The organism is Streptomyces sp. NPDC005784 (assembly GCF_042871525.1).
In the GTDB taxonomy this organism is placed as follows: Bacteria; Actinomycetota; Actinomycetes; order Streptomycetales; family Streptomycetaceae; genus Streptomyces.
Genome location: NZ_JBIAIQ010000046.1, coordinates 1 through 57317, shown reverse-complemented (window position 1 = coordinate 57317; position 57317 = coordinate 1). Strand labels below are relative to the sequence as shown.

The following is a 57317-nucleotide window of genomic DNA, read 5'->3' as shown; positions in this document are numbered from 1 at the left end:
ACCCCGGATGGCGCACCCGCCCCTACAAGCCGTTCCTCGACCGTCTCAGCACAGGCGACCACTGGGCGTTCCGGCTCACCGCGAATCCGGTCCACTCCATCCGCCGCAAGGACGGCGAGCCCACGAAGATCACCGCCCACGTCACACCCACCCACCAAATGAGCTGGCTGCTCGACCCACGACGCCAGGAACGCTGCGGCTTCCGCATCCTCGAAAAGCCCACCAGCAGGCGGCTCCTGCCCGACGGCACCACCCACGCCGGGGCATCCCACCACGGCGACCGCTACGCACTGACCGTCAGCGACACACGGCCTCTGTCCTTCGACAAATCCCGGGCAGCCGACGGCAAACGCGGCGGCAAACCCGTCACCGTCCTCACGGTCACCTTCAACGGCCAACTGGAGATCACCGACCCCGAAGCCCTGCGCCGCTCCCTCACCCAGGGCATCGGCCGGGCCAGAGCATACGGCTGCGGCCTCCTCACCCTTGCTCCCATCGCCACGGACTCCCGGGCCGTTGCATGACGACGGTCTCCCAACGCGCGGCGTTGACACCCCGGCAACTCACCCGCACCGGCGAGCGCCTCTCCTTCATCTACCTGGAACGCTGCACAGTGCACCGCGATGCCAACGCCATCACGGCACAGGACGCCGAAGGAACGACCCACATCCCCTCCGCAACCATCGGCACCCTTCTGCTCGGACCCGGAACACGCGTCACCCACCAGGCCATGAGCGTGCTGGGCGAGACGGGAGCGGCCGTCTGCTGGGTCGGCGAGCGAGGGGTGCGCTACTACGCCTCCGGCCGCGCCCTGAGCCGCTCCTCCACGCTAATGGAAGCCCAGGCCCGGCAATGGGCCAACCCACGCAACCGCCTCGCAGTGGCCCGCGACATGTACCGGCTGCGCTTCCCCGACGAAGATCCCTCCAGCCTGACCCGACAACAACTCCTCGGCAGCGAGGGACGCCGCGTCAAGGACTGCTACCGCGCCGAAGCCGCCCGAACCGGCGTCCCCTGGAGAGGCCGCCGCTACATTCCCGGGAACTTCGCCGACGCCGATGCCGTCAACCAGGCCATCACCGCCTCAGCCCAGTGCATGTACGGCATCGCACACGCCGTCGTCACCTCACTGGGCTGCAGCCCAGCACTGGGCTTCGTCCACTCCGGCCACGAACTCTCCTTCGTCCTGGACATCGCCGACCTCTACAAGACAGAGATCGGCATCCCACTGGCATTCGACACAGCAGCAGAAGGAGAGGAGGACATCGGCTCCCGAACCCGCCGCGCCCTACGAGACCGCATCAACGAGTCCTCCCTCCTCAACCGCTGCATCGACGACATCAAACGCCTACTCCTTTCAGGAGCACCCGAATCCACCACCGCCAACGTCGACCGGGACGTTGTCACCCTCCAGAGCGACGGCGGCCACGAAGTCCCCTCCGGCGTCAACTACGACGGGCCGGACGACTACGAGGACGTCAGCTGGTGACCGTCATCGTCCTCACCAACTGCCCCGCCGGACTGCGCGGCTTCCTCACCCGCTGGCTGCTGGAAATCTCCGCAGGCGTGTTCGTAGGCAACCCCTCAGCCCGGATCCGCGACGTGCTCTGGGACGAAGTCCAGCAGTACGCAGGCCAGGGCCGCGCCCTCCTCGCCCACACCAACAACTCCGAACAGGGCTTCACCTTCCGTACCCACGACCACAGTTGGCACCCGACAGACCATGAAGGCGTCACCCTGATCCGTCGGCCAGATCCCGCCACAAGAGCCACCGACCCGGCTTCCGAAAGCGGGCCGCCCTCCGGCTGGAGCAGGGCCGCGAAGCGCCGACGCTTCGGCGGAGGCCGATAATCAGCGAGCAGTAGCCTGGATCGCGGTCGGGCAGTACCCCGGGACCGTGTGCAGGGAGCAGGCTTCGCGCGCCAGGTCCCCGACTGTCGGGTAGGGACGATCCCCGCGGGCGCGGGGAGCAGCTTTACAACTCGCGCAACGACCTGGCGAGCATGGGACCATCCCCGCGCGGGCGGGGAGCAGGTGTGGGCGATCACCTTTGCGGAGCGCAGGCTGGGACCATCCCCGCGCGGGCGGGGAGCAGCTCATCCGGCTCCGGCTCGGGGATGGCGTCGCGGGACCATCCCCGCGCGGGCGGGGAGCAGGCGAGGGCGAGGGCGAGGTCGTTGTCGACTTCGGGACCATCCCCGCGCGGGCGGGGAGCAGCCGCTGTCCAGGTCGATGCCGAGGAACATGCCGGGACCATCCCCGCGCGGGCGGGGAGCAGCGTGATGCCGATCAGTTCCCTGGGTGCGGCCGGGGACCATCCCCGCGCGGGCGGGGAGCAGTCGGGGCCGAGGCCGCAGACGCAGACGCTCGGGGGACCATCCCCGCGCGGGCGGGGAGCAGGGGGCGGAGCGCCACGGGTGCCTCCTCGGGGAGGGACCATCCCCGCGCGGGCGGGGAGCAGTTGAACAGTCGCCAGTTCCTAGGCGGCCGACGGGGACCATCCCCGCGCGGGCGGGGAGCAGGACTCCACCCGCAGCGCGTTGTTGGTGTTGGCGGGACCATCCCCGCGCGGGCGGGGAGCAGCTCCCGGCCGAAGTGCTCGCCACGTCCGGGCTGGGACCATCCCCGCGCGGGCGGGGAGCAGTGCCGGGGGCGCGGCATCGTGGCGTGCACGGTGGGACCATCCCCGCGCGGGCGGGGAGCAGGGCCAGAGGCGCGCTGGGGTCCGCGAGTTGGGGGGACCATCCCCGCGCGGGCGGGGAGCAGTTGGGCTGCTTCACGGCGAGGTTGGTGAAGACGGGACCATCCCCGCGCGGGCGGGGAGCAGGCTTGGGGGATCACGATGGAGCTCACCGGATCGGGACCATCCCCGCGCGGGCGGGGAGCAGTCGGACACGAAGCACGGCATCGCCGCCCAGGCGGGACCATCCCCGCGCGGGCGGGGAGCAGGCTGCCTGACCTGCGACGCTACCGGGCTGACAGAGCGTTTCCAATGACTTTCACCGATCCCGGCAAATCGGGCAAAATATCTCCTCGTGTGGTCTGGCCTGCAGATCTACGTCCATTACCGAGTCTATGAGGTAGCGCCTTACTGCCGGTGATACTTCAGCGGCCTGCGCGCCGGGCTGCCATGGTCGGACTCGTGGTTGAGCTGACCGCGGGCGTCCCAAGTGCTCGGCAAGCAATGTGCAATCACGGGTTGCGCAGCGTCGAGTACCACCTCAATGCGTGTGTCCTTGCGCATCAATCCAGGTCCAACGCAGCTGATGTATGAGGCCGCTGCGCACGTTGAGAAGCCGTCGGTCTTCAGGCTGCACATTCAACCCGGCCGTACAAAGCAGGACCATCCCTGCTTCCTTCCAGAGGCGGCACGCACCCGACCTGCCGGGCAGGCTCTCCGGCTGCGTCCCGGAGGCGAGCGTTTAGACCGTCCCGGAGCCAGCGCTTCCTAGCGGGGTGACGTCCCTGATCGGGTCTGTGGTCGGCCCAACCAAGAGGCCAACCATGGGTTTTGTATCTCCATCGTGTCCGTGGTCGGGGCCCCTTGGTCGGCGGTCGGGTCGGGGTCTGCGGGTTTCCTCGAGGTCATTAAGTACGTGATCTGACCTGGGAGTTTGACTATGTCTCCTGGCAAGCAGGCACTACGGCGCGGCAGTGCCCCTTCAAGGGCCGCAGGCGTAGAGCTGGAGAAGATGAGGCGCCGTGCGCGGGTGTCGCGCTTGATCCTGTTCACGGCGATCACGGCCGGTCCCGTCGCCTTGGGTGTCGCAGTGATGTCCCGGCAGGCCACCGTTGCCGCCGCCCCATCGGATGAGACGGCCTCGGTCTCTGTGCGCACTGCGGCCACCGGGGCCGACCCTGCGGGCTATGCGCAGCTGTTCGTCGACGTCTGGCTGCGCAGCAGCGCCGACAATGCGAGCACTGCGCAGGCACGGCTTGCGCAGTCCCTCGCGCCTGGTGTCGACCTGCCGGACCGCATCGCCGGTGTGCAATCGGAACCGGCGTCGGTGACTGCGGTGCGCAGCGTTCGGCGCCGTGTCGGTGTGTGGGCAGTGACGGTGGCTGCGCAGTACGCGGGTGGACGGCCGCGCTACTTCGTCGTCCCTGTGACCACCGATGTGAGCGGCGCCTCGTTCGCCGTGACCGGCGCCCCCGGTGTCGTGGCCGGCCCGGCGCACGCGGCGGTGAGCCGGTCGCCGTATCGGGTGAGTGTGTTGCCCGAGGGTGATCTGGCCTCAGCCATCGACGAGTTCTTGGGGGCATATCTGACCGGGGCCGGGGAGGTGGACCGCTATCTCGCGCCTGGGGTGCAGCTGTCGCCCATCTCCCCCGCCCCGTACACCGCGGTCACCGTTCAGGAGGTCTCGGGCACCGAGGCGACTACGGCCAACGAGAAGGTGCCAGCCGACGGCGCGAAGGCGCGAGTCCTCGCCCAGGTGGAAGCCCGGGACACCGCAGGTCGGTGGCCGCTGGCGTACGAGCTCACGCTCAAGGCCCGCTCGGGCCGTTGGGAAGTTGCCGCGCTTGAGTCCGGCACCGCTCAGGGCGGGGGTGCCCGGTGACCACGGTGCACAGTTTGCTGATCGCCGGGCAGCTCAACGACCTCGGTGACTCGTGGATCAACATGTTCAGGCAGTGGGCTACCAAGGGCCTGCAGGCCGGCCTCGTCTGTCTCGTCGTCACGATCATGATCCAGAAGTTCAGCCTCAAGGCTGGTATCGGTGCCCTGCTCTTGATGATCGTCGCGCTCGGGCTGTACAACTCGCGGGACAGCCTCGCGAGCATGTTCGAGGACGAGGTGAAGAACCCGTCGAAGAGCGCGGGCGCCGTCCCTGGCATCGTCCAGTCCGAACTCCTCTTGTCCCGTGGCGATTCGCCGGGCGGCGGGGGCCGGCTGTGAGCGCCGGATCAGCGGGGCGAGTGGGGCGCTTTTACACCGCTGCTCGACGCCACCCTTGGGTGCTGGGCAAGGTCGCCGACTGGAGGATCCCGCTTGGCCCCTACACGCCTGCGCAGATCGCGGTTGCGGTCGGGGGCGGCTTCCTGTTGGTGAAGAGCATCAGCTGGTGGTCGTGGATGGGGCCGGTACCGATAGTCGCGTGGGTGCTGGCGATCTGGGCGGTACGCCAGCCGAGAATCGCCGGCCGGGCGCCGGTGCAGGCTGCTGTGGGCTGGGTGCTGCTCGGCTGGCAGCCGCGGGGAGGGCGGATCGGCGGACGAGCAGCCCGCGACCGTACGCCGCGGCCGCTGCTCGGGGCATTCACCATCGAGGATGCGCCCCCGCCCGACCTCGCCATAGCGGCCTCGGACTCAGCGGCTCGGCGCAACGCCCTTCAGACACCACTCCCCCAACCGGCCGCCGACCGCTCATCAGCGCGCCACCGCCCGCAACCGCCTGCTCCCGTCGTACGGGCGGGGCCGGTGTCGGGCGTGCAGCAGCTGGTCGCGCTCGCCCAGCAAGGAGGTGTGCGGTGAGGGTTCCGATCCGTCACATCGCCGGGCACCTGGTGTGGTCGATGCAGGGCAGCGTGTGGGCCCTCTACCGCCTGCATCCGGGCCCGGATGCCCAGGGACAGCGTGAGGAGACCATCCAGGGCACCTATGTGCCTGCAGCTGTCCGGGATGAGCAGCTGGCAAAGATCACTCACTTGGTGCGGTCGCTGCCCGGGGCGCGGCTGTTCGGTCTGTGCGCGCAGGTCGACCCGGGTGAGGTCGCGCTGCGGATGATCGAGGGCATCGAGCCAGCCGAGCAGGCGCCCGGGGCGGGCCGGCACCCGTGGGTGGAGAACGTCGAGGCCACTTTGGATCTGCTGGACGGCCAGGAGATGCATCGCCGCACCCTGTGGCTGGCCGTGCCCCTGCAGACCGAGACCGCGGGTGTGCGGGTCTCGGCGTCGCTCGGCGCAGCGTGGGCCGAGATCGCGCCGCTGCTGGGCGTCCGGCCAGCCCCTGTGGCACGGCGTGAGGTGAGCGCCTGCCGTGAGCAGGCGTCCAGGGTGGAGGCCGCGCTCACCGGCGGTGTCGTCTTCCGTCCGGCCCGCCCGGCAGAGATCGTGTGGATGGTCCAGCACGCCCTGCACCGCGGTCTCGCGGAGCCTTTGCTGACTGAGGCAGAAGCCTCTGATCTGTACGACGGGCAGGTCCGTGACGGTGTGCTGCGCTCCCCCAGCTACGCCGACCTCGGCCAGGCCCGCCTCCAAGAGGGCGGCCTCAACCCCAGCCTGGACGACGTCGAGGAGCTCAAGAGCGCGGGCCGTATCACCAGGTCGGGCCGCAAAGCCTGGTGGCGGCTGAACACGAGCTCGCCGCTGGGGCGGCGCTGGCTCCAGGTCGAGTCCGACAGCGGAATCGGCTACCAGACACACCTGGTGCTGGCCGAGTGCCCGCCCGCTGTGAGCCAGGATGCCGCGGATTTGTTCGCCCAGCTGGAGAGCCTGGACTTCCCCGTCGACTACACGGTGGACCTCACCCTCGTGTCTGCGGAGAAGGCACGCGCTCAGGTGCGGCGCAAGAAGACCGAACTGATCGACCAGGCCGACCAGTACGACGCCCGCCCGACCGGCATGCCCGCCTCGCTCACCGAGGCTGCTCGCGACCTGGGCGAGCTCGACGCCCGTCTGTCGCGCACCAGCGTGGAGGTCGAGGTGCAGTCGGTGACCGTACTGACCGTGTGGGGACCGACCGCTGCCGTCTGCGACGCCCGGGCCCGCGCCCTGACCGCGCTGCTCGGCGGCGCCGACTACCGGGCAGTGCGCCCGGCCGGCCTGCAGGAGGCCCTGTTCACCCTGGGCCTGCCCGGCGCTGTACGACCAGGCGTGGTGCGGGAGTTCACCCAGCACCAAGTCAGCGAGGACTGGGCGCTGAGCGGTGCCTTCACCGTTTCGGAGGTCGGCGACCCGGCCGGCATGTTCCTCGGCATCGACCTGGACAGCGGCACGACCCGCCCCGTGATGATCAACGTGGCGGACGCGCCCAAGGTCGATGCCTCGGCTTCCATGGGCGTCGTCGGGGATCTCGGCGCGGGCAAGAGCGTGCTGCAGAAACTGATCGCGGAGGCGGTCTGGGCGCGCGGCGGCTGCGCGATCTGCATCGACCGCACCCCGGTCCGCGAGTGGGCCGCGTTCGCCCGCACCGCAGCCGCAGGCCGCGTCCAGATCATCGACGCCGCCCAAGCCGAGGTGTCCATCGATCCGCTGCGCGTGTTCGACGGGCCCGAAGCCCGCCACTACGCCTTGTCCTATCTCACCCTGCAGCTCGGCATCGGCCCGATGAGCACCAGTGGGGAGGTCCTCCACCACGCCGTCGGGCAGGCTGCCGCGGGCAGCGTTCCGTCGATGCACCGCGTCCTTGAGGTCCTCGAGGAGATGGCCGCGAACGAGTCGGGTCAGCGGAAGGACGCGGCTTCAACTCTCGCCGGCCTCATCCGTGTCGTCGCCAACAGCTCTTTGGCGCGGTTGGTGTTCGATCCGACGCTGGCGCCGGTACGGCTGGACGCCTCCAGCACTACCGACATGATCGTCATCACCACGGCAGGGCTGACGCTTCCGCCTATGGCCGCGTTCGACAAGCCCGAAGTCCTGCGCCAGCAGCCGCTGGAGGCGTTGATCGGCCGTGCGGTGCTCTATCTGATCGCGGCGATCGCCCGGCAGACCGCGTTCGAGGATCCGGAGCGGTTCACCGCCGTGGTCCTGGACGAGCTGTACTGGCTGACCTCCTCGGCCGAGGGCACCGCTCTGGTCCACGAGATCCTCCACGACGGCCGCAAGCACGGTGCCGGGCTCTTGGCGGGCTCGCACGACGCCGCCGAACTCGGCCCCGACCGCGGATTGATGGCCTACCGGGCGCTCGCCCGCACGGCCGATCGCGAGCGTGCGCGGCGCGGCCTGGAGTTCGTCGGGCTCGATCCCGACGACGGCGAAATGCTGCGGCTGGTGACCACCGGCTTGTCCCCTGTCGGGCGCAGGGGCAGGGAGGGCGAATTCCTGCTGACCGGCCCGCGGCAGAACACCGGCCGCATCAAGGTCGTCATCCCTCGGATCGAGCGGATCAGCGCCTCCATCACCACCACTCCAGGACGTCGCCCGGGCGCTGCCCCGCCCACCGTGCCTGTACCCGGTGAGGCCCTGGATCCCCGTCCGGAGGAGCACGTCAGATGATCACGTCTTGTGGGGGCCGCTCGCGGCGCCTCGCCGCAGCCGCAAGGGCTCTCACGGCGCTCACTGTCGCTGTTGGTGTGCTCGTCCTGGCGTGCGGGGCGAGTCTGCCGGAGAGCTGGTGGCCGCGCACCGGCCGGGCCTTCGCCACCGACGCCACCCCTACGCCCGCAGACACGTGCGGTCGAATACCCGGTCCGGCCAAGGTGTACTGCCGGCGCGGCCGGCTCTCCACCGGTGCCGGATCCGCCCCGGCCGACGGTGACGCCGCCGCATGGAGGCTCCTGCCCGCCGCGACCGCGATCGGGGCACTCGTGATCTGGCGACGCTGCACGCCTACGCGACAGGGACGGGCTTGAGATGCTCCGTCCAGACCGCGGAACGCTGCGCTCGGCCGGCTTTGTCTTGCTGCTCACCGCTGTGTTCGTCATGGTCAACAGCCAGGTCGTGTACGCGGCCGGCAGTACCAGTGGGAGCGGCGACCTGCTCGCCCCTTTGAACATCGCGTCCTCTGAGGGCGTGCCGATCGACGGATACGACCTGAACGCCGAGGGCGGATCCATCGTCGCCTTCAAGACCCAGGCGCTCGCGTTCGCGCTGTCCGGGCTGTTCACCTTGATCCGGCTGCTCGTCGGCCTGGCGGGATGGGCCGTCGAGGTTGCTTTCCGCTTCCCTCTGCTGAAGATCCTGGTCCATCCGGCGCAGAAGGTCGCCGACACCTACACCGGGGTGGTCGTTGACTCGCTCGGGCTGAAGGGTCTGCTGCTGGCGTGGGCGTTTGTGTTCGCCGGTTTCATGATCGTGCGTGGCCGGGTGGGCCGTGGTCTCGGCGAGATCTTCCTGACCTTGTTGATCGGGGCGTTCGCCGCCTCGGCGTTCGTGCGCCCCGACACTCTGCTGGCCCAGGACGGGCCACTGGGGCAGTCCCAACAGGTGGCCGCCCAGGTGGCGCAGGAGTCCGTGAATTCCTACGACTGGGGCGGCAAGCTGGCCAGCACAGACCCGTGCGACGATCTGGCCGGCAACGCCGAGATCAGGTGCCTGCGGCTCGAGGGTGAGGGGCCCGTATCCGCGGCGGAGGTGGCCCGGCCCCTGCAGGACTCGATCACGAACGCGCTGATCGTCAAGCCGTACATGCTGCTGCAGTACGGGCGCATCCTTGATCCCGCGAAGCCCGCCGACCGTAAGGCCTACGCCGTCCACCTGAAGTGGATCACCGGAGGGTACAAGGTCGGCGCGCACGTCACCGACGAGGGAAGGAGCGCCTGCAGGAAGATCCACGGTCCGGCCAAGAAGTACTGCGAAAGCGGCTACACCGAAGGCACCCAGAAAGCGGACGACCGGAACGAAGGCCTGCCGGCGTTCACTCCCGGCGGCCAGCTCCTGGACGCCTCCAGCGCGATCGTCACCGACGAGGACCGCGAGTTCTACAGCTTCCTGCAGGACATGAAGAGGTCCGGCGCCGTCGGCAAGTCCTGTGCCGCTTACGCCGAAAAGCCCACCTGGTGGCGAGTCGGCGGCGCCGCCCTGCTGCTGGTCGCCGCCCTGTTCATCTGCGGCATGCTGCTCTCGTCGGCGATCGTGCTGCTGGGTACTCAGGGCGTCTGCGCAGCCGCTGCGGCCGCCGGCGCCGTCACCTTCATCGCGGGCATGCTGCCCGGGCCCGCACGGCAGAGCGTGTGGAAGTGGCTGTCGCTGTGGGGCATCTCCGTCCTGGCCGTGGTCGCGATCTGCGCGTTCGTGCCGTTCTTCGGCATCGCTGTCGATGCCACCGTCACCAACGGGCCCGACCTGATGGTCGAGCGGATCCTCTTGATCGACGTGCTGGCCATCGCCGGTGCTGCCGGACATCGCCGCCTTCTGTCGGGTGTCACCTCGTTCGGCCGGCGCATGGCGATGCGGATGCGCTACGCCAAGGTCGGCGGCACCCACCTGCCCGGCGACACCAGCGAACTCGGTGCCGCGCTGGCCATGAACTCCCCCGCCGTGTTCGGCGGTTACGGCGGGGGCCTGCGGACTTTCACCGGCGGCGGGGGTGGCGGCCGGTTCGGGCTGCTGGGGACCCGCCAGCGTCTGATGGGCGCCCTCACCTCCCTCACCGACGGCGCGGGCATGCCCGTCGACACCGGAGGGATGCTGGCCGATGCGACGGCCGAGGCACGGCGCGGGCTTGCCCCGCTCACCGCGGCGGCCGCCGTGGGCGGGCTGGGAGTACGGCTGGGGGTGAGGGGCGGGCACTGGCTGCTGATCGGCCGCCGCCCGGACCGGGAGCAGCTGGCCAAGTGGCGCAAGCCCACCGCCGACGGCGACCCCCAGGCCGGCAGTCCGCCGGGGACAGCGTCTGGCGGACCGGGTGGTGGTCCGGGCGGTGCGGGGCCGCAGCGGCCGGGCGGGCCCCCTGACCGCTACCGCGATGAGGACGGTCTGATTGTGGACCGGCGCTCGGGGCGGGTGCTGCACGACCAGAGTGCCGACCGCACGCTGCTCTCCACGCGGGCGCACAACCGGCTGGTGCGCTTTCGCGGATATCGCATCCTGCACCGGGGCGGACGTGTCGCGTATGGGGCGACGGCCGGCCTGCCGGCGAATGCCGGCCGGGCGCGCTCGGGCGGATCGCGGTATGCGCAGGATGCGCGCCAGCAGGTGCGGGTGTGGGGCAACACCGTCCGCGAGGACGGCCAGGCCTGGGCAGAGACGGGGCGTCATGTGGCCCGTGCCGTGCGGGAGAACAGCGACAGCGGAGGCCCAGGCCCCTTCACCGGCCGCCGCCTGCCGGCCGCAGCCACACCGGCCCCGCCTGCGCGCCCGGCAGTTTCCGGCCGTCCCGGACCGGCCACCGCCCGGCCGGGCGCGCAGGCGTCTTCGGCCGGGGGCAGCAGCAGGCCGGCAAGCACGCCGAATGCCCCGAACCGTCGCGCGGGCGGCAGCGCCGCGTCTTCGGCGCGCCCCGCACCGGCCACGGCGGGCGCGGACCCGGGTGCCTCCGGCGCGGGAAGTACGCGCAGCACGCCGCGGGATGAGGCGCGTGCCCGGATGCGGGAGCTGATGCGGCACAACGCGCCTGAGGCGGAGCCCGGGCGTCAGGCTGATCGGCTGCGTGAGATGCGGGCGCGGTGGCGGGCCGAGGACGGTGAGGGCGGGTGAGGCGGCCGTCGCGGCGTCGTCTGGGGCGATGGGGATGCGTGGTGGTGTTGCTGGGGTTCACTGGCGTGTGTTGCGCGGCTCCGGTGTCGAACGCGATCAGCGCGTATGTGGCGCTGCGGACCGGGCTTCAGGACGAGGGCGGGATCGCTGTGGGCGGCAGCGCTGCGGACATTCCCGCCCGGATGCTGAGCGCCTACAAACGGGCTGTCCAGCAGGTCGGAAAGTACAGGCCCGGCTGCCGGGGGATGCGCTGGCCGGTCCTGGCCGGGATCGCCAAGGTCGAGTCGAACCATGCCATCGGCCGCAACGTGGCGGGCAACGGCGACATCCGCCCGAAGATCTACGGGGTGCTTCTCAACGGCTCCGGGGCCGGTGGGAACACCACCGTGGTCCCGGACAGCGACGGCGGACGGTGGGACGGCACCGCCGGCGGGGAGCGGGCTGTCGGGCCGTTCCAGTTCCTGCCCTCCACCTGGGAGCACATCGGGAAGGACGCGAACGGCGACGGGACGGCCGATCCGCACAACGCCGACGACGCTGCCCTGGGCGCGGCCCTCTGTCTGTGCGGTAACGGCCGTGACCTGGCGCAGCGTTCGCAGCTCGAGGCGGCCCTCTGGCAGTACAACCACTCGAGTGCGTACGTCGCGAACGTGCTGGGCTGGATCGATCAGTACACGGCGGCCGCCAAGGACCCGGATCTGACGAAGGTGTCGGGGAAGGCCCGCCAGGTGATCGAGGCGGCGCTCTCCCAGCGCGGTGTTCCCTACGCGTGGGGCGGCGGCAACGCGCAGGGGGCGTCGTACGGGGTGTGCTGCTCGCCGAGCGGCAAGAGCGGCGCGGGTATCAAGGGCTTCGACTGCTCGGGGCTGACCGTGTTCGCCTACGCCCAGGCCGGACTGCGGCTGCCGCGCACCGCAGCCACGCAGGCTGCCCTCGGGCGGCGTATCCCGGCCGGTCTCGGCGCCGGCGCGCTCCTGCCCGGTGATCTCGTCTTCTATGCCGACGCTCCCGGCCGCGACGCGACGATCTATCACGTCGGGATCTACCTGGGCGGCGGGCAGATGGTCAACGCCGCCCGGCCGGGGACCGTAGTCCGCCTGGACGCGGTCGATGCAATGCCCGGGTATGCGGGAGGGGCACGATTGCTGTGACCCCCTCCCCGTGTAGTTTCCGGCTGAAGATGGCGGTGTCCACGTGAGGTGTCGCCACCATGTCAGTCGACCGGCTTCCCTGACGGTTGCGGTCCGTGCCGGATCGCGGTCGCCGGCGGAGTTCAAGGTCCAGGCTCGCTCAGCGGCAGAGTTCCATGATCGAGTCGTCGAAGTCCGGGAACTCCTGGGCTGCCTGCTCGATCACCGCTGCGGCCCGCTGTTCTCGTTCCGGGGCAAAGCGCTTCGCCACAGCAGTGAACGCCTCATTGGGCTGCGCAGTCCAGTCCGGCTCGTAGTCGGTGGCAGCCTCCCAGGGGCCGAAGCCGCCCGCGAGCAGCCACAGAAAGTCGCCAAGGCTGCGGGCCACGACACCCGTCTCACCCTCGGAACCGAGAAACACGACGGGCTGGTCGGCGAGCGGCTGGTCAGGGCGTATCAGCCAGAAAGCTGCGTAGCCGCCCGAGCCGTCCATGCCGAATACGCGGAAGGCGTCGCCGCTGAGTTCCGAGTTGCCGGTCCAGGCCCGGAACCAGTCGGTGGTGTCCTCGCCGGTCAAGAAGGCCGGGAAGGGCTCGAAGTCGACCCCGTCGCCGTCGTTGTATTCGAAGGGAAGGGCAAGGGCGGCGGCGAGCGCGGCGGGAATCTGTCGATCATCGGTAGATGGCACGCCGACAGGCTAATTGCCGCCACTGACAGCCGTTGGCGGGCGCCCGGTGTCACTGCCGTCGGCCAGGCGGATCGCCACCGAGGGCTACCAGCTGCCCGAGGTGAAGTCGCGGCTCTTCCTCCACGTGCACCGCAGAAGGTGACAGTTCACATGGACAAATCCACTGACGTCCCCTGGAAGACTGCCCATGGTCGCAGGTCACGAGGCAAGCCGATGACATGTGGCAACGGCCCCTGTCCCCCGGCGCGTTCGCTGCGCCTGCTGCTGATCGCCGTGGCCCTGGCCGCGGCCGGAGTGGTTCTGCTGGCGGTGCCGCATGCACCGAGCACACCTGCGGCCCCGGCATCACCGCGCGCGGCCACTCCCCCGTCCCAGCACCCAGCAGCCGCTTCAGGCGCCCGCACGCCGCGGACCGGCACGCTCGCGCAGGCCGTGGCATCGAGCGCTGCGGCCACCGCTTCGACGCAGCCGGCCGGCAGGTGGGGGCTGTCGGGGTTGGCGCCGCACGGCGAGGGTGTGGCCGGTGATGCTCTCATCCAGCAGTCGTTGGACGATGCCTGGGCCGCCGACCTTGGCGCCGCCGAGGAGCGTCGGCTACTTGCGGCAGGTCGTGGGCTGCTGCGGGCGGATGTCACGGGAGTCGGCCGCGCCCGGTGGCCCGCGATCTTCGGTATCCCGGGCCGGGCGGTCGCTCCGGCGTTCGCCACTGTTCGCTTTCGTATCCAGGCTGCTGTGGCCCGCCGCGATGGCAGCGCGGAGCGGGCGGTGGTGCATCTGGTGTGGGCGGGCATGGACCGCGGCGGCACCTACACCGACCGGCGTCTTGCCGACTGGCATTTCGTGCGTACGTCGACGAGAGGAGTGTCCGTGTGGACGCCTCAGCCCCGCATCTGAGCAACGGGCCGGCCGGCGTGATGGCCGGCGGCCGGCTTGTTGGCCTGTGGGCCGGCCTGGCCGAGACAGTCGGCTGGCTGTGCCATCACTGGTATCTGCCTCTGCTGGCCGCCGCGGCGGCCTGGGGCGTGGGTGAAGTCGTCGTGCGGCGCCTTGCGTTGAAGGCTTCGGCGGAGCGGATGGCGCTCGAGCTGGAGGCGGCCCGGCACTTCGACCCGGGGCTGGAGGAGATTTTCCGTCGCGGCGTGCAGCTCGCCCGCGCCTCCACCAGCATGCCCTGGTGGGCGCCGCGCCGTACCAAGGCGGTGCAGATCCGGCTGCGGGCCGATGGCTCACGCCCGTTGCGCTACCGCATCGAGGGGCCGGTCGGTGGTGAACGGCTGCTGTCCATCACGCCGTTCGGCCCCGCGGTCACCGTCACCCGGGCCCGGCCGATCACCGACAAGCCGCGCAAGCACACGGTGCGGGCCGAGTTCGTGTTGCGGGGCAAGCCGATCGCCCCGTTGCGGGAGGTGCCGCTTCAGCCCGACCCGCTCCAGCCTCTCGTCGACGCGGTCTGTGATCTGCGTGCGGACCTCGGCGACCTCGCCGAGATCCGCCTGGACATCCAGCGGGCTCCGAAATGGGCGTTGCGGGCGCGGCGGTTGCATCTGATGCAGGCCGCGCGCCGCGCTGAGCGCCGTGAGGTCCGGCGTTCTGTTCACTGGATGCGCCGGGATGCTGCGGGGATCGAGGACTCGCTGGGCCGTCAGTTCTGGCAGCTGGTGGGTTCACGGGGCGGGTCGGCGGGGGTTGGGCGGCGGCTGGTGATGCCGCCGGTGCCGCGTCGTATCGATCCCGATGAGGCGCTGGGCAAGCTCGCGCATGACGATCAGCTGGTGCGGGTGCAGCTGCTGGTCACCTGCGCCTCCGACATCGAGGGGCGGTCCGAGGCGCGGCTGGGGCAGCTCCAGGCCGCCTTCGACGTGTTCGGTGCGCAGTCGCGTTGGGCGATGCGTGGTCTGCGACTCGGGCCGTGGCGGGTGGGTGCCGACCGGTGGCCCAGCCGTCGTGCTTTCGAGCGGCGGTGGAGGTACGGGCACTGTCAGCCGCCTCGGGCGAACTGGGTGCGGCTGGAGGAGGTCACGGGTCTGCTCAAGCCGCCGACCGTGCACTGCCGTCTGCCGCTGCTGGCGCCGGAGTTGCCGTCGTTCGAGTTCGGTAATCCTGCTCTGCTGCTGCAGGGCATTCACCGGGCGCCCGACGGGCGCCGTCGGCTGGTGGCCACCTATGCGGAAGAGACCTTGTTCGAGTGTGCGGTCGGCAAGGCGGGCGGCGGGAAGACCGAGCGTGCCCTGGCCCAGGCGATCGGCTGGGCGCATGCCGGCGGCGGGCTGATGTTCCTGGATCCGCATCGTGACTCCTGGCCGCGTGCTGCACCGTTTCTCGCGCACGCTGCGCTGATGGATCGCATTGCCTTGGTCGATCTCAACGCGGTCGGCTCCACGCCCCGGGTCGGCTCGTGGAATCCGCTCGGCTTGCACCAGGGACAGGGCCCGGCTGCGCATGAGGTCGTGGAGGCGGTCGCCGACGGTTTCGCCGCGGCGCTGGGCTGGGACGATGCCGCAGCCCCGCGCGCGCTGACCATCCTGACCGCTGCGCTGTCCGTCCTTGTGGCCGTCAACCAGGCTGCCTGTCAGGCCGGCCGGCCCGAGGACCAGGCCACGCTCTTCCAGGTGCGGTCCCTGCTCACCGACCCCGCCTTTCGGTCCGCGGCACTGGCCGCTGTAGGGGACCGGCTCGATGAGGAGATCCGCTCCTGGTGGCAGAGCGTCTTTCCGACCTTTCCCGCCGACGCGTTCGCCGTCGTTCTCAATCCGCTGGGCCGCCTGGCCGCCAACCCGGTCACCCGCGCCTTCCTCGGCCAGCCGGCCGGCGTCTACGACATCCGCACCGCCATGGACCAGCACATGATCGTGTGGGTGTGCCCCGGCGGCAACGGGCCCACCGACCGGCTCCTGACCGCGCTGCTCGCCCACGATCTGCTGCGTGCCGTGCGCTCCCGCCGGGACACCCCCGCAGCCCGGCGGGTGCCGTTCCGCGCCTACTTCGACGAGCTGATCACCCTGACCGGCGCCGCGCCCGAGACGATCGCCGCCATGTTCGAGGACTTCCGCAAATACAAGGTGCACGTCCACGGCATGACCCAGCTCCTGGCCCGGCTACCCGGCCCGGTGCGGATGTCGCTGACACAGAACGCTTCAAGTCTGGCGACCACCGCTGGATCACGGACCGCGGTCGCGGCGATCACCGCCGAGTGGGGCGACCACCCCAGTCCCGAGCAGGTTGCCGCTCTGGACCGCTACGAGCACTACACGACGCTCACCGTCCACGGCCGGCGTATCGGCCCCCTTCAACTGCGTGGCCCCCACCTCGACGACGTATTCACCGACCAGGCCCGCCACCGCAACGTCCCAGCCCTCGAGCACGCCGCCCGCACGGCTGCCCACGCTCTGCCGCTCGATCAGCTCACCCGCCGCACGGCCGGCCATCTCGACCGCGTCAGCGCCTTCCTCGCCCAGCAGGCCACGAGATCGTCCGCGCGTCCCAACGCCCAGAAGGGATACCAGTGACCAGCGCGCCAGCTGCCGCCGGGCCGTCCCGGTTCACGCCCAGTCCCCTCGAGCCGCTCCCCCACCAGCTGCTGGCCGCCGTCGCCCAGCACCGCATGGCCACCACCAGCCAGCTTCATCAGCTCCTGCGCCCCGACGCGAGTCGCCAGACCATCTCCCGCCCCCTGAACCAGCTCCGAGGCCGCGGCCTGCTCGACCACGTCGTGCTGCCCAACTCCAACCGCACCCGTGCCTGGTACCTCACGCCCGATGGGGCCCGCCTCACCCGGGATTGGCCCGGCCTGCGCGGACGCCCGCCCTACCCGATCACCTCGGCCACCGCAGCCTCGATGAAGACCCCCCACACTCTGACAACGCTCCGCGCCCACCTCGCCTTCGCGGCCGACGCCCGCCGCCGCGGTGATGAACACGGCCCTCTCGACTGGACCCCCGAGGTGGCCCACCCTCTCGGTGACCGTGAACGCGTCATCGCCGACGCCGTCCTGCACTACACCCTCAACGACAGCCGACAGCGCCGAAAACTACGCGCATTCATCGAAATCGACCGCACCACCATGAGCAGCGAACGCCTCGCAGCAAAGCTGATCGACTACGCCCGACTCTGGTCCCACCACCCCCCGGCCGCCAACCGCCGACACCCCGGCCCGCGCACCGAGGCCGGCCCGCTGTGGCAGCGCTGGTATCCGATCTACCCCCGCATCCTGTTCATCCTCACCGGCGCCTCCCCCCAGCGGCTCGCCCGCCGGATCGGAGACCTGCAGGACATGACCGCCCAGCACCCCCACGTCGCCGCCCTCGCCCGCGAAGTCCCCCTCGGCGCGGCCACCCTCGACGACCTCGAAGCCCACTCCCCCAGCGCACCCGTATGGATCCCGCTCGCCGGCAGCCCCGAACCCCGCCCCTGGCACACCCTCCACCCATGAGTTCGCTTACGCAAAGCCAAAGTGTGACTGCATTCAAGCCAAGTAGCCCCTGTGGCAACCCAGCCAAGCCGAAAAGGGACCTGCATATGCGTAGTCTTTCAACTCCGCAAACAGAGCAACACAGTCCGGCCGACTGCACCGCACTGCACTCTGCGGACGGCGGCATCGACAGCGCACCAGCTCGCACCATGCCGTACGGGGAGACACCGTGACACGAGCACCACGCCCGCTCGGGCACACTGCCCTTCACCACTGGAAGCCAGCCATGGCCCTGGTCATGGCTGGAAGCCTGCTGGCACTGACTGGATGTAGCGACAGCCACTCGGATACATCGTCCAAGCCCAGCACCACGCCCACGGCTGTCTCGCCGTCCCCCAGTTCCACCGTGGAAGCCAATGCCCCTGGTGTCCTCGCGGCGTACACAAGCTCCTGGAACGCGCACACCGAGGCCTACAGCAAGGCCTCCTCCGCAGACACCGACCTGAAAAAGAACACCACCTTCGAAGCCTTGGCCGACATCGAGAACAACCTTGCGGCCATGCGCAAGGCCGGACAGGTGGCCATCGGGAAGCCGGTTCTCCACCCCAAGGTCGTCAAGGTGACCGACGCCAAGATCCCCACTGCCACGGTCACAGACTGTGTCGACACCACGCACTGGACGCTGATCGACAAGGCCTCGATGAAGAAGGTCCCGCTGCCAACGACGCGGCTCATCAAATACGTCAGCACCGCAACGCTTGAAAAGTGGGGGACGCAGTGGATGGTCACGAAGCTGACCGCTCTAGATCAGGCCTGTTAGCCCGTCGTCTCGCTGTACTCGTCGGCACTCTCGTTCTGGCCTCGGCGGGCATCGCACACGCGGGCGATGACCCCGATGTCGGAGCGGGCAACTGCCACATCACCGAGTTCTGCGTCAGTGTCGGTATCGGTGGCAAATCCGACGGTGGTGGCGGGCAGGCGGGCGGCTCGCAGGACGACAGCAATAGCAAGTTGCAGTGCAAGTACACCAAGGTCGAGCCAAAGCCTCCGGCCAACCACCCGGCCTGGAAGGGCAAAGACCGCAAGAAGAACAACCTGTACCTGATGGAGTGCACGGACGGCGGACAGATCAACCCGGCCAGCTTCGTCGTCGTGCCGACGGATCAGAATCCTGTGCCCCAGGTCGACCCGCAGGAGCTGGCGCAGCGCGCGGTGGATTCCATGACGCTGCTCGGTCCCAACATCGCCAGCCCGCGCGCCGCTGGAAGGTACACCGTGGGTGTCCCGATGTGGATGTGGGTCAACCAGAGCGCCACGACGTACGGACCGAACGCCGCGTCGGCTTCAGCTGGCGGGGTCACCGTCACCGCGACCGCGAAGGTCTCGAAGATCGTGTGGACGATGGGCGACGGCGCCTCCGTGACCTGCAACGGCCCCGGTACGCCTTACACATCGGCTGAGGGCATGACCCAGTCACCAACCTGCGGACACGTCTACTCAAAGACTTCGGCTGGCGCTCCGAGCGGCAAGTACCGGCTCACTGCGACCTCGACGTGGACGATCAACTGGCAGGGCGGCGGAGCGGCCGGCCAACTCACCGAAGTCCGGCAGACCAACGTGCAGGTCGCGATCGGCGAAGTGCAGGTCGTCAGTTGACGCTGCCGGAAGGATGACGACGTTGAGCAAGACCAAGGAATCAACATCAGCCGCCATGCGCAGGTTGCCGCGGCAGACCGGCGTGGCCGGCCCCGTCACTCCGCCGCGGGTGTCGGCCCGGCGGCGTCGTCCGGGCGTGATCGCCCTGTCGCTGGGGCTGATAGCGGCCGGTGGCGCCGGTGTGGCAGTCCTGCTGCTCCAGGTCGGAGACCGCACGCAGGTTGTCACTGTGGTCCGTGACGTGCAAGTCGGCCAGGTCCTCACCGCGCAGGACCTGGGCAAGGCGTCCATCTCCCTGGACCCGGCGGTGAAGGCGGTACGCGCCGACGATCTGGACCAGGTGGTGGGCGAGCGGGCGGCCGTGGAGCTGCGGCCGGGTTCGTTGCTGGCCCCCTCCCAGGTAACCCGGGACAGTCTCGTCAGGGCTGGTGAGCAGTTGGTGCCGATCGGGCTCAAGCCTGAGCAGGTTCCTGCCACTGCGCTGGTGCCGGGGCAGAAGGTCCGGCTGGTCCATGTGCCTGCTCAGGGGGAAGCGGATACGGGCAAGGCTTCGAGCGCTCCGCCCGAGACGGTTGCCGGTCGCGTGGTGAAGGCGTCCGGCGCGGCCCCGGGTACCGGTGTGGTCGTCGTCGATGTCGCCACCTCGGAGCGGGACGGTCCGATCGCCGCGGCGTGGGTGTCGGCCGGCACCTTGCGCATGGTTCTCGCTGCCCCGGACGGCCGTTGATGGCTGTGATCGCGTTAGCCGGATGCAGCGGTTCGCCCGGGGTGACCACGAGCGCATTGGCTCTGCTGCTGGGCTGGCCGTTGGAGCCGGGGCGGCGGATGATCCTCGCCGAGTGCGATCCGGACGGCGGGGCTGTGCTGCACGGGCTGCTGCAGGGCACTCTCGGTGACCGGTACGGGCTGCCCAATTTGTCGGTTGCCGCGCGGAAGGGCGAGTTCGGTGAGGCGTTCTGGCGGCAGCTGATCGACCTGAACGGCGATGACGGACCAGGCGACTCGGCGCCGGATCGGCTGCTGCTGCCGGGCATCACCGATCCCGGGCAGGCTGCGAGTCTTGGTTCGGTGTGGAAGGCCCTGTCGCAGATGTTCCGCGGAATCGAGGCCGATCACGGTCACGATGTCCTTCTCGATCTCGGCCGCCGCGGCGCGTTCGGTCCTTCCGCCGTCCTGGCCGATCAGGCCGACGCTGTGATCGTGGTGGTCCGCAACACCCTGCGCTGTCTGCAGGCGGCGCAGGCAAGGGTGCGCCAGATGCAGGAGCGGGTCGGGGAGGTCGGTCTGCTGGTGATCGACGAAGGCCCCTACCCCGCGGGCGAGGTCCAGCGGGTGCTCCAGGTGCCGGTGGTGGCGACCCTGCCCTATGCGCCGAAGGACGCCCGCGTGTTGTCCGACGGTGACGAGCAGCCGCGCCACTTCACCAAGTCGAAGCTGATGAAGACGGCACGGACCGCCGGTGTACTGCTGGTGCAGCGTGCTGCTGTCCGGCGTGCCCGTCTCGATCCGCGTGCAGCACTGGCCACGGGGGTGCACCGTGCGCGGTAGGCCTCTGCATGCCGATCCGACGGTGTCCCCGCCGCCGGGTCCCCGCCCGGGCAGGGTGGCGACTGCCGGTGCTGCTTCAGCTCCGCAGGGGCTTGGCCGTTCAACGCCGCAGGTCACTGTCGATTACCGGGTTGCCCGGCACATCGCTGCCCAAGTGGCCAAGCAGCGCGAGGAACTGCTGAAGACCACGCAGAACATGGACCGCGCCAGCGAGGAACAGCGTTGCCTGGACTGGATCAACGAGGCGGTCGCCTTGTGGTCGGACGCGCAGGCAATGACACCGCAGCAGGACGAGGCGCTGCGGCGCGGGGTCTATGACCTGCTTTTCCGTGCGGGACGGTTGCAGCCGTACCTGGATGACGAGCGGGTCGAGGACATCATCATTCAGGGGCCGGGCGAGGTGTGGCTGGACTACGGCGAGGGTGAGCGCCGCCGGGTCGGGCCGGTCGCCGACTCGGAGGAAGAGCTTCTGGAGCTGCTGCGGGAGTTGGCCCGGGGGTCTGGGCACAGCGAGCGCACCATCTCCACGGCGAGCCCGACGCTGGCCTTGTCTCTGCAGGACGGGTCCCGGCTGCAGGCGATCACGGGGCTGGGGCCGATGACGTATGCGGTGATCCGCCGGCACCGGGTTTCCCAGGCCGGCCTCGACGACCTGGTTCGCCTGGGCACGATCGATCCGGTGCTGCGGGAGTTCCTCGGTGCGTGCGTGCGCGCGGAGAAGAACGTCATGATTGCGGGGAAGCAGAAGGCGGGCAAGACGACGCTGCTGCGGGCGATGTTGCGCGAGTTCGATCCGCAGTGCCGGTTCGCGACCATCCAGACCGAGGACGAGCTGTTCGCTCACGCCAACGGCTACCACCGCCAGGTCGTTTCCCTGGTCGGCCGGGAGTCCAACGGAGAACGTGACGCCAGCGGGCGCAGTGCCGGGGAGGTGACTCTCCTGGATTTGATGCATCCGGCGTTGCGGATGTCGTTGGAGCGGATCGTGGTCGGTGAGGTCCGTGGGCCGGAAGTCGTGGCGATGATGCAGGCGCTGACGAACGGGTCGGGCGGGAATCTGTGCACGATCCATGCGCGGCGTGCGGACATCGTGTTCGACCGGATCGCCGAGCTGTATGCGCTCGCTCAGGAGAACTTGTCCGAGGCTCTCGCCTACCGGCAGACCGCGAACGGTCTGGACTTCATCGTGTACGTCGACATGACGGACGAGACGCAGATCGGCGGCCGCCGCCACCGCTATGTCTCCCATGTCCTGGAGTTGACCGGGATCGGTGAGAACGGCCGGCCAGCGACGAACGAGGTCTTCTCCCCCGGCCAGGAGTTCGGTGAGCTGCGGGCGGTGCCGCGGATGGATCCGGGCTGCATCGATGACCTGCGCCGTGTCGGCTTCGACTCTGGCCTGCTGCAACAGCCGTATGGGGCGTGGGCGGCGCCCTTGTCGCTGAAGGTGGGGGCGAGTCGATGACGCTGCTGTTCGGGCTGCTCAGTGGCATGACCCTGGTCGCCGGGCTGATCGGCGTGGTCGTTGGCGTGGTGGGCACAACTGCTCCGCGCCGCTCGTCGCTGCGCCGCCGACGGCAGGCCTGGCGCCAAGGGGCGCAGAGCGAGGACGCCCGGCTGCGCCGGCAAACGCTGGCAGCTGCGGCAGCCGTGGTCTTCGTCGCGGTCTGGTTGGTGTCCGGCAACTTCGTGGGCGCCGTGCTGCTCGGTGGGGCCGTGTTCGGGGTGCCCTGGCTGATCAGCCCGGCGCAGCTCGAGAAGGAGCGGATCGGGCAGTTGGAGGGATTGTCCGAGTGGACGCAGCGGCTGGCCGGTCTGCTTCGTCTGGGGATGGGCCTGGAGCAGGCCATGATTACGAGCCGTCAGGGGGCGCCGGAGGAACTCGCCGGGCAGATCACCAATTTGTCCGACCGGCTTCGGCTGGGGTGGCGGCCGCAGGAGGCGCTCCGCGTGTTCGCCGATGAGCTCGATGACGTCACTGCGGACAAGGTGGTCGCCGCGCTCATCCTCTCCGTCGACGACCGTGGCCCGGGTCTGGCACAGGCCCTGGAGGACTTGGCCGGCACCGTCCGTGAGGAGGTCGCCAAGAAGCGGGCCATCGAGGCGGATCGGGCCAAGCCGCGGACCACGGTGCGTTGGATGACGATCATCACGGTCGGGGTGGTGGTCGCCGGGTTCTTCGTCCCGTCCTACACCCGGCCGTACTCGACCCTTCTCGGACAGCTGGTGCTCGCGTTCCTGACCGCCGGCTTCGTGGGTGTCCTCGCGCTGATGCGGCAGCTGGGCCACTTTCGCCGCATCCCTCGCTTCCTGGTCACCGACCCGTCCAGCACCGTCCGGCTGCCGGCCCCCGTCCTGGAGCCGGACCACCTGCTGGACGCAAGCCGGCTGCCTGAAGGAGCCACGCCGTGAACCTGTTTCCCGTGGTGGCGTCCGGTGGCACGGTCGGCGCCGGCCTGGCCCTGATGGTGCGCGAACTGCTGCGCCCTCAACCTTCCCTGGCGGCCGCGCTCGCCCGCAGTGCTCCGGCCGCGTTGACCATGCCCGAAGGGGAGCTGGACCGTGACGAGGTGTGGGGGCGGTGGCTGCTGGCCCGCATGGAGCGCCTGCCCGGCGTGCGGATCCCGGCAAAGAACCTGGCGCTGCTGGGGCAGGGCCCGGGCCAGTTCATGCTCAAGAAGGTGGCGTTCGCCGCGCTGGGACTGCTGTGCCCGGTGATCGCGACGATTCCGTGGATCATCGCCGGGGTGGGCCTGCCGTTCTATGTGCCCGCCGGGGTCGGACTGCTGGTTGCGGGGCTGCTGTTCATCACTCCGGACCTTGCGGTGCGGGACCAGGCCCGGCGTGCACGCGAGGAGTTCGCGCACGCCCTGTCCGCCTACCTGGATCTGGTCGCACTCAAGCGGGCCGCCGACGCAGGCCCGGCCGAGGCCCTGGAGAAGGCCGCCGCGGTCGGCCGCGGCTGGCCCTTCCTGTTCCTGCAGGGCGCACTGCGCCGGGCCCGGCTGGAGAAGATCCCGCCGTATCAGGCGCTCACGGAGCTCGCCGCCGAGTACGACCTGCCGATCCTGGGCGATGTCGCCGACATCATGCGCGGGTCGGCGACCGACGGTGCCGCCGTCTACAAGGCCCTGCGCGCCCGCACTGCCGCGCTCAACGCCGAACTGCTCGCCGGTCAGGCCGCGGAGGCGAACGCTGCCAGCGAGAAGATGACCGCCCCGGGCGCCCTGCTCGCCGTTCTGGTGATGCTGCTGATGGCTTTCCCTGCGGTGATCCGCATGTTGACCGTCTGAAAGACCATTCCGACTTGCTCAACGTTCAAGGGAGGCACAGACCATGAGGCATACCGCAGCCCGCGCCTATCGTGCAGTCGGCTGGCTGACCACGCGCCTGCAGGAGGGCCTGGACGATGCCAGGCGCCGGCCGGACCGCGGCGACATCAGCACCACGACCGTCATCATCTGGGTGGCCGCGGTCACCGGCGCCGTGCTGATCGCCGGAACCATCGCCGTCGTGATCGCGAAGTACGACGGCAAGCTCTCCGGCCTGTGATGGTCTCTGCCCGGAGGCTGAAAGGCTGGTGGCTGGGGCGGCGTTGGCGCGAGGACCGGGGTGATGCGTCGATCCAGATGGCGATCGTCTTCCCCCTCGTACTGCTCGCCACGATCGCGGTCATCCAGGCATCCATGTGGTACTACGCGCGGCAGATCGCCTTGACCGCCGCCCGCGAGGGTGCCGCCGCGGCCCGCGCCTACCAGGCCGGTCCCGGCGACGGCGCCGCCCGCGCCCGGGAGGTCCTGGAGCGCACGGCGGGTGACAGCCTCAGCGGCTACAGCGTGAGTGCCGGCAGCGACGGGCAGCGGGTGCGGGTCGAGGTGGCCGGTACCGCCTTGTCGATGATTCCCGGTGTGTCCGGCCTGCAGGTGCGGCAGTCGGCGTCTGGCGTGGTGGAGAGCTGGACGGTCCCAGGGCGATGAGCAGCATGCGAAAGGCGCGTGATGCGGGCAGTGTCGCCATCGAGGCTGCGATCGTTCTCCCGTCGCTGATCATGTTCTTGTGTCTGGCGATCGCCGGCGGGCGGATCGTCATCTCCGGGGCGAAGATCGATGCTGCTGCCGAGGACGCGGCGCGGGAGGCGTCCATCCACCGCACGGCGGCCTCAGCTCAAAGCGCGGCACGGGCGGCGGCCGCCGAATCCCTGGCCGACCAGGGCATCGCCTGCGCTTCCACCACCGTCCACGTGAACACGGGCGGTCTCAGCGTGCCGGTCGGCCAGGTCGGGACCGTGAGCGTGACCGTGACCTGCACCGTCAGGCTGTCCGATCTCTTGCTACCGGCTCCTGGGGTCCGGACGCTGACATCCACGGCGACGTCCGTCGTCGACATGTACCGGCAGAGGGATCTTGGGGCCGCGGCGTCTGACGTGCCGTGGGGTTCGAGCCGAAGTATGGGCGGTGGGCTGTGAGCGCGCGGGGATGCCCGGTTTCACGCTTCGTGCGTCGAGCGTGCTCGGGCTCGTGCCTGGCAGGTCGCGCGGGCGGTGAGCCAGACGGTCTCGAATGCTGCAGCGGTCAGGTCCTGCGGCTCGTGTGCTTCCCACTCCTGCACAGGGACTTCTGCCGTGGCGCCGAACACCGCTTCGTAGTCGGTGAGGGTTCCGGCCTGCTGGGCTGCTTCCCATTCGGCCGAGGAGGCTGCGGCGATGGGCTTCTCAAGCGGTCCTTGGAGTTCAGCCTGGCGGGTGACCCAGCCTTCGGCGTCGACCTCGAAGTAGAACCATGTGTCTTCCTCGGCCCAGTAGCTGCGGAACCAGCGCGTCATGACGTCATTGTCCGCGGCTTCGTGGCAGTCGCCTCTTCACAGGTCCTGCGTCCAGACCCCGGCGGGGTGTTCATCAGGGTGCAGCCACAGCCGGGGCTGGTGGTCCAGGAGGTCTTCTCCACCGGGCTGCCAGGGGAAGGCCCCGTCGCGGTTGGGCCAGGTGACCTGCAGGAACGGGAACGGCGGTTTGTGGTAGTAGCCGATCGCGGTGCCGAAGAACGCCTTGTACCAGCGGTAGTCGACGGGCTTGAGAACAACCGGGACGTTCGCGACGTCGTGGCGCTCCTGGTCGGCTTCCGGAACCTGCCCCTCGACAGATCGCCGGGCGAGGTCGTTGAGGAGTGTGTGCATCAGCGAGACGTCCAGGCCGAACATCGCCAGTTCGGGTATCCGGTGCTGGTGCCACAGGCCGATGGTGTAAGCCCAGCCCGGTCCCGCGTCATCGGCGGGGATCATCATCACCTGCCAGCCGTGCCGATGAATGGTGTCGACGCTCGACTGAGTGCGAGTGTCCAGTTCGCTGATGTCCGCGCAGATGACGCAGTGGCAGGCGGTGTGACCGGTGGGCATAGCCGTGAGGTTACGGGGGCGTGTTGGCCTCAAACTCGGCGGGCAGGCTTCTGGCCACGCCGATGGGATGGCGTCTTGCGGCGGGCGCGTGCTGATGACCGCGGTGGTGTCACCGTGTTCGTTGCGGTGTGCGTGATCGCGCTGATCGGCATCATCGGCATCGCTGTCGACGGCGGAGGAAAGATGGCCGCCACCGAGCGCGCCGACTACATCGCGGGCGAGGCCGCCCGAGCCGGAGGGCAGGCCATCGACCCGGCCCAGGCCGTCACCGGGCGGGCCATCGTCGTCGACCCTCAGGACGCTATCGCTGCCGCCCAGGCCTACCTGCACTCCGCTGGCGCCACCGGCACCGTCCACGTGTCCGGTGACGGCAAGAGCCTCACCGTCACCGTGAACGGCTCCAGCGACACGGCCTTCCTGTCGGCTGTCGGGATCGCCTCGCTGCCGGTGACCGGCCACGCCACCGCCACTCTCCTGCACGGCGTCACCGCCCCGGAAGGCAACTGATGCACGCCACCCCCACTCCCGCCCGGTCGGCCGGCGGCGTCCTGGTCCATCTCTGCAGGGCTGTGCTCAGCCTGCTCGTTCTGACCGCCGCGGTCGGTGGGCTGCCGCTGCTGCTGGCCTGGGCCACCCCCGTCATCTGGGCGGACAGCCACGACGATCTGGCGCACCTGCTTAACCGGCAGGACACCGGATCCGTGTTCCTGCTCGTACTGGTCGCGGTCGGCTGGATCGGGTGGGCACAGTTCACGTTCTGCGCCATGCGGGAGCTGATCGCGCAGCTGCGGGGACGCCGGTGGCACGCCCCGCGCGGGCTGGGCATCTCGCAGCGTGCTGCGGCGCTCCTGGTCGGCAGCATCCTGGTCCTGCTGCCCACGGGGTCGGCCCTGGCCTCCGATGCGCAGGCCGCGACGACCGCCACCGCCGCCCGCACTCCTGGCCAGGCCTCCACAAGCCCACAGGCTTCGCATGCCGGCCCGGACGTACAGGTTGCTGCCGCAGACGCGAGTCCGTCATACACGGTGCGCGAAAGCCGGCCCGCGGAAAGCCTGTGGAGCATCGCAGAAAGGGAGTTGGGCGACGGCGAACGGTGGAGACAGATCGCCGACCTCAACGAGGGACACACCATGGCCGGCGGGCATGTCTTCAGGTCCAACAGCTTCCTGCAGCCGGGCTGGCAACTGGTCATGCCCGAAAGGCCGGGGCACGACAGCCTGCGGACGCAGACCGAGGGACGTGAGGCCGCGATCGGCGAGACGGGCGAACACGTCGTCACGGTCCACTCCGGTGACTCCCTCTCGGCGATCGCCGAGGACGAACTCGGCGACGGCAACGCATGGCCCCGCCTGTTCGAGGCCAGCCGCGGCAAGCCGCAGCCGAACAAGCTGCCCGCCATCACCGATCCCGACATGATCTATCCAGGACAGCAGGTCACCGTGACCGCCACCCGCCCTCGCCCGAGCGACCCAGCCTCGGACCGTCCGAGCAGCGGTAACACCGGCAGCAAACGGCCCCCCGAGACAGGCCAGGACACCGGCGCCACTCCGCCCGCGACACCCGGCCACAGCACGCCTGCACCCGCGTCGTCTTCTCCGGGCACGCCGTCGGCCAGCAGCGCCGCCCCTGAGCAGCCGGCGCCCTCCCCCGCGTCGCCCGACACCGCCGAACCAGCTCCGGCTCATGGCCTGTTGACTCTGCGCACCGTTCTCGGGGCCGGTGCGCTGCTGGCAGCAGCCGTCACCACGGCCCTCGCCCTGCGCAGGACGCTGCAGCGCAGGCGCCGCGCACCGGGCGAGACGATATCCATCGCGCCGCAGACCGCGCCCGCCGAAGCGCAGCTCGCGGCGGCCGCAGAACCTTCTGGTGCGGCGTGCCTGGATGTGGCGCTGCGCACGATGGCCCACCGGGCGGACGGGGACGGCCGTGAGGTGCCTGCGGTGCGGGGAGCGCGGCTCGATGCCAGCACGGTGCACGTGCTGCCCGATGACCTCGCCTTACCGCCGCAGGCCCCGTTCATGGCGGGAGCAGGCGGGTGGTGGCAGCTCGATGCCGGCGCCGAGCTTCTGGCCGAGGATGAGGCTCACGCGGTTCCCCCTCCGTGTCCGGCTCTGGTCACGGTGGGCAGCACCGAGTCCGGTGACCTCGTTCTCGCCGATCTGGCCGGGCTGCCCGCCGTGCTGCTGGACGGAAACCCGGTGCATATCAGCGAGGTGTGCACGTCGCTGGCCCTGGAGCTGGGAATGAGTCCGTGGGCCCAGGACGTCGAGATCGTCGCCGTCGGGTTCGGTGAGGAGCTGCCGGCCCTGCTGCCGAACTCCCGGATCGTGCACATGCGCCAGCCCTCGCATGCCCTGCGCGATCTGACCGAGCGGCTGCTGGAGGTGCACCAGATGCCCGAGACTGCCCACCACCCGTATGTGGTGCTGTGCGCGAGCGCGCTGGACGACGACACCGCCTGGCAGTTCGCCGACGTCCTCGGCAAGAACCTGCCGATCCCGGTCTCACTGATCGCCCCGGCCACCAGCACCGCCGCGGGTCACTTTCCCGAGGCGGACATCCTCGCCGTCTCCGCGCAAGCGCCGCAGCGCTTCGACCCGCTCGGCACCGACGTCCTGGTACAGCGCCTGGAACACGCCGCCTACCAGCAGATCGTCACCGCCCTCGCCGTCTCCGGCCAGCCCGCCCACCCTGCGCAGGGGGCCTGGCAGCACGTTCCCGGCGAGCCCGACCCCAAGGAGCAGGCCGCGCCCGGCGGGCACCCGGAACCGGCCGTCGACGACAGCACGGCTCCCGCGCCCAGCCGGAACAGCTCGGCACCGGACGGCTCGGACGCGGACAGGGACGATGCCGTGTTCCCGGCGCTGCTGCAGGCCTCCGCGGATCCCGCCGCACTGCCACTGCTGTCCACGCGGTCGTCCTCGTCTGCCAGCGCCGGCGCCCCGCAGGCCGACGGTGGGCATACGGGCAGGTCAGACACCGCCGGGTCCGCTGCAACTCCGCACGTATCAGGGCCTGTTAAGGACGCCGAGGGCGAAGAGGCCGTGCAGAGCCGGCTCGGGCCGGAGATCCGGGTGCTGGGGCCGGTGGAGGTGGACGGGGTCGCCCATACCGGCCACGGACCACGCTCCGGCCAGCTCGCCGCGCTGCTCCACTTCCGCCCCGCCCGCACAGCCGACGTGCTCTGCGCCGCCATGGACCCCATCAGCCCCTGGTCACCCGCCACCCTCAACGCCCGCCTCCAAGGCCTGCGCCGCGCCCTGGGCAACGACCCGGACGGCAATCCGTATGTGCCGCGCCGCCGCGACGGTGACACCCCCTACCGGCTGGCCAGCGGTGTGCGCTGCGACTGGACGCACTTTGTCCAGCTCGCCGAACACGCACTCCCCCACGGCCCTGACGGGCTGCCCGAGCTGGAGGAGGCCTTATCCCTGGTGCGCGGCCGGCCCTTCGGCACACGGCCTCCGGCCTGGGCAGAGCCGCACCAGCAGGAGATGATCACCCGGATCGTGGATGTCGCCCACACCGTGGCAATCCTGCGCACCTCAAAGGGCCCGCACCAGGATCTCGGTGCCGCACGGGCGGCCATTGCGACGGGGCTCGACGTCGACGAGGCGGCAGAGCTGCTCTACCGGGATCTGCTCGTCCTCGAATCGACGGCCGGGAACCGGGTCGGCCTGGACACCGCCATTTCCCGCATCCAACAGGTCAACGCCGTCCTCGACTGCTCCCTCGAGATTGAGACGGAACAGCTCATCAACGAACTCCTGCACAGCAGAAGCAAACGGGGGCCGGCCTTATGAGCACAGCCACCCGGAAGAGCCGGCAGCACGACACCGCGGGAACGATGCCACCCGGCAGGCTCGGCCGCCCGCACAAATTCCTCATCGGTGTGGTCGTTGCCGGTGCACTCGTCATCGCCGGAATCGGCTTCGCCGGTTCCTACGCGGCGGTCCGTGAGCTGGCGCTCCAGAAGGGGTTCGGGAACTTCTCGTACGTCTTCCCGATCGGCATCGACGCGGGTATCGGCGTCCTGCTCGCCCTCGACCTGCTGCTGACCTGGATCCGCATCCCGTTCCCGATGCTGCGCCAGACGGCCTGGCTGCTGACGATGGCGACGATCGCGTTCAACGGCGCGGCGGCCTGGCCGGACCCGCTGGGCGTGGGCATGCACGCGGTCATCCCGGTGCTGTTCGTGGTCTCGGTCGAGGCGGCGCGGCACGCGATCGGCCGCATAGCCGACATCACGGCCGACAAGCACATGGAGGGCGTCCGCATCACCCGCTGGCTGCTCTCCCCGATCCCCACCTTCCTGCTGTGGCGGCGCATGAAGCTGTGGGAGCTGCGGTCCTACGAGCAGGTCATCAAGCTGGAGCAGGACCGTCTGGTCTACCAGGCCCGTCTGCACTCCCGCTTCGGCCGCGCCTGGCGCCGCAAGGCCCCCGTGGAGTCGCTGATGCCGCTGCGCCTGGCCCGCTACGGCGTGCCCCTCGCAAAGACGGCCCCGGCGGGTCTCGCCGCCGCCGGCATCGACCAACTCACGGATGACAGGCACCCGGACGAAACCGTCCCGCCCGACTACGTCTTCGCACGCGCCGACGTCACCACCGCAGCAGCTGAACTCCCCGCCGCTGAAGACGTGCAGGTCTCTGCTGTGAGTGCGCAGGCGGATGACTTCAGCAATGGGGAACCGCTCACCGAAGCCGCTGGGGCAGATCCAACCGATCCTGGAGTCGCCTTGGCTCACAGCCGAGCCCCGGTACCGCCGACGGACGTAAGAGCGCACCCCGCCAAGGGGACGCGCACCACGCGAGTGAACGTGGATGTTGAAAAGCCGCAGCCAGAGGTGAGGCGCGACAGCGGTCTCTCCGTGGTCGATCGGTACTATCTCGCCTGGATCGACTACCTGGGCCTGCGCGGCGAACAGCCCTCGGGCGAGGAACTCTCCGCATATCTCGCCCACAGAGGCATAACCGGGCGCGGCGGCAGCGCCGTCAGTCCTTCCACGCTGCGCCGGTACTTCCTCCACTTCCGCATCTTCCAAATCTGGGCAGACCACCGGCTCGAGAGCACTGTCCCCTCCGCGCGCACCGTCGCTCAGGTCTGTGCGCAGCGTGGAATCACCGCCCAGTACAAGCGGGCCATCACCACCGACGACATCCTCAACCATGCCCTTGACTACGAACGCCGCTGGCAAGCCATCTGGAAACACCAATCCGAGACCCACACCTGAACCGGAGATTCGGCCTTCAGTGTTCCCACACGTCCGGGCCGCCGCCCTGCCACTCGATCAGTGTCGATGCCTCCACCCATGCCGGATCCGGATCATCCAACCTGCCCGCCGCAAGAACTCGGCGATGTCCCGGAAGGTGTACGCGAGCCCGAGGATCTCCCCGTCCATCCGCACCCGCCGGCCGCCCTGCTCGTCAGGCGGGTACACGATGATCGGCAGCGTGGTCATGGGGTCAGCCTCACCCAGGCGGGAAGGTCGCACGCGGTGGACTACACCACTCAGGCGTGGCAGAGCGTGCCCTGGCCAGCGAGGACTCACCAAGAGCCGCACAGGGTGCACCAGGGCTGTGGAAGCGTGCGGGGAAGCAGCCCTGCGGCATCCTGCGGGACAAGGTTTACCGCAGCCAGCAAGAGCTCCTTGCCGAACTCGGTCTCACCGTAGGGGAAGTGGGGCGGTCTGGGCGTAGCACGCGCGGCGAGGCCGCCCCGGCGAGGCCTTCGACGCGCACTCACCCCGAAACAGAGCCGTTCCACCGGCCTCAGTGGAAGCCGAGCATGCCAGGTGAGTTGATGTCGACGGTGACCACGCCCGGAGGGTAGCGATCCTCGTACTCGGTGAGCAGGATCGACATGCCGGTGAACTCCGCTCGGGGCAGGGCGCAGTACAGCGCATGGCATGTGTCGGGGCCGCCGTAACCGTCACGGATCATGGTGCCGACGGTGGTGGCGGCCATGGTATCGAGAGGGTCGACGAGAACGGAGGAGAATGCCAGCACGCGGCGGTGCAGGTGTTCCTCCTCGGCCTCGGCCTGCATGAGGCACAGGGCGGGGACGCGGAGCTGTTCGATGGGAGTGTGGGCCATGTTGCCGGCGAGCAGGTTCAACGCTTTGTGCCCGTCCGCCAGAGCCCGTACGGCACTCGTATCAAGGATGATCACGCGGCCGTGCCCCGGGCCGAACGAGCCTTCTCGGCGGCGATCTTGTAGATGTTGCCGAGAACGTCTGGGGCCTGCTCGAAGTCTTCGTCGGTCAGCTCAATACCCATGAGTCGCCGTACGACATCCCGGTCGGCCGCCAAGCGTTCAGCGCGCTGTGCCGCGGTGGGCTGCTTAGCCGCCAGTGCCTCGACCAGTTGGCCCAGGCTCAGTCCCCGCTCTTTGGCGAGTTCAGCCAGATGGTCTCGGACCTCGCGGGACACCTGGATCGTCGTCGTAGCCATAGTCCCACTATAGCCATTCCGTGGAGATGGGTGGCGGGTGGATGCGCGTGCAGCGAACTGGAATCCCAGCTACCGCCTCCTCGGCGAAAGTGACGGCCACCGGCCCGACAAATGCCGCTCTCAACCGCAGCGACGGGCTCCGCCGCACCGGCCCACAGTTTGGCCTGCCGGAACCGGTCGTGCGCGAGGGCCGACACAGGATGTGTCGGCCCTCGCGGCCTGCAGGGGTGATTACGGGGAACTTCTCCTCCAGACCGTGCGCCCGCAGTCGGCCCCTGAACCCGGTCAGCACTGTGTGATCAAAGCCGGGGTCGGTCAGCTCCAGGCCGAGCAGGTACTTCAGGTCGATCCTGGCCCGCACCGCGTGCACGGCCTGGCGATCGGTCAGATTCTCGGCGAACTTACTGACTAGTAGGGCTTGGTCAGGTCGGTTGTGGTGGCGCATGTCCTGCGGGCCGGTTGTGGCGTTGAGGGCGTGTGACTCCGGATGAGATTGCTGTGGTGCGTGGTGAGTTGGAGGCGTTCGCGGCGGAGGTGTTCGAGCCGTTCGCGCGCAAGGGTCAGCGCCGGTGGGGGCAGGTCTACCTGCGAGGGCTGCTGACCGACGGGCAGCGCAAATCGGTCGAGCCGATGGCCGCCTCAGCACAGAAGTCCACGCCCCGACGACCGCGAACGGTCACCGGCGGGCTGGACCCCATGGGCAACTGGCGACAGTTGAATAGGCGAGCCCACCAACACCGAGGCCGTGTTACACGCGCCGAGACTGAGTATCACCGCCGGCCAGCCTGTATCCAGGAGGACAAGTGGCACCAAAGGTCCACGTTCCAGCGGCCGCCCATCCACCGTAGAGATAGGCCTCCGCGCCGCCACTGTTGCTACACATAGTAAAAGCCCGCGCTTGATAGCCGGCGGATACGATGCAGTATGCCTTCCAGGACGTGCTCGTATATTTGTAGTTGGTGCAACTCCAGCCTGTGCCTGAGTCCGCTGAGGCGGGACTAGCGATCGCCACCCCTGCCACGAGGAAAGAAGCAGCTAGGGCGGCTGTTACCCCATGGCGTAGCGCGGTTTTCATAGCGTTCCTCTCTTTTGCACCCTTTAGGGTATGTGTGGGTTGAATTTCCGACCGGGGGTGATTCATCCCGACCCGGTGGCTACAACCCCGTTGATAACCTGCATAGTTGACGTAGATCGCCCCCAGTCCTGATCCGGACAGGCGCTGGCTGGTTTGGACGGAGCGTTAGGGGACCCGGGCAAACACCGCGGTACTCGGCCGACTGCCTGGTGCACATGTCGATCAAGCCTCGAGCCGCTCGTGGCGGCTCTGGAGGTGCCGACGGTCAGTCGATCAGGCCGGGGATCCAGATGCGCGGGCCGAGGGTCATCGGGTGCTCCTTCCATGGCGCGGGTCCGCCGACGCTGACGCCCGTCAGCGAAGAGGCGAAGTGGATGCCATTCATGCTGGGGGCGAGGTCCTCGAGATGGGCTCCACACGGCGACGGAATGGGCGAAACTTGCTTTCATGGCGCGCGTATCGGCGGATTCCGTACTGAGCCTCACGGATCCGCGGCTGGTGACCGCGCTGCAGCGGGACGGCCGACCTCTTCGAGGAGATCAAAGCCCTCGGATTCACCGGCTGTCTGAACCTGCTGCACAAGTACATCAACCAAGGCCGTGCGGACGCCGATCGCAGCCACATCTCCCCGCGCCGGCTGGCCCGGATGCTCCTCACCAAGCCCGACAACCTCAAGGCCTCGAATCGCGCACTGCTGGCCAGGCTCACCGCAGCATGCCCCGAAATAACCCAACTGGCCTCCTGCGTAGGAGACTTCGCCGAGATCCTGACACCCCGCACAGGAAACGCCGACAGGCTCTCGCACTGGATCCCAGGTCAGCGCAGCCGACCTGCCTCACCTACACGCCTTCACCCGGGGCCTGGTCAGCGATATCAGCTACGTTCACACCTGGGCCGGGTTCCTCTATCTCGCGACCGTCATCGACTGCCACACCAAAGCGGTGGTCGGCTGGGCGATTGCCGACCACATGAAGACCTCACTCATATCGGATGCACTCGATATGGCGGCCCGCAACATCGACCTGGCCGAAGGCTGCATATTTCATTCCGATCGCCCAATACACGTCTCGAGAACTTCGTTGCAAGCTCCCCTCGTTGGGCCTGCGAGCAGGGTCTTTGCATGAAGTGATCTTGTCCGGGTTCATCCGGTGAGGCCGAGGAGGGTCAGGGGTCGGTGGTAGCTGCGGGCCGCCTGCCTCAGGGCCGCTGCGATGCTTTTCTGGCCGTCTTGCCGGTGGAGACCGATGGCGAGGTTGCGGAGGCTGGCCATGGTGCGGGGCAGCTGGGCGCTGCGAACCTTGGAGTCGTCCTCGCGGAACGTGCGGTCGCGGACGTGGTGGAGGAGGTTCTCGATGCCCCAGTGGCCGCGGATCCATGAGGCGAGTTGTGTGCCGGTGGCCGTGCCGGGCGGCAGGCTGGTGATCAGGTAGACGCGCTCGATGGTGAGTTTTCCCGAGCCGAGGTCGCGTCGCCATCGCACGACTTGAAGGGCCTGTCGGGCGTCGGGGTAGCTGAGGTGTGCGAACGCGGCGGTCTTGAGACGGCGGATCTCCATACGGTGGTGGGCCCGGGTGCGCTCGTAGTGGTCGAGTGCGATCTCGTGCCAGGGCAGCGCGCGGACACGGTCGAACAGGCCGGGCTGGTTCTTCTTCACGACGGCGATGTAGTGGGCCCCTCGGGAGCGCAGGTAGGCGCCATGGCCGTGCTGGGTGTGCAGGGCAGGCGCCCGCCGTGATCACGGCCTGGGCGAGGTCGATGCTCTCCAACAGCGGTGCGAAGGCGGGGATTTCGTTGCTCTTGTCGGCGACCCGGCGCTGGGCAAGGACCTCGCCGCTGTGCGCCATCGCGGCCAGGAGCGCGGTCGCCGCAGCGGTCTGGGTGCGTGAGCCGCGGACGGTTTTGCCGTCCACGGCAATCGGCCGCAGTCCGTTGTGTTCGCCGGCGGAGGCTGCCCGCGCGGACAGGAACGCGCCGATCGCGGCGTCCAGCGCGTCGCCGTCCAGGCGGGCGAGCAGGCGACGCACGGTGGCCGGGTGCGGCACCACCACCTGCCCGGTCAGCGGATCCGGGGCGAAGCCCAGCGCGCGCACGGCCCAGCGCGGTGCGTCCGCGATCCACTCACCGATCGCGGCCAGGGAGCGGGCGCCGGCCAGGACGCTCGCCGCTGCCGCAGACAGCAGCGCGGGCAGCGGATGCCGACGGCCCCGCCGGTCGCGTGGATCGGGCACCGCCGTCAGGAAGGGACGTAGGCCGGTCGCAGTGGCCAGGGGAGATGTGACTTCGGCGCGGGCCAGGTGATCCAGTGCGATGGGCATGGGGGGAGATGAAGGGGCAGGCACGGTCTCGCTCGGTTCTCATGGGTCTCGACAACCACATGATCACCGGCACCGTGCCTGCACTGCTTCCCGGCCCCAGAACCGGACATGACGCGACGTCAGCCGACGGGCAGCGGCAGACGCAGTTCGCCGCGCTCGGCGGCGGCCTTGCGGGCGCCGTGCAAGCGCCCGGCCAGGATGTGCAGTTCGGCCTCACTCATCGTGGACTTCAGGCCGAGCACCAGACGATCGTTGAAGTCCCCCAGGTCATAGACGCCATCGCTGTCGATCAGGAGGGTGTCGGTGAGCCGGGCGAACTCCAGAAGCCGGCCGAACTCGGCCGAGGACCGGGCCAGCCGGGACACCTCCAGGCCGAGCACGGCCCCGACCTCGCCGAGGCAGACCCGGGCCACCAGCTGCTGGAAGCCGACCCGGGTGCCGGAAAACCGGCCCGAGGTCCCCAAGTCCGCATCCACGACGGTGATATCGCATGAGGCCCAACCCAGCTCGCGAGCCCGGTCGGCCAGCGCGTACTGACGGGCCGTCGACTCGGTGTTCTCCCGGACCTGCAGCAGCGTCGACTGCCGTACATAGATCAACGCCAGCCTCGACCGGTGCGAGGCAGTGATCTTCTGACTCCCGCTCATCCTTGCTTGCCTCCCCGCGCAGAGCAGACTCGATCATGTTCGCGATCAGAAGCACAGCAGTCCGGTTCCAGTCCTGGGCATCCGTCACAACCAGTCACCTCCGCCCAGGCGGCGGCAGGCGGGCCGCCCCTCATGACGTTCCTCCACGGCTCGGTTCGCCGCAACGGCTCACCAGGGCATTCACCAGGGCGGACAGCGCACAGAGGCCCTCCATCGCGAGCCGGTTCTCACCCGCGACCGGAGCACGATCCGTCCACGCCTGCGGCAATGTCACCGTCATGCCGTCACCGGCCGTGCAGACGAAGACCAGATTGCCCGAGCGGCGCACCGTCCGGCACACCTGCACCCGGCGCCCCGACCACGGATGGAACGGGTGGGTGACGATCAACGAATCCACAGAAACGCCGCGATCAGGGGTACTGCGCTGTGTCCTCTGGGAGAACGCCTGGGCCGAGTTCGTGCCCTTCCTCTCCTTCGACGTCGAGATCCGCACCGTCATCTGCTCGACGAACGCCATCGAGTCCGTCAACGCGCGGATACGCAAGGCCGTCCGGGCCCGCGGACACTTCCCCACCGAGGCCGCCGCCCTGAAGTGCATCTACCTGGCACTGATGAGCCTCGACCCGACCGGCAAGGGCCGCAAGCGCTGGACCATGCGCTGGAAGGCCCCCCTCAACGCCTTCCAGATCGCCTTCGAGGGCCGGCTCACCCCGGCCAACAACTGAACCTCAACCACCAAGATCAGCCGTTAAATTGACACACCCCTGCCGGCGCGCGAAGCCTCTGCAAGGGGCGCGAACGCGCCCGACCATCACTACAGGCCGCGGGAGAGGGTGGTCGCGCCGTCGGGGTGATCGTGACTGCGGCGCCGTAGACGGGCAGTTCACCAACCGTGTTGAGATGGTCGCGAATCTCCTCCAGCAGGTCCCACAAGCGGCGCCGGCCGCCCTGGTGGATCATCGGCGACTGGCGAGGACCGTCCGCGTGGGCCCCTGCCCAGAACCCGGGTGCGCCATCCGGTGTCGGCGTCGGCTGAACCCGGGTTCTGGACCGCTTTCAGTGCCCGGGGCCACCGAGGGGCACCGAAACCGCGATCATGAACGGCCTCGCGCGCTGGAGAGGACCCGCTTGCGGAGTAGGTCGAAGTCGGCTCGGTCGAACGGGAGTTGGGCGACGGCGAGCGGCAAATCAGCTGTGCGCCCGGCGCGGACACTCCCAGGAAGGGGGTTTCCGCACCGGGCGCACCGGATGCTACGGGGCGGCCTCGTCGTTCATATGAGTGATCCGCGCACCAGGAGTACCCAACGTCTGAACAATCCGGTCGGCGGCCTCTGGGGAGAAGAGCCCCTTGGTCACGCTGAGGACGAATCCAGCCACGGGAGGATGGTGCACCTGCCGCAGCAGGATGAATGCCTCCCCATCCGCCGGGGAGAAGGCGAAGCAGAACCACTCCGCAAAGTCGTCTCGGGCGATCTCTGGCGCGCCCCAACGTTCCTCGAGCGCCGCGCGCTCGACATCGACCTGGACGAGCCACCTGATGTCGCGCGGGTTGACATCCTGTTCGGGGATCCGCTTCAGACCTGCCGGGTCCAGCTCCCGCAGATCCATATCTACCTCACCTCCGTAACGATGATCGGAATAGAAGCCCATTCGTCACCATCCTTGACGAAGAAGTTGACGCCAGCCTCTCTCTCAGCCTCCCACGCAGCCTGTCCAGGCAGACTTCGGCCATAGGACTTGGGCTGCACGGTGGTGTAAAACTCCAAGCTTCCGGGCTTGGCGTCTTTCGGAATCGGACCCCGCCACGCCTGTGCGGTGGCGTTGCCTCCCTGCTTCGGCGCCCTGCCCCAAAGCTCGCCGGACTGGACCATGCTCCGTGCGACCTCCGCCGACTGGGTTTTCGGGTTGGCGAGCCGGTGGAACGGGCCGTACAGGGTCACCGGCCCCTTCGGCAGGTCCTCTCCAGCGATCAGTGCCTTGGCACCGGCCGCAGCGATGCCACTCCCCACTACCGCGCTACCGCCGGATGCTCCGCCGGTCACCATTTCCATGATCTCCGCGGCGCATACCGGGGCCGCGGCCAGGCATCCATCGCCCACGGCGACGGCGACCGGGGCAAGGACTACGGCCGACGCCACGACGGTGATGGCGCCCAGCACAACCTTCTGCCAGGTTGCGAGCTTCGGGGTGTCTGGCAGGTCATTGGCCTTGGGGTCGTATGCCACATTCGTTCCCATGGCCCAGCAGGAGTTGCAGTAGCCGTCATCCTTCTTGGGCTTCGGGTCGGGTCCCTTCTTGAACACGATCTGCGCCGATTTGTGGCCAGCTTCCGTGTGGATGGTGACGGTCATGGTGCCGCTGCCGGTGCCGCCGCCCGCCTTCTGGTACTGGAAGGACTGGGTGTAGGTCTGGGTGGAGACGACGTTTGTCCATCCGCCCTGGCCGTCCCGCTCCAAACGGTCGACAGTGCTTCCGCCGTGGCCGTCACTGCACCCGTGCTCGCAGGGCGTGACAGGCCGCAGGCCGGTGGGGTCGGACATAGTGACCGGGGTGTTGTCGGCGTAGGCGTAACCGTTGAGGGACTCATGGTCCCCGGGGGCGAGAACAGGGTCGACGGAGAGGAAGCGTCCGCTGGCCGAGTCGTACTCGCGGGCGCCGATGTGGGTCAGTCCGGTGTCGGCGTCAGCGGGCTTACCGAGGAAGCCCTTGTCATCGGGCCAGGTCGACGGTGTCGCACCGCGAGTCTCGCCGAAGGGCTTGGTGTAGCGGCGGGTGACGGCCTGGGTGGTGGCGTCCACCGTCATCGAGGTGGTGCCGTGGTGGTCGTCGACCATCCAGGACAGGCCTGTTTCGGTGCGGACGGCGGTGGCGTCGCCGGCTTGGTAGTAGCGCTGGACGGTGAACTTCTTGGCGGACGTGTCGTAGTGGAGCTCCTGACCGGCCAGGTAGAGAACGGTGTTGACGGGGCCACGCCGGATCAGGAGTTCACCGTTGGCGTCGTAGAGGTAGTCGGTTGTCTTGGAGCCCTCGGTGAGGCGGGAAAGTTCTCCCTCGATGTCCCAGATGAGGCTCTGCGCGGTCCCGGTGGGGCCATAGCGCTTGGTGGTGTTGCCCTGCTCGTCGTAGGTGTAGGTCTTGGCGGTGCCGCTGTTAACGGTGACGGAGGTCAGAGTGTGGGGTTGGCCGGCGCCGGTGGCATTGACAGCGGGGTAGCCGTACTCGGTTTTGGTGTCGCTGGTGGCGTTGTGTTCGGTCTGGGTGTCGCGCAGGCCGCCGGGCTTGTAGGTCCAACTGGTCCAGTACGGTGCCGGTCCGCCGAGGGAGGACGCCGAGCGGGCTGTGGCGCAGTCGTTGGAGGTCGGAGTCCAGGCTTCGGTCAGACGGCGGTAGCCGTCATAGGCGAAGCACTGGGTGTCCTTGCCGTTGGCATTGTCGGTGAGCGACTTGACGTTGCCGGTGGTGTCGTAGGCGTAGTCGACGTCGCTGGTGTAGCCGGTGTTGGTCTGGTCGACGGTGTGGGTGTTGGTCAGGCGGCGGGTGCCGTCCTCGTAGCGGTTGAGGAGCTGGAGCTGCTTGGCGCCGGTGGAGGTGCCCAGGCGGGTCTCCTCGATCTCGCCGTACGGGGAGTAGCCGATGTTCTGGATGTAGTCGGTCATGCCGTCACTGCCGGTAAGCATGCCGAGGCTGTTGTAGCTGTTGGTGACGGCCTCTGCGGGCAGACCGGCTGCTGCGGGCATCGAGGTGGACTGGACGGTGCCGTCGATGTTGTAGGTGATGGAGGTGGTGAAGGTCTGCGGTGCGCCAGCGGTGACCAGGGGGTCGGTGGCGGCGATGACGGTCTTGATGCCCTTGGAACGGCCGAGGGCGTCGTAGCCGGTGACGACCTGGGAGTAGATCTTGCCAGTCGTGCCGCCGACGTACCGGATCGAGGCGGTCGGCTTGCCCTTGGCCAGGGAGTCGTACGTGAACTTGGTCAGCTGGTGGGTGTTGTCCTTCACCCCGTCCCAGGTGCCGATCGTGCGGCCCAGCTCGTCGTAGTCGGTGATCAGGGTGCGAGAGACCGCATCGAGGGCGGTGGTGGCCGTCAGCGGCTGGTCGGCGTCGTTGTAGGTGGTGTCGACCCGGCCCTTGTCGGGGTCGGTGGACATGATCTTGCGGCCGCGCAGGTCGTAGCCGTATGTCCACACCGCCCCGTCCGGACCGGTCATCTTCTTGAGCTGGCCGCCGGCGGTGTACTCGTAGAAGGTGCTGGTGTAGTCACTGCCGGTCGGGACGGGGCCGCCGTACTCACGCCGTTCTGTCATTCGGCCGCGGGCATCGACGATCGTCAAAGTGCCGGTGCCGCCTGCTGCGGCGGTCACAGCGGTGCGGTCGCCCTCCGCTTCGGTCTTGGTGCGCCATTTCTCTTGGTCGTAGACCCGGAAGATCGATTCGGTGGCACGGCCAGCGGCGTCGAAGATGGTCTCGGTGGAGGCTGGGACGGAGCCGGGGTAGGTGTTGGCCAGGGTGCCTGAGGGAGCGTTGCTGTCATGGACCTGGCTGTTGGAGACGTAGGCCAGGCCGCGGTCGTCGTAGAGGGTTTCGGAGATCACGCGGCCGCCGTTTGGCGAGGGGACCTGTTTCTGGCGGGACCGCAGCAGGCCGTCGAAGATCTCGTAGGAGCTGTTGTAGGTCTTCCCGTCGGCCTTGAGAGCGTCGGTGCGGACCCAGGTTTCCTTGTCGTTGTTGATGCTGTAGGCGTAGCCGATGCTGGCGGCGTCACCGAGCGTGCGGGAGCGTTCAGGATTCCAGACCGACCGCAGGCGGCCGAGCGCGTCGAAGGACCACTCGGTGATGTTGCTGTTGGCGTCGGTGGTTTTGGTGGCCGTGCCCCAGGCCGGGTCCACCTCGGTGGTTGAGGTGTAGAGCTTGGGGTCGGTGGTGGTCTTGGACGTCAGCGGTCCGTAGCCGGTGTCGTCGGGGACGTAGGTGGTCTTGATCGTGCGGTTGAGGGCGTTGGTCGCGGTGGCCGGGCGGCCCAGCTTGTCGTAAGTGGAGCTGGAGACCTGCTGGTAGACGGGCTTCTTGTCGAGCTCGCCGTAGCTTGCGACCCGGTAGGAGGCGGTGATTTCGCCCTTGGTGGGCGCCGCGCCGACCGCTTGGCCGTCGTAGGCCGTGGTGATGTCGGAGACGACGTCGTCGGGGATCACGGGGGTGGTCGCGCACTGGACGCTGTAGGTCTCGGTGCGCGAGACCGCGTTCACAATCCAGGCCGAGGTGTTGCGGGCATAGCTGGTCCGCACGCACGACTCGTCACCGGTTTTGGCGGTGTCGCCGCTGTCTTCCACGGTGATCGGCATGCCATATGTGGTGTCGTACGTGGTCTTCTGGGTGACGGTGCGGGTGACGGTGGAGGTCTTGGTGCGGGTGGCGGTCTCGTCGGCCTGGACGATCCAGGAGTCGGTGGTACCCCAGCTGTAGGTGTGACTGCCGGTCTTGTGGGACCAGGGGGTGTTGATGGTGCCGCTGACTTCGTCGGCGTCGTTGTAGACGATGGTCTCGCGGACGAAGCCGGTGTACTGGCGGGAGTCGTCGATCGCGGTGTCGGTGGAGTCGGTGACTTTCTCTACCCGGGCGGTGCCGTCGAGTTCCTTCTCGCCGTTGAGGCCGCGCATGTAGAGGGTGGACTTCTTGGAGCGCGGGCCCTCGGAGTCGCCGGAGATCTGAACGACCTTGCCGTAACCGCGCCACTGCGACCAGGTGCGGTTGGAGGTCTTGGTCAGGCCCTCGTCGTCGGCGTAGGCCCAGCCGGCGCCGCCCTGGTAGTCGTAGTACGTCTCGCCGGTGTCGCCGTGTCCGTAGGGGTCGTCCTGGAGGATGGAAGTGACCACGTACTTGTGGAACCAGTCGGTGACCGGGGCCGCGCCGGACTGGGACCACTTGACCGGGAAGCAGCGGCGGGTGTTCTTGTCGATGTCCGCGGGCATGCTCGAGCCCCAGATGCAGTCGGGGTCCGAGTAGTTGGCGGTGAGGGTGGAGCCGGTCTCGGACTTGATGGTGCGCACCCGCCACTTGATGTAGCGCAGGGTGTCCGGGCCGCTGCCTTCCACGTGGTTGGACAGCTGGATTCCGCCGAAGACCACCGGCGGCATCGCGGCGGTGGTGCTGTTGGCCTTGCCGGTGTTCTGGATGGAGTTCAGCCACAGGCTTGCCGAGGAGGCGTCACCGGTGTCGGGGAAGCTCTGGTCCAGGTGCCAGGTGTCCACGTCCCTGCGGGTGGTGCCGGTGCCGGTCCAGACGGAGGTGGTGATGTCGGTGAGTCGTTTGCGGGTGAAGAAGGACGGGCCGATCTGGGTTGTGCACTTGGTGTTGGCCGCGCAGATCATGTCGAAGGGCACGTCCGGCCAGTTGGCCTTGGTGTCCTTGGTGAGGTTGTCACAGCCGCCGGAGGAGACGCAGCGTTCGGCGTAGGTGAAACTGACCTGCTGGGCGGCGGGTTTGGTGTAGATCAGGTCGCTGCGCAGGCCGTAGTCGATGCGGTTGAGGTAGCCGCCGCGAGTGTAGCTGGTGCCGTTGACGGTGGTGTCGGCGTTCTTGGAGTAGTAGTTCGTCTCTGGGGTGTACCAGTAGGTGGAGGCGTTGCCGTGGCTGTCTACGACGTAGTCCAGGTTCCAGCGCCAGGCCTGGTTACAGGAAGAGTCGGCGAAACCAGTCGACTTGTTGCAGGGTTCCCCGGAGTCGTCACCGAAGACGGGGGCCGTCCATACGGAGTTGGTGACCGGGTCGTCGTCGGAGGTGTCGGTGGTGCCCTTGTCGCTCCAGCCGGGCAGTCGGTGCTTGCCGAAGAAGTACTGGATGCCGGACGCGTCCGTGACCTTCCAGTACTCGGTATTGTCGTCGCCGTTGCCGGTCGCGCCGGTCAGATGCTCGACGCGGCTGCCGTCCTCGTTCTTCAGCTTCCACGAGCCGCCGGACGCTTGTGACAGGGCCGCGATATCACATGCCGCCTTGTCGGCGCAGGTGTTGACCAGCTCCACCGCTTTACCGTTGAGGACCAGGGTGGCGTTGGCGTACTTCCAGCACTGGTCGCCCTTGCCGGACTGACCGTCGTCCTTGCAGGAGCCGTACTTGCGCTCGATGTAGGACTCGGTCATCGAGAAGCCTTCGCCGATCACCGAGGTCTGGTTGTTCTCCCCGGACGTGCGGCCGTCCACCGAGGCGGAATTGTAGGAGATCGACAGGTTCGGGGCCGGGCCGGCCGTCGCTGGGGGAACCCGCAGCGGGTAGTTCCAGGTGAAGTCACCCGTGCTGCCGCCAGCCTCCCAGGTCGCGGTCGGAGACAGCGAGGTGGCGCTGTAGTCGCTTCCGCCGCCCGAACTGTCGGCCGCCGCCGCCAGCAGCATCGGGGTGCCGGCTGCGAGTGCGCGGGCGGAGACGGTGCCCGTCAGGGTCTGGGACTCCGCATCGTTGTCCGCGCTCGACACTGGGCTCTGGGTGCGGCAGGACTTCTTCTCCGGGGTGGTCAGCGCACACGCCGGGAGTGTCACCAAGCGCAGACGGGGGCCGAAGTTGCCGCCGTAGACATCGTTGAAGGAGGAGTAGTCCAGAGAGAGACGAAGTTTGTCGGTGTCACCGGCGGGGTTTCCGGATGCGGCTCCCGCCGGGTCGACGGTGAGCAGGATGCCGTTGACGCCCGCCTTCTTCGCGGCCGACTGGGAGTGGATGCTGAGCGCCACTTTCTCGGCCGGGCCGGTGGCCTTCGCCCTCTTCCTGGTCTTCGCCGACTTGGCTACCGCGGCGGCGGGTTCCTGGGCCAGTGTCATGCCGAGCCCGCCGATGGTGAGAGCGGCCTTGCCGGTCGCTGCAACCTCGGTGGTGGCTTTCCCGGCCTTCGGCCAGACGGCTTTCTTCAGCCGCTCTCGGGTCTCGCGGGTTGCCGGTGCGGCTTTGTCCTTCGGGGCCTTGGACATGCCGGGCTTAAGCACGCCCACCTTGTCGGTCTTCGCCTTGGGCTGATGCTCAAGCGGCTTGCGGGCAGCCTGGGACTGAGCCTGCGCAGCGAAGTCATAACCCGCGGGAGCTATGACTTGTGGCAGGAGGGAGAGGGAGGCGACGAGTGCGCCACGGCCAAGCCAGCGGCGTATGACCGCCCCTGGCAAACGTGTGCGGAAGGGTGTTGGAGACACGGTTCTTTCCCGTTTTCAGAAATGGAAAGGGGCAGGAAGCGCTCGGGCGGCGGTGTCCGCGCCCGAGAACGCCGGAGCTCGACAGCACATCCGCGCAGGTACGCGGGCGATGCGAGCGGAACGAAACAGAGCAGAAGAGGGCGGGACAGGGCGGGCAAGAAGGCCCGCCCTGTCCCGCCCCGCTCCTACCGCTGCTCGGTGTTGCGCCGGTTGGCGATCGTGTCGGTGGAGGTGGCTCCGGCCCACACACGGACGCTGTCGATCGTTCCGGGGAAGTAGCGCGCGGCGGCGCCGTTGATCTTTGCCCGGCCGATCTCGAACGCTCCGCCGCCCTGCCAGGGCGCTGAGTACGGCACGCCGTCCTCGTCGCCCATCAGGGCGCTGTCGACGTAGAGCTTCAGCGCGCCGAGCTTGGAGGTGTCGTCGGGGTCGGCTGCCGCCTGGGCGTCGTAGACGACCGTCAGCATGACCGGGACGCCCAGCCTGGCCGTGGTGAGCGCGGTGGACTCGCTCTCGGTCCAGACCGCCCCGGTGCCGTCCTTGTCGGGGCGGCCGAACATCCACCGTCCCTGGGTGCTGCCGGCCGGCTGGTCGTACCAGACCCCCCAGGCGGACTGGCTTGTGCCCGACTGGCCGAACACCTGCACCGCGTACGACTTGCTGGTGTCGGCGAGCTTGGCGGGGTCCAGCGTCACCCAGGCGGTCGCGGTGAACGAACCGGAGTCGTCGACGACCGGACCGGTGGCCGTGGCATAGGCGCTGGTGCCGTTCAGGGTCATCGCCTGCGTGGTCGTGACCTCTTCGCCGATATCCGGGTCGCCGGTGGTGAACTGGGTGAGCGCAGCTCCGTTGAGGGTCAGGTTCCGGCTGAAGCCGCTGATGTCTGTGATCGTGGTGCCGGTCGCGTTGGCCATGTCCGTGGCGTCCCACTTGGCGACGAGCGCCGGGACCGGGTCGCCGGCGGTGCCGTCGCTGAGGTCCTCGTCCTCCAGCCAGGCGTCGTGGGTGACCTCGGTGTCTGCGAGCGCACGGGACCAGACCTTGACCTCGTCGATGGTTCCGGCGAAGTTCTCCTTACCGGTCGCCGCGTGCCACAGCCGGCCGACCTGCAGACCTCCGGACGCCTTCCACGGGGTGACCGTGAACGGCACCGGACTGCCCTGCGGGACGCCGTTGACGTACAGCTGGATCGTCTGCGCCGCGGCGTCGTAGACGCCCGCCAGGTGAGTCCAGGCCTTCAGGACCGGGGGCTTGGTGCCGATCGAGCGGGTGATCGCTGGATCGGCGACATCCGTCTGATGGCGGTTGAAGATCCAGGCGTTGTAGGTACTGGAGAAGTAGAGCTGGAAGCCGGAGGCGTTCGTGCCCGCCTGCGACAGGACGGTGTAGTTGACGTCCTTTTTCTCCAGGCGCGCCCAGGCCGAGACGGTGAAGGACTTGGTGGTGTCGAGCACCGCGCCGGAGGTGGACAGATAGGCGGTCGTGCCGTTGAACTTCGCCGCGCCGGAGCCGCTGCGCGCCAGGGTGTCCCAGGTGGCCCCGGAGGAGGTCAGCGGGTGCTGGGTCGCGGTGGTGGAATCGGTGAGAGAGTTGTCCAGGTGCCAGATCCCCGAGGGGGCCTCGGCGCCCTTCACCAGGAAGCTGTAGTAGCCGGTGAGTGAGCTGTGTCCGGCCGCGTCGTAGCCCCAGACCTGGATGGTGTTCTCGCCGGCCTGGTTCGGCGTGATCGTCTGGGTCGTGGCCGCACCCTTGGCGACGGTGACCGGGGGCGAAATTGCGCCGCTGTTCAGCTTCCATTTGTAGCTGACTACGTCGGACTGGATGCCTGCAGTGGTGGGGTTGGTGTCTCCGGGGGTGAAGGTGAACTTGCCCGGCGTGCCCACTCCACCTGCGGCCGGGTCGGTCTCGGCCGGCTTGTAGATGCCGTCCGCGCTGGTCACCACCGGAGGCGGCGGCCAGTCGGTGTCGACCCGGAAGTAGCACCACGACGACCAGGAGGAGTCGAGCACGCCCGTGACGCCCCGGTCCGTCTTGTAGTACGCCTGCGTCTTGACCCGCATCCGGTAGTCCGTCTGCGCTGGCAGCGCGCTGGAGGACGCGTCACGGGCCGCATTGTCGGCCACCCAGGCGCTGTCCGGCGAAGCCGCGTACCAGGCGCGACTGGAGCCGTCGGCCTTCCACACCTCGAACAGGGCGCGCAACTGGGCGTTGGAGCCGTCGGCCGACTGAACCGTGGCCAGCATCTTCGGCGTGGTGGCACTGGTCGCGAACGGCAGCGTGGAGGCATTGCAGGCACGCCCGGTGGTGCCCTGCTGCACGCCGTACGAGGTCGGCTTGTCCGGGTAGGAAATGTACGTCACCGACAGCTTGGCGTCGTTGCGGAACCGCGCCCAGGCCCCGGCGTCCGACTCGTCGTGCGCGGTCAGCGAGAAGGTGATCTGCGGCGCCTTGTCCGCGGCGTAGGACGCGAGCGTCGTCGTCAGGTTCTCGTTCGTCTCGTCGAGGTTGTCACTGAAGCGCACCCAGTTCGCCGGCTGGGACGGGCTGCACAGGGAGCCCCGCCCGTAGGCCACGTTCCGGTCGCCCATCAGGTCCACCCCGGCGGGGCGGGACGACCACGTGGTGCTGGAGGAGATGCCCTTGTCCACGCGGCTCAGGTCGTACCAGTGCGGATCACAGGAGAACGTCCACTCCTGGTACACCTCCATCGTCGCGTCCAGGACCTTCTTGCCGTGGATCGACGACAGCGGGTACTCGAAGTACATGCGCTGGGTGTACGGGCTGTTCGAACAGAGGTAGCCGGCGTAGTTGGAGCAGCGCCCCACACCCTTGTCCCCGTCGAATTTCCAGTACTTGGTGCCGTTGGAAGCCAGAGCCGTCCAGTCGCCCAGAGTTATGCCCTTGGTCGGCGGGTCGATGTAGAGAGGGAAGACAGTGTCCTCTCCGTGAAGCAGGGCCGGATCGGGCGTGATCTCAAGAGTGGTCCCGTTGACCTTGAGCGGGAGCTCGGCTGCAGCGTCACCGCTGCCGGGGCCCTCCAACGGGGTCGGATCACCGCCGGCGGCAGGCAGTGGGGTCGTCTCCGTCGTCGGCTCGCCCTCAGTCTCCGCCGCTGCCGAAGAAGTTGTGCGGATAAATTGCGTGGTCACGCCAGTCGTGGCTGTGCCAGTGGTCGGAGCGTCACCGGCCGAGTCCCACATCCGCCCTGTCGGGCTCTCGAAGACCGGGGTGCCGTCGCCATCGCGCGCGACGAAACCGCCGTCAGCTGTCGGGGCGATGTCCAGGCCGTGACCTGACACCGTCATCCTGATCGTCGCGAGCGCCGGGTCCTTTGCCGCCTCAGCGGTCTTGACCACGAGCACCGAGGTGTAGCCGGAGCTGAGCGCGGTCAGTTTCAGGTCCACGTCCGGAAGGACTTCGGCATAGGTGGCGGTGTCGCCGTCGAGCTGGGGCTTGGGGAGCGCGGTGGGCCAGCCCAGTTCCAGCGAGTGCTCTTTGTCCTTCAGCGTGACCAGAGCGTCGCCGGTGCCGCCACCCGAGAAGGTGAGGCCGGCTGTGGTGTTCTCCGCCTGTACAGTGCCGCTGGCTTCGTGCACAAGGGTGGTGTCGATGGGGCCCCAAGTGCCGTCGTCCTTGCGGGCACGGACCGGGGCTGCGTTCATCTCCTGCGTGAAGGTGCCGTCCGGGTTGGCGAAGACCTGGGACGACTCGGTGGTCGCCGCGTCCACGGTCACCCGCTCACCGGTCGTGGCCGCACGAGTGCTTGCCTCTGACTCCGGAGTCCTGTCAGCCGTAGTCGTGGCCGCCCTGTCATCGGCGAGTGCCGGAGTCGCTCCGGCCCCGGCCACCGGGACCGCACATCCTAGGAGCGTGACGGCTATCGCCCCGCTCCGCATCGCCTGACGCCAGCGGTGCCGACGTTCTTGTGAAAGCACACCCCACCCGTTTTCTTAATTTTTCTTACAAGAAACTGCGGGGATCATGTGGTCGTTGATCATTTAGGTCAACGGTGGCGCGCATCACATTGGCTTGAATTCATGCTGCGACGGGATGTGAAGAAGCCCCTGAGCACCTCAACCGCCCTCCCCGTGCAGCTGTACCACCGTTCCGTCAACTGGCGCTCACGGACGGCGAGCGATGCTCAAGGCCTGTGGATCGGCCCCAGGTTGCACGCGAAGGGTGCACCTTCCGGGTGATCGATTGGCTGAAATCGAGTAGGCCGACGTTGACCCGCTGGCCGGGAAGGCCCCCCTAGCTCGTGGTAGTACCCGGTGAACTGGGATGGCAGAACACCCTCTTACCCTGCCTGCGCCAACACCGGCGTGCGCACGCGCAGTGCCTTCCCCATGACAATGGCGCAGCCCCCGAAGGGGGATACCGGGAGTTCCGCACGCCCGGGGTGTGTCGAAGATCAAGTTCTTCACGTGACGTTCCACGCTCACCCGCACCGTGGGGTGGCAGAAGTCCCCGCCAAGCGTTCGGCAAGCAACCTCACGGCAGTCATGCTCGGGCGAACAGGACGACGTCCACCAAGCAGAGCCTCCAGAACCGGCAGTAGTCGCGCCTGATGGTGGCGAAGGCCACTCTGCTGTGGAGGTTGAGGACGCCGACAACGAGTTCGGTTCCCTCGAAGCCGCACCCCGGCGGGCTGCCCGCCGCTGAAGTCGCCCCAGCCCAGGCGATTGCCTGCTCGGCTGCCGTGCGCCGTGCCTCAGCCGAGGCCGAGCGTGCTGAGCGCAGTCGTCCAGTCGGTGACGATCGCGCGCTGAGCGGCGGCGAGGGTGATCTTGTTGGCGCAGACCGCGGTGTGCAGTTTCGTCTCCACCGGGTCCTTCCGGTTGTTGACCCCGCCGCCCGCCTTGTGGCCCGGGTCCGGCGGCTCGACCCACAGGTTCCGGGGATCGTTGGGGTCGCCGCCGAGTTGCAGGCTGATGAGGTGGTCGTACTCGGCATCGTGCATGGAGCCTGTGTAGCCGTACGAGGCCGCGTTCAGGGCCTTCTCCTTGCTGGTGACGGATGTGGAGGGCCGGATGCCGGAGGTGTAGCCGCCCTTACGGCAGATCGTGGACTTCAGGTTTGACTGCGTGACCGCCGGAGAGATCGCACCCGGCGTGCACGCCGGGTCCTCCAGCGGCTCCCCCTTCTCGTACCGGAAATGGCAACTGCCCGCCGGGGGCTGCTGCTGGACGGTGTACTTGCCCTGCGGGCCGGCGCCGACCGCGATCGCCCGCGCAGGACCTTCGCCGCCCCGCGCGCCCGTACTCGATGGCCCAGTTATGGAGGGGGACACGGTCGGGACAGATGAACAGCCTGCCAGGAATACTGCGACAAGCAGTACGGACGATGCAGCGCGGCGGTTCGAGCGCATGACGACCCCTCACGAGCAGGAAATAGCTGGGCACATACTGCACGGTCAGCACAGCAGCACACCGGCCGGGGCCCGCGCAATGCAGCACGACACGATGCGGGGGCGCCACTACGCAGTCCAACGCCTGCGTAGTCGCCGGCCTCTGGGTGAGCGAGGTCTCCACGCCGTTGACCGGCTCGGTCGCCAAACGTGAACTCCAACCTGAACGACAGTCCCGGGACGTCAACGACGACCGGTACGACGAAGGCTGATTGGTGGAGCTCACCGTGCCCTAAGGGTTGCCCCCTCCCGTTCCGGGCGTCCGACCAGGCCAGCCACAAATCGCAGGGCAGCATAATCCGCCGCTACATCATCTGGCAGAACAAGCACGCCGGCCGACGAGCAGCTACGCAAGCTCGTCACCAGGGCGAACGTTGCCTGATGAGCACTAAGCGCCCGTGCGAGGCGCCCCAGCGAGGCCCCGCACCGCAGCAGCCGCGGGCGCGTCCTGCGTTCAGGCCACGGCGCGGAAGACGTACGCCGTCATCGGGGCGGTGACCGGCCCCGGGCCCAGACGGGCCGTCATCTCCTCAATGACGGTGGCCCGGACGGCCGGTCCGTCGCCGCGCTCCTCAACGGCCACGCGCACCGGTGTCCCGGTGAGGTACCCGGTGGCAAGGTCGGCGGTCGACGCGGCCCGGCTCTGAAGCGTCAGCTCCTGCTTGTCCTCGACGGCGAAACCGGCGGCCGCCAGATCAGCGGCCACAACATCGGGGTCGGCGTAGCCGTGCGGAAGCGTCGGGAAGAACCGCGGCGGGTCGACCGGAAAGGCCCGCTCCAGCCCGGCCTGCAGCGCGACTTCGAAGGCGTGCGGCCCGATCGGGCCCCAAGTGTTGAACAGGAACCGGCCCCCCGGGGCCAGCACCCGGTGGACCTCGGTGAAGGCCTCGATGCGGTCGGGAAAGAACATCACGCCGAACTGGCAGACCACCAGGTCGAAGCCTCCGTCCGGGAACGGCAGCCGCTGTGCGTCGGCTTGCCGCCACACCGGAAGCAGATGTCGAGGTAGGCCCGTGATCGGAGTTTCGCGGACATCTGGTGGGTGTGGACCGTGGCGTGCCGTCAACGACGGTCATGTTTCGAGCGCGCTATGTCGTGTGGTTTTCGGCGCCGGGGCCCGTTGGCAGTGGATGTGCGCGGGCACTACACGAAGTTCCATTCCTCTTGGGGCAGTGAGTGCCAGAGGTCGTGCCATTCGCGTAGCAGGAAGAGTGGTCGGGTCAGCATGATGTCGCCGGCCCGTTGGGAACGGATCGCCAGGCCGAGGTCGGTGCAGATCGGGTCGCCTGCGACGCTGTAGGACAGTCGCGCAGTGCGGCGGAGAAGCCAGTCCTCCAGCTGGGACGGCACGCAGCCGGTCAACGGGACGTCGTCGAGTCTCACTTGGGGGCCGTCGAGCGCGTTCACCGCCACGCATCCCAGGCGGTCGTCTCGGAAAAGGGCTCCGATATCGGTGGCGGCGAAGTCGGCGTAGACAAGCTGTTGCCGCCCACCGTCGTGGGAGTGGGACGTTACGGTCGGCTGCTCGTCCAGGGCGTCGGTGATCTCCTTCAGCGTCATGCCGAAGTGCAGCGGGCCGACTCCGACGAAGGGCGTGAACGTCCACTCTGCGCGCTCCTCACCCTGCGCGATCCGCCACGGCCCCTGATGTCCCGGTTGGCTTCCCGGGACCGCGAGGGGGTCCTCGGGCGCAGGCTCGGGCGGGGCCGCAGGCTCAGTCGCGGTCCAATCCGGGTGCCAGCGTCCGGGCAGTTCCTGGGCCGCGGTGTCGACTGGCTGCTCGGCTAGCCAGCGGAACGCCGCCTCATTACCTTCGTCCCACGGGTCCTCGGCCACCCTGCCTGCCTTGGCCAGGGTTGCGCAGCGTTCATCCTCTGCCGCGATGAGGCCCTCGACGTCCTCGCCCCATGCCGCCAGGCGCTCCCGGGCGATCCATCGGTAGTAGGAGTCCGCGCTCGTGGCCAGGACGTTGCGGACGAGCCGCGTGTGGCGCGGTATGGATGAAGCGAGTAGCGGATCGGCGAGCAGCAGGGCGGTGGCGGCGATGGCGGCCGCCCTCACCCGTGGATCGTCGTCCTGGCAGAAGGGCGCGACGTGGGAGTGGAGCGCCGCTCGCGCTGCCCGTGCCGCGGCCAGGTCCTGCGGTGCCCCGAGTTGCTCTGCGGCATCCAGACGGGCGATGTCCGCGAACGCGGCCACCCAGTTCAGCAGTTCGGCGCGCAGTGGTCGCTCGCCCGCCCTGCGCTCCCACCGGGCCACGGCGAGGGTGCGTGGATCGTCGAGCAGGGTGGCGATGATCAGGGCGGCTGGGGCGGTCGCGGGGAACACGCGCCCTTGATGGAGAAGCAGCCGGTACAGGTTTCCCACTGCCCTCACCCGATCTACTGGGTCGGCAGCGAGCATCGCGGCGAGAACGCCCGACGTGTCGGGCACGCTGTGCCGACCCGTACAGACGTGCGGTAGCTCCTCCCCGTTGGCACCGGTGAGTTCTGCGCGTGCTCTGGACGGCAGGGTGTCGGCGGAAGCATCCCAAGGTCGCGTGGGGGTCTCGTGATTCACGTCCGCAGTGTTCCAGCTGGATCCGACGTCTGCGGGCGGCGCCTTGGAGACGACCACAGTCCAACGCTGCTCGACCCAACTCCGCCTGGCGCTGCAGGGCACCCTGGCCGAACACCCTACCGCGCCTCGCCGTCACGGCAGGTGACCGACACGACTCTGGGCTTGCAAACTTCGGCCTGCCAAACTCGCAAACCATCGTGCACCACCGGACCCCCGACCATGTCCTTCCTCGCGACCACTCGCAAACTGTCGTACTCCGTCACACTCTGGATCTAAAATCGGAAATATGTTCGACGACTTGCCGCCTGACCTGGCGCGACTGCTCACCCTGCGGGTGTGGCACGCCATGTGGCTGCAGCGCATCGACACCAAGATCGCCGCTCTCCAGGAGCGGGAGGCCGAACAGGCACAGGGCCGCCAGAAGCAGCCCGAGGAGCCGGACTGGGTCGTCGAACTCGGCAACGGCCGCCCGCCCATCGAGGTCCATGTCGGCGGCTGCTACGCCGCGGGCAAACGCCGGCGCCCCGTCCCGCGCGACGAAGCACGCCGCCTCCTCACCTCGGGTGTACGCGCCTGCGGTCACTGCCAGCCGGACACCGCGCTGCAGATCCTCGACTTATCCGCCGGCCCGGCCCCCTCCCCCGCGATCCACTGACCGGCACCCCGCACCTTCCGGCCTCAGGCTGTCTTCGCGGTGATCAATCCACCCATCACCCGGAACAGGACACCCTGATGACCAGCGCTCCCCCGCCGCCGATCAGTGAACCGGACCCCTCCACCTTCAGCTGCCCCGGCAGTCTGGTCGGCCCGTGTTCCGGCTGTCAGCGGCGCACCCACAAGTACGGCAACGGCGGCCTGCCCCTGTGCCAGTGGTGCATGGCCCCCGTCCAGGACAACTGGGGCTCCACCGTCCGCTTCACCAGCACCCGCCCGCAAAGCACCTGATGCCGCACGGCCCTGCAGCCCATCCAGCCTCGGCTCACCGCCCACGGCCGGTGCCACCACGCCCCCGCTCAGGCAAGGCCTCGCCGCGCCCGGGCCTGCGCCTGCTCCTAGGCTGAAGGCCTCGGGGCTTGTCGCGGAGGTCTCCCATGCCCCGAACCATCTGGTCCGGCGCCATCTCATTCGGCCTGGTCACCGTGCCGATCCACGTGGTCAGTGCCCGGGAGGACCACAGCATCCACTTCCACCAGGTCCACCTGGAGGACATGGGCCGGGTACGGAGCCGCAAGATCTGCGAGCTCGAGGACCGCGAGGTAGCCCAGTCCGAGATCGGCAAGGGCTACCAGTGGGGCAAGGACACGATCATCCCGGTGCTCGACGAGGAACTGCGGGAGATACCGCTGCCCACCGCGAAGGCCATCGAGATCGAGGCGTTCGTGCCCCTGGACTCCATCGACCCGATCCAGATCGGCGAGGGCTACTACCTGGAACCCGACGGCCAGGTGGCGGCCAAGCCCTACACACTCCTGAGACAGGCCCTGGAGCGCTCGTCGAAGGTGGCCGTCGCCAAGTACGCCTGGAGCGGCCGTGAGCGGCTGGGCCTGCTCCGGGTACGCGACAACGTCATCGTCCTGCATTATGCGATGCGCTGGTCCGACGAGATCCGCGACCCGTCCCAGCTGAAACCGGAAGAGGTCGAGCTCACCGACGACGAGATCGCCCAGGCGGAGCAGCTCATCGACCGGCTGACCCGCGACGACCTTCAGGGCGAGGAATTCACCGACCGGTACACGGAAGCGGTGGAGCAGCTCATCGATGCCAAACGGGAGAACCGCGAACCCCCCACGGCCGAGGAGCCTGAGGCGCCGGCACAAGTCGTCGACCTGATGGCCGCGCTCAAGGAGTCCGTGGCCAAGGCCCGCGAGTCCCGAGGCGAAGACGCCACCGTCCACGACCTGCCCAAGAAGAAGACTGCAGCTAAAAAGACGACGACCGCAAAGACGGCGAAGAAGCAGCCCGCCAAGAAAGCAGCCAAGAAAACGACAGGACGGAAGCCGCGGCGCAGCGCCTGAACCTGCTCACCACCAGCTGAACAGATCTGGTCGTGTGCCGAACAACGGTTGTGCGTGCCTCCACAGCCTTCACGAAGGTCCGCCCCGCGGCCGGGCGTTGGTGATGCTGTTGCGCGGCGCCTCGTTGCGCAGCGGGCCGCGGCGCCAAGGTCGCTGCAGTTCGTGAGACTGTAGCCGGGGAAAGGATTCGCACGGTGTTGCGGGTATGGACTCCGTGGTGCCACATCTGCGGTTGGCGGAGCAACACGGTGATGACGATGCAGAGCAGGGCGTCCGACTTCATCCGCTATCCCTCGGCGGGGGGCTGCAATGAGGGGCCCTGCGCTTCTCGGACAGCGGCGTTGAGGGTTCTACCTATGCCGCTGCCTGCAACTCCTCGTACTCGGCGTGGACTTCTGCGGGAGTCTTGTAGCCGAGTCCGGAGTGGAGGCGTTTTCGATTGTAGAACATCTCGATGTAGCGGACGATCGCCCGGTGGGCGTGTGCGCGTGTCGGGAACGTAGTTCGGTGCACGAGTTCGTTTTTGAGGGCGCCGAAGAATGATTCGGCCATCGCATTGTCCCAGCAGACACCGGTGCGGCCGACCGACGCTCGCAGGCCCAACGAGCGCAGCTTGCAACGAAGTTCGCGAGACGTGTATTGGGCGAGTTCAACCGGTCGTTGCAACACCGGGCTGTTGTAGTGAGCGTAGTTGCTCCTCGAAGACCTCGGCTGGTGTCCGCCAACCGAGGGTCTTGCGGGGCCGGTTGTTGATCGCCAGGGCGACGGCTTCGAGGTCTGCGGACGACCACCGGGACAGATCGGTGCCCTTCGGGAAGTACTGACGCAGCAGCCCGTTCGTGTTCTCGTTCGTCGGTCGTTGCCAGGGCGAGTGCGGATCGGCGAAGAACACCTTCGTCCCGGTTTCGACGGCGAACTGGGCATGCCCGGAGAGTTCCTTCCCGCGGTCCCAGGTGAGGGTTTTGCGCAGTTGCTCGGGCAACTGCGCCATCGACGCCGTAAGCGCCGTGTTCATCGCGACGGCGCCATAGCCCCCGAGCGAGGGACCGTTCTTCACGGGCGGATTCTCGCCCCAGCCCTCCAGCCGAGGCAGGTGCACCAGGAGCGTGGACCGGCTGCTGCGCTCGACAAGCGTGCCGATCGCGGACCGGCCCGTCCCGATGATCAAATCTCCCTCCCAGTGCCCGGGGACCGCACGGTCCGCAGCCTCGGCGGGGCGTTCACTGAGGACGACCTCCGCGGTGACATGCCCCTGCGGCTTGTTCTGCGCCCGGGAACGGGGAGTCCGCAGCGCCCGGCCAGTGCGCAGACATGCGACCAGTTCCCGCTTGAGCGCGCCACGGCCCTCAATGAACAGCGACTGATAGATCGCTTCGTGGCTGATGCGCATGGACTCATCATCGGGGAAGTCGGCACCAAGTCGGTGCGAGATCTGTTCCGGGCTCCACGCCATCGCCCATCGTCTGTCCTGCCGATGCGGCTTGTTCAAGCCCTTCCAGGCGCGCGTCTCAGGCCCGGTGACGATCGTGCCGTCGGGTCGACGGACACTGCCGGCGAGCCGATCCTGCACGTACTCACGCAACCTGTCGTTGCCCACGAGTTTCGCGGTCTTCGGACGCTTCGCGGCCTGCTGCGCCTTCCACTGCGCCACCAGGGCCCGGTAAACCGACTTGCCACTCCGGGTCGCCGCGTTGCGGCGCAGCTCGCGTGAGATCGTGCCCGGGTCGCGTCCGATCCTGCGGGCGATCTCGCGCACGCCGATCTCCTGGGCGCGCAGCAGCGCGATCTCCTCCCGCTCGGCGAACGACAGGTAGCGGCCCGTGGGCTCATCCAGGCTGATCGGCGGCATGCCGCCAGCGTGACGGAACCACCGGGATCCGACCGGCCATGAAACGCCAACAGCCACCGCGGCCTCTGCCGTCGTCACTCCCGACGCGATCCGCCGCCAGAAGTCCCGCTGCACCGCACGAGACGGCTCCGGTCGGCCTGGCGAACGCATCGACGGTCGCAACGCCCGATCCGCCGCCCACTGCCGCCGAGCACCCGCAGGCAACTTCGGCATTCGTCGCTTGCTCCGTCCCATCGCACACCTCCGTGATCAAGGTGTTGCGACGACCAGTTGAATCCGCCTTGACTGCCACGATCGGAATGAAAAATGCAGCCGTCGGTGAGGTCGATGTTCCGGGCGGCCATATCGAGTGCATCCGATATGAGTGAGGTCTTCATGTGGTCGGCCATTGCCCAGCCGACTACCGCTTTGGTGTGGCAGTCGATGACGGTCGCGAGATAGAGGAACCCGGCCCAGGTGTGAACGTAGGTGATGTCGCTGACCAGTTTGCGGCCGGGAGCGTCAGCGGTGAAGTCGCGGGCCAGCAGGTCGGGTGTGGCCGGCGCCGCGTCATCGGCGATGGTGGTCGCCCGCCAGGGCCGCGGCTGGCATGGCACCAGGCCGAGCTCGCGCATCAGCGCGCGGACCAGTTCCGCTCCGGCCTGCACGTTCATCCGCTGGAGCGCGGCGTGGACACGCCGGTAGCCGTAGGTCTCGTGTGAGTCGGAGAAGACCTG

The 57317-nt window shown here is 68.6% G+C and carries 47 protein-coding genes, 6 pseudogenes and 1 CRISPR repeat array (1 of these 54 running past the window's edge); of the genes and pseudogenes, 33 read left to right on the top strand and 20 right to left on the bottom strand.

Translation table 11 applies throughout. The features are described 5' to 3' along the window. The 9 genes from cas6e to ACFYR3_RS39795 all read left to right on the top strand — a co-directional run. Window positions 1-524: the 3' portion of a type I-E CRISPR-associated protein Cas6/Cse3/CasE gene (gene cas6e, locus ACFYR3_RS39835; protein ID WP_389286979.1), read on the top strand. It extends 268 nt beyond the left edge of the window; only the last 524 of its 792 coding nucleotides appear in the window; the start codon falls outside the window, past its left edge; its stop codon occupies window positions 522-524. After that, window positions 521-1489: a type I-E CRISPR-associated endonuclease Cas1e gene (gene cas1e, locus ACFYR3_RS39830; protein ID WP_389286977.1), complete on the top strand. Its 969-nt coding sequence runs from the start codon at window positions 521-523 to the stop codon at window positions 1487-1489. Before cas6e ends, cas1e begins: the two co-directional genes overlap by 4 nt. Further along, entirely contained in the window at window positions 1486-1851 is a 366-nt protein-coding gene (gene cas2e, locus ACFYR3_RS39825) for a type I-E CRISPR-associated endoribonuclease Cas2e (protein WP_389286975.1), read from the top strand. Before cas1e ends, cas2e begins: the two co-directional genes overlap by 4 nt. A gap of 32 nt (window positions 1852-1883) precedes the next feature. Then, window positions 1884-2949: a CRISPR direct-repeat array (repeat unit 29 nt; unit sequence GGGACCATCCCCGCGCGGGCGGGGAGCAG). Window positions 2950-3620: 671 nt separating this feature from the next. After that, a complete protein-coding gene (locus ACFYR3_RS39820; RefSeq protein ID WP_389286973.1) occupies window positions 3621-4562 on the top strand; it encodes a conjugal transfer protein in 942 nt (313 codons plus the stop codon). Continuing rightward, entirely contained in the window at window positions 4559-4900 is a 342-nt protein-coding gene (locus tag ACFYR3_RS39815; RefSeq protein ID WP_389286971.1) for a hypothetical protein, read from the top strand. The genes ACFYR3_RS39820 and ACFYR3_RS39815 overlap by 4 nt, the downstream gene beginning before the upstream one ends. Continuing rightward, a complete protein-coding gene (locus tag ACFYR3_RS39810; RefSeq protein WP_389286969.1) occupies window positions 4897-5475 on the top strand; it encodes a hypothetical protein in 579 nt (192 codons plus the stop codon). The genes ACFYR3_RS39815 and ACFYR3_RS39810 overlap by 4 nt, the downstream gene beginning before the upstream one ends. After that, entirely contained in the window at window positions 5472-8156 is a 2685-nt protein-coding gene (locus tag ACFYR3_RS39805) for an ATP-binding protein (protein ID WP_389286967.1), read from the top strand. The genes ACFYR3_RS39810 and ACFYR3_RS39805 overlap by 4 nt, the downstream gene beginning before the upstream one ends. 357 nt (window positions 8157-8513) lie before the next feature. Next, the gene (locus tag ACFYR3_RS39800) at window positions 8514-11297 is read left to right on the top strand and encodes a hypothetical protein (RefSeq protein ID WP_389286965.1); all 2784 of its coding nucleotides are present in this window, start codon (window positions 8514-8516) and stop codon (window positions 11295-11297) included. An 83-nt stretch (window positions 11298-11380) separates the two neighbouring features. After that, a complete protein-coding gene (locus ACFYR3_RS39795) occupies window positions 11381-12448 on the top strand; it encodes an NlpC/P60 family protein (protein WP_389286963.1) in 1068 nt (355 codons plus the stop codon). Between the two features lie 139 nt (window positions 12449-12587). Here the strand turns inward: ACFYR3_RS39795 and ACFYR3_RS39790 are convergent, their stop codons facing one another. After that, entirely contained in the window at window positions 12588-13115 is a 528-nt protein-coding gene (locus ACFYR3_RS39790) for an SMI1/KNR4 family protein (protein ID WP_389286961.1), read from the bottom strand. A gap of 150 nt (window positions 13116-13265) precedes the next feature. On the opposite strand from ACFYR3_RS39790, the gene ACFYR3_RS39785 reads away from it, so the two are divergent. The 13 genes from ACFYR3_RS39785 to ACFYR3_RS39725 all read left to right on the top strand — a co-directional run bounded on the left by ACFYR3_RS39785 (window position 13266) and on the right by ACFYR3_RS39725 (window position 25192). Continuing rightward, window positions 13266-14009: a hypothetical protein gene (locus tag ACFYR3_RS39785; protein WP_389286959.1), complete on the top strand. Its 744-nt coding sequence runs from the start codon at window positions 13266-13268 to the stop codon at window positions 14007-14009. Next, window positions 13985-16621: an ATP/GTP-binding protein gene (locus ACFYR3_RS39780; RefSeq protein WP_389286958.1), complete on the top strand. Its 2637-nt coding sequence runs from the start codon at window positions 13985-13987 to the stop codon at window positions 16619-16621. The genes ACFYR3_RS39785 and ACFYR3_RS39780 overlap by 25 nt, the downstream gene beginning before the upstream one ends. Beyond that, entirely contained in the window at window positions 16618-17544 is a 927-nt protein-coding gene (locus tag ACFYR3_RS39775) for a replication-relaxation family protein (protein ID WP_389286956.1), read from the top strand. The genes ACFYR3_RS39780 and ACFYR3_RS39775 overlap by 4 nt, the downstream gene beginning before the upstream one ends. Window positions 17545-17809: 265 nt before the next feature. Next, entirely contained in the window at window positions 17810-18343 is a 534-nt protein-coding gene (locus ACFYR3_RS39770; RefSeq protein WP_389286955.1) for a hypothetical protein, read from the top strand. Beyond that, window positions 18289-19179, top strand: coding sequence for an ATP/GTP-binding protein (locus ACFYR3_RS39765; protein WP_389286953.1), 891 nt, complete (start codon window positions 18289-18291; stop codon window positions 19177-19179). Before ACFYR3_RS39770 ends, ACFYR3_RS39765 begins: the two co-directional genes overlap by 55 nt. A 55-nt stretch (window positions 19180-19234) precedes the next feature. Continuing rightward, window positions 19235-19906, top strand: coding sequence for an SAF domain-containing protein (locus ACFYR3_RS39760; protein WP_389286999.1), 672 nt, complete (start codon window positions 19235-19237; stop codon window positions 19904-19906). Further along, complete coding sequence (locus ACFYR3_RS39755; protein WP_389286997.1) at window positions 19906-20727, top strand: hypothetical protein; 822 nt, start codon at window positions 19906-19908, stop codon at window positions 20725-20727. The genes ACFYR3_RS39760 and ACFYR3_RS39755 overlap by 1 nt, the downstream gene beginning before the upstream one ends. Next, window positions 20717-22192 (top strand): CpaF family protein, encoded by a 1476-nt coding sequence (locus tag ACFYR3_RS39750; protein WP_389286995.1) that lies wholly within the window; start codon window positions 20717-20719, stop codon window positions 22190-22192. Before ACFYR3_RS39755 ends, ACFYR3_RS39750 begins: the two co-directional genes overlap by 11 nt. Beyond that, complete coding sequence (locus ACFYR3_RS39745) at window positions 22189-23139, top strand: type II secretion system F family protein (RefSeq protein ID WP_389286951.1); 951 nt, start codon at window positions 22189-22191, stop codon at window positions 23137-23139. The genes ACFYR3_RS39750 and ACFYR3_RS39745 overlap by 4 nt, the downstream gene beginning before the upstream one ends. Further along, window positions 23136-24020, top strand: coding sequence for a hypothetical protein (locus tag ACFYR3_RS39740; RefSeq protein WP_389286949.1), 885 nt, complete (start codon window positions 23136-23138; stop codon window positions 24018-24020). Before ACFYR3_RS39745 ends, ACFYR3_RS39740 begins: the two co-directional genes overlap by 4 nt. Before the next feature lie 43 nt (window positions 24021-24063). After that, window positions 24064-24279, top strand: coding sequence for a hypothetical protein (locus ACFYR3_RS39735; RefSeq protein ID WP_389286947.1), 216 nt, complete (start codon window positions 24064-24066; stop codon window positions 24277-24279). After that, entirely contained in the window at window positions 24279-24704 is a 426-nt protein-coding gene (locus tag ACFYR3_RS39730; RefSeq protein WP_355846173.1) for a TadE family protein, read from the top strand. The genes ACFYR3_RS39735 and ACFYR3_RS39730 overlap by 1 nt, the downstream gene beginning before the upstream one ends. 5 nt (window positions 24705-24709) lie before the next feature. Further along, on the top strand, window positions 24710-25192 hold the full coding sequence (locus ACFYR3_RS39725) for a TadE/TadG family type IV pilus assembly protein (protein ID WP_389286945.1): 483 nt from the start codon (window positions 24710-24712) through the stop codon (window positions 25190-25192). A 20-nt stretch (window positions 25193-25212) separates the two neighbouring features. Here the strand turns inward: ACFYR3_RS39725 and ACFYR3_RS39720 are convergent, their stop codons facing one another. Both ACFYR3_RS39720 and ACFYR3_RS39715 read right to left on the bottom strand, forming a co-directional pair. Then, window positions 25213-25548: a hypothetical protein gene (locus tag ACFYR3_RS39720; RefSeq protein ID WP_355846168.1), complete on the bottom strand. Its 336-nt coding sequence runs from the start codon at window positions 25546-25548 to the stop codon at window positions 25213-25215. Window positions 25549-25584: 36 nt separating this feature from the next. Continuing rightward, on the bottom strand, window positions 25585-26118 hold the full coding sequence (locus ACFYR3_RS39715) for a DUF4262 domain-containing protein (protein ID WP_355846166.1): 534 nt from the start codon (window positions 26116-26118) through the stop codon (window positions 25585-25587). A gap of 114 nt (window positions 26119-26232) precedes the next feature. On the opposite strand from ACFYR3_RS39715, the gene ACFYR3_RS39710 reads away from it, so the two are divergent. Genes ACFYR3_RS39710 through ACFYR3_RS39700 form a run of 3 tightly spaced genes read left to right on the top strand, consistent with a single transcriptional unit; the run spans window position 26233 to window position 31351 of the window. Continuing rightward, window positions 26233-26625: a pilus assembly protein TadG-related protein gene (locus ACFYR3_RS39710; RefSeq protein WP_355846164.1), complete on the top strand. Its 393-nt coding sequence runs from the start codon at window positions 26233-26235 to the stop codon at window positions 26623-26625. Beyond that, on the top strand, window positions 26625-29921 hold the full coding sequence (locus ACFYR3_RS39705; RefSeq protein ID WP_389286942.1) for a hypothetical protein: 3297 nt from the start codon (window positions 26625-26627) through the stop codon (window positions 29919-29921). The genes ACFYR3_RS39710 and ACFYR3_RS39705 overlap by 1 nt, the downstream gene beginning before the upstream one ends. Window positions 29922-29965: 44 nt before the next feature. Continuing rightward, window positions 29966-31351 (top strand): DUF2637 domain-containing protein, encoded by a 1386-nt coding sequence (locus tag ACFYR3_RS39700; RefSeq protein ID WP_355846443.1) that lies wholly within the window; start codon window positions 29966-29968, stop codon window positions 31349-31351. A 16-nt stretch (window positions 31352-31367) separates the two neighbouring features. On the opposite strand, the pseudogene ACFYR3_RS39695 reads toward ACFYR3_RS39700, so the two are convergent. The 4 genes and pseudogenes from ACFYR3_RS39695 to ACFYR3_RS39680 all read right to left on the bottom strand — a co-directional run. Next, window positions 31368-31579 (bottom strand): annotated as a pseudogene (locus ACFYR3_RS39695) (hypothetical protein). A 310-nt stretch (window positions 31580-31889) separates the two neighbouring features. Further along, the gene (locus ACFYR3_RS39690; protein ID WP_389286941.1) at window positions 31890-32288 is read right to left on the bottom strand and encodes a hypothetical protein; all 399 of its coding nucleotides are present in this window, start codon (window positions 32286-32288) and stop codon (window positions 31890-31892) included. Further along, on the bottom strand, window positions 32285-32569 hold the full coding sequence (locus tag ACFYR3_RS39685; RefSeq protein WP_355846156.1) for a hypothetical protein: 285 nt from the start codon (window positions 32567-32569) through the stop codon (window positions 32285-32287). Before ACFYR3_RS39685 ends, ACFYR3_RS39690 begins: the two co-directional genes overlap by 4 nt. Window positions 32570-32825: 256 nt before the next feature. Next, window positions 32826-32978, bottom strand: a pseudogene (locus ACFYR3_RS39680) (transposase); the annotation flags it as partial. Window positions 32979-33046: 68 nt separating this feature from the next. Between ACFYR3_RS39680 and ACFYR3_RS39675 the strand changes: the two are divergent. The 3 genes and pseudogenes from ACFYR3_RS39675 (at window position 33047) to ACFYR3_RS39665 (ending at window position 34768) form a co-directional block, all read left to right on the top strand. Then, the gene (locus tag ACFYR3_RS39675) at window positions 33047-33454 is read left to right on the top strand and encodes a transposase (protein ID WP_389286939.1); all 408 of its coding nucleotides are present in this window, start codon (window positions 33047-33049) and stop codon (window positions 33452-33454) included. Between the two features lie 716 nt (window positions 33455-34170). Then, window positions 34171-34516: pseudogene (locus tag ACFYR3_RS39670) on the top strand (ISL3 family transposase); the annotation flags it as partial. Continuing rightward, complete coding sequence (locus ACFYR3_RS39665; RefSeq protein ID WP_389286993.1) at window positions 34505-34768, top strand: DDE-type integrase/transposase/recombinase; 264 nt, start codon at window positions 34505-34507, stop codon at window positions 34766-34768. The pseudogene ACFYR3_RS39670 and the gene ACFYR3_RS39665, both read left to right, overlap by 12 nt. Window positions 34769-34785: 17 nt before the next feature. Here the strand turns inward: ACFYR3_RS39665 and ACFYR3_RS39660 are convergent, their stop codons facing one another. From ACFYR3_RS39660 to ACFYR3_RS39645, 4 genes and pseudogenes are all read right to left on the bottom strand, one after another. Then, window positions 34786-35307 carry an ISAs1 family transposase gene (locus ACFYR3_RS39660; RefSeq protein ID WP_389286991.1) on the bottom strand — a complete coding sequence of 174 codons (522 nt, stop codon included), beginning with the start codon at window positions 35305-35307 and terminating at the stop codon, window positions 34786-34788. A 361-nt stretch (window positions 35308-35668) separates the two neighbouring features. Then, window positions 35669-35959 (bottom strand): annotated as a pseudogene (locus tag ACFYR3_RS39655) (transposase family protein); the annotation flags it as partial. 119 nt (window positions 35960-36078) lie between these two features. Further along, entirely contained in the window at window positions 36079-36606 is a 528-nt protein-coding gene (locus tag ACFYR3_RS39650) for a recombinase family protein (RefSeq protein ID WP_389286937.1), read from the bottom strand. A gap of 130 nt (window positions 36607-36736) precedes the next feature. Then, window positions 36737-36994 (bottom strand): DUF5372 family protein, encoded by a 258-nt coding sequence (locus tag ACFYR3_RS39645; protein WP_389286935.1) that lies wholly within the window; start codon window positions 36992-36994, stop codon window positions 36737-36739. A 43-nt stretch (window positions 36995-37037) separates the two neighbouring features. Here ACFYR3_RS39645 and ACFYR3_RS39640 point away from each other — a divergent pair. Next, window positions 37038-37331 (top strand): annotated as a pseudogene (locus ACFYR3_RS39640) (transposase); the annotation flags it as partial. Window positions 37332-37857: 526 nt separating this feature from the next. On the opposite strand, the gene ACFYR3_RS39635 reads toward ACFYR3_RS39640, so the two are convergent. The 4 genes from ACFYR3_RS39635 to ACFYR3_RS39620 all read right to left on the bottom strand — a co-directional run bounded on the left by ACFYR3_RS39635 (window position 37858) and on the right by ACFYR3_RS39620 (window position 50139). Beyond that, window positions 37858-38256, bottom strand: a complete 399-nt coding sequence (locus ACFYR3_RS39635; protein WP_389286933.1) for a hypothetical protein — start codon at window positions 38254-38256, stop codon at window positions 37858-37860. After that, a complete protein-coding gene (locus ACFYR3_RS39630) occupies window positions 38217-44729 on the bottom strand; it encodes an RHS repeat-associated core domain-containing protein (protein WP_389286989.1) in 6513 nt (2170 codons plus the stop codon). Before ACFYR3_RS39630 ends, ACFYR3_RS39635 begins: the two co-directional genes overlap by 40 nt. 227 nt (window positions 44730-44956) lie before the next feature. Further along, on the bottom strand, window positions 44957-48505 hold the full coding sequence (locus tag ACFYR3_RS39625; protein ID WP_389286931.1) for a LamG-like jellyroll fold domain-containing protein: 3549 nt from the start codon (window positions 48503-48505) through the stop codon (window positions 44957-44959). Between the two features lie 977 nt (window positions 48506-49482). Beyond that, window positions 49483-50139, bottom strand: coding sequence for a hypothetical protein (locus ACFYR3_RS39620; protein ID WP_389286929.1), 657 nt, complete (start codon window positions 50137-50139; stop codon window positions 49483-49485). A 300-nt stretch (window positions 50140-50439) separates the two neighbouring features. On the opposite strand from ACFYR3_RS39620, the pseudogene ACFYR3_RS39615 reads away from it, so the two are divergent. After that, window positions 50440-50560: pseudogene (locus tag ACFYR3_RS39615) on the top strand (transposase); the annotation flags it as partial. Window positions 50561-50632: 72 nt separating this feature from the next. On the opposite strand, the gene ACFYR3_RS39610 reads toward ACFYR3_RS39615, so the two are convergent. Then, window positions 50633-51166: a class I SAM-dependent methyltransferase gene (locus tag ACFYR3_RS39610; RefSeq protein ID WP_389286927.1), complete on the bottom strand. Its 534-nt coding sequence runs from the start codon at window positions 51164-51166 to the stop codon at window positions 50633-50635. A gap of 155 nt (window positions 51167-51321) precedes the next feature. After that, on the bottom strand, window positions 51322-52506 hold the full coding sequence (locus tag ACFYR3_RS39605) for a hypothetical protein (RefSeq protein ID WP_389286926.1): 1185 nt from the start codon (window positions 52504-52506) through the stop codon (window positions 51322-51324). 517 nt (window positions 52507-53023) lie between these two features. Between ACFYR3_RS39605 and ACFYR3_RS39600 the strand changes: the two genes are divergently transcribed. From ACFYR3_RS39600 to ACFYR3_RS39590, 3 genes are all read left to right on the top strand, one after another. Continuing rightward, window positions 53024-53392, top strand: a complete 369-nt coding sequence (locus tag ACFYR3_RS39600) for a DUF6233 domain-containing protein (RefSeq protein ID WP_389286924.1) — start codon at window positions 53024-53026, stop codon at window positions 53390-53392. Window positions 53393-53469: 77 nt separating this feature from the next. Further along, a complete protein-coding gene (locus ACFYR3_RS39595; RefSeq protein ID WP_389286922.1) occupies window positions 53470-53682 on the top strand; it encodes a hypothetical protein in 213 nt (70 codons plus the stop codon). Window positions 53683-53828: 146 nt separating this feature from the next. After that, window positions 53829-54752: a Ku protein gene (locus tag ACFYR3_RS39590; RefSeq protein ID WP_389286920.1), complete on the top strand. Its 924-nt coding sequence runs from the start codon at window positions 53829-53831 to the stop codon at window positions 54750-54752. Window positions 54753-55106: 354 nt separating this feature from the next. On the opposite strand, the gene ACFYR3_RS39585 is transcribed toward ACFYR3_RS39590, so the two are convergent. The 3 genes from ACFYR3_RS39585 to ACFYR3_RS39575 form a co-directional block, all read right to left on the bottom strand. Then, a complete protein-coding gene (locus ACFYR3_RS39585; protein WP_389286918.1) occupies window positions 55107-55421 on the bottom strand; it encodes an integrase core domain-containing protein in 315 nt (104 codons plus the stop codon). Continuing rightward, complete coding sequence (locus ACFYR3_RS39580) at window positions 55402-56601, bottom strand: IS30 family transposase (RefSeq protein ID WP_389286916.1); 1200 nt, start codon at window positions 56599-56601, stop codon at window positions 55402-55404. Before ACFYR3_RS39580 ends, ACFYR3_RS39585 begins: the two co-directional genes overlap by 20 nt. 74 nt (window positions 56602-56675) lie before the next feature. After that, a partial coding sequence (locus ACFYR3_RS39575) for a DDE-type integrase/transposase/recombinase (RefSeq protein ID WP_389286914.1) occupies window positions 56676-57317 on the bottom strand: 642 nt, incomplete at its 5' end.

Coding starts and splice junctions, on each gene's coding strand:
- cas1e (WP_389286977.1), top strand. CDS start 521: ATGACGACGGTCTCCCAACGCGCGGCGTTGACACCCCGGCAACTCACC.
- ACFYR3_RS39820 (WP_389286973.1), top strand. CDS start 3,621: ATGTCTCCTGGCAAGCAGGCACTACGGCGCGGCAGTGCCCCTTCAAGG.
- ACFYR3_RS39800 (WP_389286965.1), top strand. CDS start 8,514: ATGCTCCGTCCAGACCGCGGAACGCTGCGCTCGGCCGGCTTTGTCTTG.
- ACFYR3_RS39785 (WP_389286959.1), top strand. CDS start 13,266: ATGGACAAATCCACTGACGTCCCCTGGAAGACTGCCCATGGTCGCAGG.
- ACFYR3_RS39770 (WP_389286955.1), top strand. CDS start 17,810: ATGGCCCTGGTCATGGCTGGAAGCCTGCTGGCACTGACTGGATGTAGC.
- ACFYR3_RS39760 (WP_389286999.1), top strand. CDS start 19,235: ATGCGCAGGTTGCCGCGGCAGACCGGCGTGGCCGGCCCCGTCACTCCG.
- ACFYR3_RS39755 (WP_389286997.1), top strand. CDS start 19,906: ATGGCTGTGATCGCGTTAGCCGGATGCAGCGGTTCGCCCGGGGTGACC.
- ACFYR3_RS39745 (WP_389286951.1), top strand. CDS start 22,189: ATGACGCTGCTGTTCGGGCTGCTCAGTGGCATGACCCTGGTCGCCGGG.
- ACFYR3_RS39735 (WP_389286947.1), top strand. CDS start 24,064: ATGAGGCATACCGCAGCCCGCGCCTATCGTGCAGTCGGCTGGCTGACC.
- ACFYR3_RS39730 (WP_355846173.1), top strand. CDS start 24,279: ATGGTCTCTGCCCGGAGGCTGAAAGGCTGGTGGCTGGGGCGGCGTTGG.
- ACFYR3_RS39725 (WP_389286945.1), top strand. CDS start 24,710: ATGCGAAAGGCGCGTGATGCGGGCAGTGTCGCCATCGAGGCTGCGATC.
- ACFYR3_RS39720 (WP_355846168.1), bottom strand. CDS start 25,548: ATGACGCGCTGGTTCCGCAGCTACTGGGCCGAGGAAGACACATGGTTC.
- ACFYR3_RS39715 (WP_355846166.1), bottom strand. CDS start 26,118: ATGCCCACCGGTCACACCGCCTGCCACTGCGTCATCTGCGCGGACATC.
- ACFYR3_RS39705 (WP_389286942.1), top strand. CDS start 26,625: ATGCACGCCACCCCCACTCCCGCCCGGTCGGCCGGCGGCGTCCTGGTC.
- ACFYR3_RS39700 (WP_355846443.1), top strand. CDS start 29,966: ATGCCACCCGGCAGGCTCGGCCGCCCGCACAAATTCCTCATCGGTGTG.
- ACFYR3_RS39685 (WP_355846156.1), bottom strand. CDS start 32,569: ATGGCTACGACGACGATCCAGGTGTCCCGCGAGGTCCGAGACCATCTG.
- ACFYR3_RS39650 (WP_389286937.1), bottom strand. CDS start 36,606: ATGAGCGGGAGTCAGAAGATCACTGCCTCGCACCGGTCGAGGCTGGCG.
- ACFYR3_RS39635 (WP_389286933.1), bottom strand. CDS start 38,256: ATGGGCTTCTATTCCGATCATCGTTACGGAGGTGAGGTAGATATGGAT.
- ACFYR3_RS39620 (WP_389286929.1), bottom strand. CDS start 50,139: ATGCGCTCGAACCGCCGCGCTGCATCGTCCGTACTGCTTGTCGCAGTA.
- ACFYR3_RS39600 (WP_389286924.1), top strand. CDS start 53,024: ATGTTCGACGACTTGCCGCCTGACCTGGCGCGACTGCTCACCCTGCGG.
- ACFYR3_RS39595 (WP_389286922.1), top strand. CDS start 53,470: ATGACCAGCGCTCCCCCGCCGCCGATCAGTGAACCGGACCCCTCCACC.
- ACFYR3_RS39590 (WP_389286920.1), top strand. CDS start 53,829: ATGCCCCGAACCATCTGGTCCGGCGCCATCTCATTCGGCCTGGTCACC.
- ACFYR3_RS39580 (WP_389286916.1), bottom strand. CDS start 56,601: ATGCCGCCGATCAGCCTGGATGAGCCCACGGGCCGCTACCTGTCGTTC.